This is a genomic window from Serratia sp. HNCC26DJ206, assembly GCF_057180605.1.
Map to the genome: position 1 here is coordinate 227,454 of NZ_JBXUGP010000001.1, position 54,825 is coordinate 282,278.

Here is a 54,825-nt window from a genome sequence, read left to right on the forward strand (position 1 = left end):
TTACCCAATCCGTTACAAGTAAAAAGCATTAAGTTAGATGAATACTCAGAGCCTAGGCTGCATGGCTATCTCAAAGGTAACGATGGGCTTTAATGCTGTTCTGGTAGCGGCGTTTTTACGCCATCAGATCAGAGCGCGTCAGTTTGGTATTCACTGCGTTGCCTGGATGCGCTAATTTAAAGGTGAACAGATCAATACGAAAGTGATACCTGATTAATGGGGGATTATATAAGGACTTTGTTGAAAGTTAGCTTCCAATACACTGAATTGATTAGATTACGTTCAGATAAGGTAAGTTTTGAGCAAACGCGATGGGTGTGCTCTGCATTAAGCATTTTTTTGTTGCCAACCTTTTTCAATTAGTACATAATCCTGCACATCGAAAGCATTGCTGGTTAAAAAAATTAGTGTTTTCAGAAGGATAAAGCAACAGTTCAGGTGCTTACCCTTAATAATTTCAATAAAGCTGGTGGGTCACGAGCTTTAGCCTGAAAAGGCAAACAGAATTACGGCGCGTTAACAAAGCGGTTATGTAGCGGATTGCAAATCCGTCTAGTCCGGTTCGACTCCGGAACGCGCCTCCAATTTCCGAGCCCGGGTGGTGAAATCGGTAGACACAAGGGATTTAAAATCCCTCGGCTTATGGCTGTGCGGGTTCAAGTCCCGCCCCGGGTACCACATTGATTTACAAAGCATTTTAGACCGCCTTTACGGCGGTTTTTTTGTGTAAAAAATCACGTTTCATAACATCTTCATAAGATGATTTCAGAAGATGAAAACAGAAAACCACATAGATATTCACTTTTTCTGATTACCCACCACCGGAACCACTTTCACTTTTCTGTCATAAATAGCCGTTTGGCTAGAATTTCTGTGGCCGGAAATCGCCTGTTTTTCACTGAGCGAACCGTCCAGATCTGAAATGCCTTTTGCCTTTAAATCGTGAAACGTGAAATCAATATCCAGGCTCGGATCGGCAGCTTTAGCGGCCAGCTTTGCGTTACGCCATTTTGAGTTAAAGCCATCACGGGTATAGCGGTTGCCGTTATGCTGGTGTATTACATAGACGCTGGCAATGCCGCTGGAAATAGGTACAGAGTCGGCCAGCGCTACAGCGGCACGCAATCTATCTGACCAGGCCTTAATCTGTTTGGCTCCCGTCTTACCCTGGCAGATGTAGATCCCGGTATCTAGAATCTGATCGCGGGTCAGGGCGAGAACATCGCTTTGCCGGGCGCAGCAGAGATACGCAAGCTCCATTACAGCACGCACGGTATCTGGTGCGGCGGCATATACAGCGGCGTATTCAGCGTCAGTTATGTAACGTTCCCGGCTCTTTTCCTTGTACTGCCGAACACCTTTGCACGGATTACCCTTCACATAGCCACGCTCATACCCCCAACCGAAAACGCGCGACATAAACGTTTTTTCGCGGTTCGCCTGCGTCTTGCTTTTTAATCCCCGCTTATCCATATATCGCCGAACGTGCTCGGGCTTAATATTGTCCGGGGGCGTATCACCAAACACCGGCATTAATTTATTCGCGTATTTGTGATAATCCTTCTGGGTTTCAAATGCCAGATCGGTAAATTCTGCCGATGTGAGGAAACGGTTTGCCAACGTCTTAAAGGTTTCATCCTCCTTCTGTTGCTCAATGTGCTTTTCATAGGCAGCCCAGACAGCAGACTGAGCGCAATCAAGAGCGCAGAGCCTTATCACCTGGCCTTTATTATTTCTGAACTCATACGCAGAGCGGCCGCGATAAACTCGCGGCGGCATCCAGTGGTCAGCGGGATTTTTTCTTTTACCGGCCATTACATAGCCTCGAAATTAGGCTCTTTCGGGGCCGGTTTCTGCGGTTCGCTGCGGTACTTCACCGGGTTCATAAAATGCCCCCAGGTAGTTTTTGGGTGGCCGTCCGGGCGCTCAATGAAGAATATCCCGGCGCGGCGCAATGCCTCACACTGCTTGGATTTATAATGGTGACCGGTCAGCTCAATCATTTCTTCTTTGGTGATTATGTCGTGGTCGTTTCTCATGCTGGTCTTTCCTCGGTTTAATCACCCGAGCGATTGCGTCGTCGGTCACACGACACGCGCGGGTGATATCATCTTCTGTGAGTTGTTTTTTCCGTACGCTGGCGCTAAGGCGGCCTATCTTGATATCAAAATCGGAGAGTAGGCGCGCGCCTGGTTTCCATACCTGCATTGTGGTTTCCCGGTTATTGAGAGGGTCGCCACAATGCAGGTGAAGGGCTATCGGGTCTGATTAGGCTTAATCAATTTCGGTGGTGGGGTGCTGCTGATCTTCACATCGTCCGGCAGCTCGTATTCAACATCACAGCGGCGATCGGTGCGGATGGTACCGGTGCGTCCGTCTGGCAGCGTGATGTAAGTTGGCTGCCCACGCTTTTGGTTTCGTCTGAGCATCGTGTTACCTCACTTGCAGCGTACGTTCGCCGATATCGATACGAGCACCAGGAACAGGGTTGAGCAGCTCTGTTGGCAGCTCCTCCCCCAAAGCAATAATTTCCTCGGCGGCCGCTTTGGCTTTCTCAATAGCCTCTTTGATTTTCTTCTTGTCTGGTGTGATAAGGGTTTCAACGGTTACCACCTCATCTGGCAATAGATCAACGTTGTCGATCACAATACTCGCAGAGCCTTTTCGAACCGTGAACGTGTTAGCCACGGTTTTTAAATTGTTCTTACCGGATGCCAGCAGGCAATTAAGCACATATTGGCGAATGGATTTAGCGCGATTCTCGAATGACTTTTTACGATCTGCTAGGCGCTTAACTTCTTCGTCAACGGTCTTTGCCAGCCCTTCAAGGTTGCGAACGTAGGTATAAGCGGCATCAAGTTTATCGCCTAACGCGCCCTCGATGCCCTCCAAGGTATCTGCGATCATTTCCGGCGTCAGTTCGTCGGAGGTTTCAACCAATTCTTGCAGCTTGGCGTAATCGGATGCTAATGCGATGGCTGTAATGCTCATTGGACTTTCTCCTCGGAAGTGGAAAGGGCTTTGATACGTTCATCTTTCAGAACGGTGAGGCGGCGCAGGCGTCCGGCCAAGTACTTGGCGTGATCTGTGTCGCCCTTGGCTTCGGCTGCTTTTCGATAGGCTTCAATTTCACGCGCGATGGAGCCGTGAATCTTGCTGGCCTCGTTAATTGTCACAGCCTTGCTGAGTGTTTCAGCGACCTTGGTTAACTTCTCGTCCAGTTCTTCACGTAGCCTGGTTACACCCTCGGCCTTATCACTGGCGTTCTTGACTGCAAATTCAGCCTTATTCTCCTCCCGGTAGTTAACATCGTCATACAAACCGAGGAACACGTCAGCGGAGAAACCAAGCTGTGAAAGCGCTTTTTTGGTGGCGTCGGTCAGCGATTTTTTAGGCGCTTCACCATCGCTAACAACGCCATTTTTGGTGGATTGAATGTATGGTGTGCAGCCGTAAGCAGGGATCACGCCTTTTTTCCCTGCGTGCTCAAAGATCAGGTTTATTCTTACCGTGTGATTAACTTCACACAGATAACCGCCTGCGCCATTGGGGATCATCTCTTTCAGGTAATTGCCGTCCTGCTGCTTAACTGATCGCATAATTGGCGCACCATCATCAAACCGTTCCTCGATAACCTCAACGCGCCAGTTAATCCCCTGAGGGCCGAAAACCTTGGTAGCCTGCATAACCATGTAGGTACCATTGATCGACGTCCCGCCACCGTTATTAGCAAACGCTTTTGTATGCTTGGGATCGGTCTTATAAACCCTGTTCCAGATATCAAGGTTATCAAGGGCGGACTGCTGCTGTTCTGCAAAAAATTGCTCGAGCAAATTTGCACGCTGCTCGAAATCATCGGCTTTTAACTGCGTAACCAGCTCGGTAACATCGGCCAGCGTCTTTTCAGCGCGTTGCAGGTGCTCAGATTTACTACCGGGTTCGGTTGCGTATACGCCATACCCCAATTGATCCAGGGTTTCTTTGGCCTGCTGCGCCGTCTCATCGCTAACCTGGTTAGTGGTGGCCACTTCCGTTTTTTCGACTTCATTTGAGGCGGCATCGCCTACTAGGCCATCAACGGAAAAATGACCATTTCCGAGACTTTGCACCTCAAGTGGTTTTTCATCCTGCTGATATCCAGGTTCCCATACCCCGTGCTCACTAAGATAGCTATCAATGTAGCGCCTAAAAGAATCAGGGAAGTGGTGAGTATCTTCTGATGGGGCATTACGGACGACGCCAAAAATAGTCGCACGATCATAACTCTTGATATTTTTTGTTGTGCGCAGTGCCATTGACCAGCATTTCCAATCCTCCCGATCTTCCGCAACTATCTCTTTGGCGCGGCGGTGAATGGCACCAGGAATGTTATAAATGTCGAAATCACCAGGAAATAGGGCGCATGCTATTTCCACATCAAGAGTTTCAAAAGTTTGCTTGAATGCGCGACCAATCGGTTTTGAATCAGTGCTGACGCTGGTCTCTGAATACTGACCAAGTTTTATTCCTTCCCGCTCACTCGGGTTACTTACCCACTCCTGCGCAAAAGCTAATATGTCAGCCTTGGCCGGAACGGAACCACCGGCCTGTTTAAATATGGCTGAAACCAAGCGATAAATGGCGCTGGGATACATGCAGCCCACTTGAGTGACGGACGTTAGCGCCTCGATCACGCTGCGCATGCCGGTATCATCCGGCGTATCTTCATCGTTGAGCATATCGACAACCAGCGAAAGCTGATTGTTATCGATCTCACCCTCACCGTACATCACAACGGCGGCGATCCGAACGTTTGCCGGTTGCTGCATTAAATCGACAGGGCCGGTTGGCACCTCATCAGTTTCGGTTGTTGGTAGAGTGTTGAACTCTTTGGTTTCCTCGTTCCAGAAAACCTCTGTCATCCAGTGAGTACTGAATTGTCCAATGGGTGGGCGGGGCAGTCCAACGCGATCGGCGCAGACTTTAGGTTTCAGGAAGTTATCGCTTGAGTCGGGAAACTCTTCTTCCATTAATGTGATGGCTTTCATTACCGCCAGTTTTGCATTTTTTGCATCGATAGCAACGGCCATCGAAACGGCCCCGCTGGCTACTGCTTTTGGTTTCGGCTCAAAGCCGACAGTGAATATAGGCATGTTGATCCTTCCTATGGTTGGTTAAGCGCTGGTCAGGCGCGGTGTTATTGGCCGGTTTTCGCTAGGCGAATAGCTACCCTAATGCCGGCTTTCGGCAAACGCACAGCTTGATACTCCCCCTTCACCGCATTGGAATAAACCATGCCAGTGGTTGGATAGAACTCAACTCGACGCTTTCCGCCAATAATAGTGAGGTGCTTTGTGCCACTACTGGAATCGCAGTTGTTTTCACGTTCGAAAACAGAGAGGCCCGCGGCGGTGATCATTTCAATTGCTGATTTGATTTCCATTGCTCACCTCAATACGGCAGATCGTGTTCATCAACCGGTGAATGGTCGATGCACAGCAACTGCTGAATTTTGTCGTCGATGATTGCCTGCTGGCGGTGGGATTCAGCCGCAATGCGCTCTTTCTGAGTGCGCAGGGCTTCAATCTGTTTGCCGATAACGTCGATCGGCTCAGGTTCGATTACTTCAACGTTGATAGTGCGGGTTTCAAGCAGAACGCACGAATCGTATACATCTGACATATCCACAGATGAAATAAGGTAAGGCAATTCAGCTTGAGATAGCAGAGGGCGCGTAAGCGCATGGATGTACAGCGTGACGGGTATCTGTAGTGCTTTCATAGCAACTCCGATATAATATTTAACAGATCAGTGGCGTAAGCCGTTGGTCTTTCCTAGAACGGCCGGGGTGGTTCCCGGCACCCGTTGAAGGTTTGGTCGCCTTCAACCATCACCCGGGATGTAAAACCGGGTAACTAGCCCGCCTTGTGCGGGCTTTTTACTTTCTGGAATTAGGTTGCCGGTTACGTTATCCGGCGTCGCGTCACTGGTCAGGTTCTGCGACCGTGCCCTGGTGAGGCTTGGTCTTTCCACGGTTAGCACTGGTCAGGTGCCGATCACGGCTGGTTAGGCCGCTGGTCTTTCCTAGTCCACACTTTCCCGCTGTGGATACGTAGTTTGTGGTGGCCGGTGCATGTCCGGCTTGTTGTCACTTAGGCGTTTAGTCAGCCAGACAACCGGTGCGGCTTGGGTCAAAATGAGGTCAAAAAACCCGCTAAACTTACCGGCGCTTTGCCTGCGCATTCACCACAATCAAAAAGAGCGGGCCACCTACACTATTGCCAGCCCGATTGGGTTTCGGGTTACTTTGCTGGCGGCAGATTTCAGTTTTTCACGCCCACGCTCTTTGATTGTGGTGCTCCGTAACGTGGAGCGGACGGCACTGTTTAACCAGGTTTATCGAGCATCAGGCTTGCCCGTTTACGCGCCTTGGCCGGCTGGCCCGTGAACTCCCTACGGGGCGCAGAGAACACACCATTTCTGGTGGGGAGCGTTCCAAATCAAATTAGGTGCCGGTTACGCTTTCCGGCGTCGCTTTACCCTTGCGGGAGTTACGACCGTCAGCCACATGGTGTAACGCTTGGGCTGCTGTGGCGTGGTAATCTGAATTCCTCACCCCTGTGCGACCGGAATTGGTTCTCCATCGCCACAACACCCCAAATCTTTGCGGTCTTTCCCGCTGTCAGAACTTGTTATCTGAACAACCGCTGCATGGTTTGCGCTGTTGATGGGAATGAGCTTAACCAAAGGTAAGTTAATGGTCAACAAAAATAACTTACAAAAAGTTAAGTTAAGTGGTTTGGAGTGGGTAATTTATTGAATTAACTTTATTTTTTCTTTGAATTTTTTCTTGCCATGAGCAGTTCTTCAAACAATTTGTTGAATCCATCAACTTTTAGTTCGAGATCCGCTATGTGCAGCTCTTTTTCTGATTCAGGAAGGGAGTCGAATAGCTCTAATAGCTTCTGCTGTCTTTCATCAAGCTCTGTTGGCAATTCATCCGCTGGGGTTGGGGCGCTATTCTCATCGCCGTAGAGAAGCCAAGTGGGGGAGCACTTGAGCGCCTTACCTAGCGCGAACAGATTCTTACCTTTCGGCTCAGTCTCGCCATTCTCCCACTTAAAAATTGTGACGTGCGAAACCTTCACTGTATCAGCAAGTTTCTGCTGAGACATGTGAAGCTCAGTTCTACGCGCTCTAATACGCTCGTTCAGCCTTTCGTTTTTCATAGGGGTTAATATAAATTATATTGACTTAGCATTTGTTAAGTCATAAAGTCCAAATCAAAGTTAATAACAGGAGGTAAGCGTGTTAAAAGAAAAAGCAATCGCGTTCTTTGGCAGTAAAACCAAGCTGGCCAAAGCCGCTGGTGTCTCTCAGGCGTCTGTATCGCGCTGGGGGGATGTTATTCCCGAGCGCCGTGCCGCCCGTCTGGAACGCATTACAAACGGTGCTTTGAAATACGATCCAGCGTTGTACCAAGGCCAGCAAACAGGTGCAGCTTAAAGCTGTTCACCCCCAGAAATCTGATTACGCGTAATCAAAAAGCGACAGGAGACGCGAAGAAGTGGACATCGAAAAACTGAAAGACGAGATCGCCGGATGGGCGGTGGAAAGCGGGCAGGAACGTGTAGCCATTGAGATCAGCAAACAATGGCTGCTTTCTGGTGTCGATTCAAAAATCGTGAAGCTGTACCCGATTGAGCAGAACGGCGTTGCTGACCACCAGGCGATCAACACCAATCGACAAGCGATTTTTCGCTGGCTGCGTGGTGAGACTAAAGCATCCAGGGCGAAGATCCGCGAACTGGCCGACGCAATGGCCGCAGCACTGCCGACAGAGCGCCGGGCGCGCCTGGGTGGGGTAACGACTCAATATTTACTGTCTGTGGCCATACGTGAGTTTGCAGCCGCTATTATCGCGATCCTGCTGGGAGCCAACGATACACACCAGCAGATTGCCGGAGCGCTACACGCTTTGCAGAACACCCAGCGCCTGACCAGCGTTTAACCGACCGTTTTAGGAAAGATCAATATGCTGAACTCCATCGACAGGATCACATGGTGTAACGGGTACCGGTTAAACGGTAATCCGGTACCGCCAGAAGAAATCGAACCCATATTCGAAGGGCGACGCGTTGCGGCCCTGTCAATTTGGGAGCGATACGAGCAGAGCAAGGCAGCGCTGCGCGATTTCCAATTAACGCCGGAGCAGTACCAGGAAGCCTGCCGCCAGATAGCCAAGGCGCTGGGGGTCTGATTATGAGCATGAACCTGATGGCGCAAGCCATGAGCATCAAGGTAGGTAATCCACTGCGTAAGCTGGTGCTGATCAAGCTGGCCGATAATGCCAACGATCAGGGGGAATGCTGGCCATCGGTGGCCTACATCGCAGAACAGTGTGAAATCTCAGAGCGTTCTGTACAGAACCATATCCAGCACTTGGTGAAAGATGGCTTCGTGCGCGTGGAAACACGGAAGGCAGAGAACGGCCTTAATCGGTCAAATATTTATCACATCACCTTAAAAAAGCAGGGTGCAAATGCTGCACCCTATGGTGAATCTCCTGCACCCTATGGTGCAAATGCTGCACCAGGGGATGGTGCAGGAGCTGCACCCAGAACCAGTCACTCTTTAGAACCAGTAAAAGAACCTATTGATAGTGGATCAGCTGACGCTGACCCCCAACAACCGCCAGTCGATGATCGAATGAATTACCAGGTGATACTCGACGCCTATCACGAAATCCTGCCAGAAATGGCAGAGGTTCGCGTACTGACCGACGCACGCAAGAAAACCATACGTAACTTCTGGAAGAAATTTAAATTCAACCAGGAGCGCTGGGAGGCGTATTTGCGCTATATCGGCAAACACTGTCGCTGGATGCTTGAGGATCGGCCAAATGGCAGGGATGGTTTCTGGAAACGCAAGAACCTGGATTACCTGGTTACTGAGCGCTGCTATGTCGCCGTGAAAGAGGAACGCGCCAATGATCGATAATCTCCCTCAGGTTCCGTACAGCGTCGATCTCGAACAGGCCATTCTTGGCAGCCTGATGCACAACACCGAAGAGGACAGGGCGATCACAGTGTTTGGGCTGTTAAAGCCTGAATCGTTCTACCTTGCCGCTCACAGGGCGATTTTCAAAGAGATCCGTGCGCTAACCAACGCCCACAAGCCTACCGACCTGATCAGCCTGAGCGATGCGCTGGAAAGCAAAGGGCTACTTGAACAGGTGGGCGGCTTTGCTTACCTGGCCGAAACCGGGCGCAAATCCAGCGTTCACGCCATGACCAGCTACGCGCATGCCGTCCGTGAAAAAGCGGTTTTGCGGTATGCACTCGAAAAGCTGCATGCCTGCATCGAGATGGTGAGCACAAATAACGGCATGGACGCAGCAAACAAGCTGGCCAGCGTGCAGCAGATGATCACCGCCGTTACAGATCATGCCAGAACGGGCAAGCGCGGCGGCCTGCGTCCGGCTGGGGAGATTATCGAGGAGTGGGTGAATGATATCAGCCGTCGATTTGAGGATCCGACGAACGCAGCCGGTTTAACGCTGGGTATCGCAAGCCTTGACCAGGTGATGTTCCCGAAACAGGCCTTGCGCGGTTCGCTCGTTGTGATCGGTGCTCGTCCAAAAATGGGTAAAACAGCCGTATACAACAAAATAGCCACTCACTTTGCACTGAATCACCGTTTGCCGACGCTGGTTTTCAGCCTGGAAATGACCGACCGGGGGATCATCGAGCGCATGGTCGCTCAGGAAGCTGGCGTTAAGTCTGAAATTTTCTACGTGGGTGCCAACGATGATAGCGATATGTCGCGGGCAATAGCCAAGGCGATGGAGCTATCCGAATCCAACCTGATGATCGACAGCACGCCGGGCGTGACGCTGGCGCACGTCGTAGCCGAAAGCAGGAAGATAAAACGCCTGCGCGGCGCCATCGGCCTGATAGCGATCGACTACCTCACACTGATGAAAGCGGAAGCCGCAGAGCGCCGCGATATTGCCTACGGCGATATCACCACCGGGTTAAAAGACCTGGCTAAAGAAATGGATTGCGTAGTGCTGTTGCTGACACAGCTCAACCGCAAACTAGAAGAACGCGCCGATAAGCGGCCGGTACCGAGCGACAGTAAAGACACAGGGCAGATAGAGCAGGATTGCGACGTCTGGATCGGCCTGTACCGCGATGCGGTTTACAACAAGAACTCAGACCCGCAACTGATGGAACTCATCCTGAGGTTAAACAGGGAAGGGGCCAGCGGTACCGCGCACGCCCTGATGGTTGACGGATATATCAAAGACATTTCACCCGAGGAGGCACAACGCCGATCACAGACTGGCCAAGAAAAATCAAAGCGATATGCCAAAGACAAAAAAACCACCGAAGAATTCTAACCGCGCCTGACCAGCGCTAAAAACCAAAGGAAAGACCTATGCACACTGAAATCGTTTATCCAAACGCCCCGTACGTTGTTGATGATGGCTGTGATTACACCGCACTGATCATCTGGCGCATGAATGCCAATGCCCGCGCCAGCACCCGTTCCGCGTTTGTACCTGCGCCGGTACCGGTTCAAGTCATGCAGCCGAAGTTCTCCCGTAAGCCTGTGGCCAGTAAGCCCGCAGCGAAGAAAGCCAAGAAGGCAGGATTTCCCGGCGAAAAGCTGGTGGCGATCATGCTTGGAAAAACCCTATCGCATTCCAGCATCTTGGCCGCACTTGATGCGCAAGCCCCCGGACACGGATTAACCCGGCATGTTCTACAGGCTCGAATCACCGCGATGCTGAAATCCCCCCACTGCGAAATTACGCGCCATGAAAAACCGGTACCGGAGTTCACCTTAACCCGCGTCGATCCACAGTTTTACGTTAACTCGGATCGCGGCGCCAAAGCGTTGAGGTAACCCATGGCCGGGCAATCGGATTACCTCCCGCCCGGCTTACCGTTCAATCGCGGAGCCTGGCCGCAGGAATATCGGGATCTGGAAAATCTCGACCTGCGCGCCAGCGGATTAATCAAAGACCTGTACGCGGGGAAGATCGTCCGCACAAAGGTACTGATCGCGATTGAAGAGGTGCCGGAAAAATACCGGGAGCATTTCAGGGCGCGCCTGAATTACTGGCGTGATCGCAAAGAGAATCGGGGTTAGCAGAATGAAATTACGCAAATTATCAATCGGGGTGTGGGTGTTTTTGGGCTGCTATGTGGCAGTGCTGGTGGCCTGTATTTATGCATTGGTGGTGATTCTATGATTATGAAGAGTAGGGCGATCCTTGACGTTTGTTGTGGTTCCCGCATGTTCTGGTTTGATAGGGCTGATCCACGCGCTGTGTTTTGTGATATCCGCAATGAGGAACATACGTTGTGTGACGGTCGCCCGTTGGTAGTAAGCCCTGACGTAATAGCTGACTTTCGCGCGCTTCCCTTTGCCGATGCTTTTTTTCCAGTTGTTGTTTTCGATCCGCCGCACCTTGATCGCGCTGGGCCAAATGGGTGGCAGGGGAAGAAGTACGGGAAGCTAAATCGCGATACTTGGCGTGATGATATCCGGGCTGGGTTTTCAGAAGCATTTCGCGTGCTGAGGCCTCACGGCGTTTTGATATTCAAATGGGCGGAAACCCAGATACCCGTGAGCCAAATAATCGTATTGACGGATGAGCAGCCAGCCATCTGGCAGCGTACCGGCAAGGCAGACAAGACACACTGGATCATATTCGTTAAGGGGGAGTGATATGCGTGGCGCTTACTACAACGAAATCGACCCATTCGCCGCGCAATGGCTCAGGAACCTGATCGCAGCCGGGCATATTGCGCCCGGTGATGTTGATGAACGCTCGATCGTGGACGTAAAACCCGATGACATTAAAAACTATACCCAATGCCATTTCTTCGCCGGTATCGGAGTCTGGAGCTACTCACTGCGCCAAGCCGGATGGCCTGACGATCGTCCCGCCTGGACTGGCTCTTGCCCGTGCCAGCCTTTTAGCGTCGCTGGAAAGCAGGCGGGCCAGCAAGATGAAAGACACCTTGCACCAATCTGGCTCGATCTCATCAAAGAGCGCCGCCCTCCAGAAATCTTTGGAGAGCAGGTTAAAAACGCAATTAATAGCGGATGGCTCGATAATTTATTCGATGAGTTGGAAAGCCAGGGTTACGCCTGCGGGGCGTCAGTATTCCCAGCTTGCGGCGTCGGTGCGACGGATATCAGGACAAGGCTCTATTTCTGCGCTACCCACGCCGATAGCCCGAGACTACAGAGGTGGGATGAGTATGGAAAACCTAGAACGCCGGAAATTGCATCCGCGTGGAGTGAATTTACAAGAATTCATGCAGCGTCAAATTGGAAAGCCTGGCTATCTGAATCCGGAACTCCCGCGATTGTTAATGGGGCTACCGCGAGAGTGGGACGAACTCGCGCCTATGGTAACGCCATCAACGCAGAAGCTGCGAAAGCGTTCATAGCGGCATGTATGGAATTACCATTGGTAGACCAATCATATAGTTAAATGCATTTTGAATTATTTCTTATTGAATAATTGATCAATGCCCGGGTTACTGATACTGTTTTTATATACAGTATTTTTCTGTATCGATCGGTGAAAACGATCGGTTTCGCGTTATCGATCTATACATCCTATTTGATAAGGCACCAAAACAGGACTTAGCTTTAGGTGCAGGCAGGGAGTGGAAGGGATTATATATATCTGATTTTCCGGGGTTATTTATGGTTGATGTAACAGATTTTATAAAAACACTCCCTGTCAATTGTTACATAGCCATTCGCATTGTCGATGGCCAGATAATTGGCACAAGAGACATTAAGGATGATGAGTTCATTTTAACATTTAAAGCATTGATAGAAATACAGAAAATGGCAGGTTATACGGTTGTATCACCCGAGGGTATTACGCTATAATTAAGGGGCTGGATTGAACACCTAGCCGCTTTAAATTCTGAACAATTGCTGCGCCAAAAGGGGATAACTTATGGCGCAGTATTCATTTGTAAAATCAGCAGGTGGTTTACTGGTACCGGCAACCCCGGACGCCAGGGAATTCTTGCAAACAAAAGTGAAGTTCGGTGCGGTTCTGTATGCTGATTTCAAGCAGGCCCGCAATCCAGCATTTCACCGTAAATACTTCTCCCTCCTGAATCTCGGTTATCACTACTGGCAGCCGACAGGCGGAACAATATCGCCAGCCGATAAAGAACTCATACGCGGCTACGTATTATTTCTGGCTCATTACGCTGGCAACGAAGACGCATTGCAATCCGCTGCTGATGAGTATCTCAAAGACGTAGCACACAACCGCGCCGCAAATATCAGCATCACAAAATCATTCGAAGCATTCCGCGCCTGGGTAATCATCCAATCTGGCCACTGCACTGAATACCACATGCCTGATGGCTCAATCCGCAAAGAGCCCAAAAGCATTTCATTCGCAAAGATGGACGATATCGAGTTCGCCGAACTCTACAAAGCCACAATCGATGTGCTGTGGAATTTCATCCTGTACCGCACATTCCCAAACCAGCAGTCCGCAGAGAACGCCGCATCACAGCTTCTGGATTACGCATCATGACAACCAAAGCCGAAAAGGAATGGTTATCTGACGTTGCGGAACTCGGTTGCGTGGTATGCCGCAACCTGTGTTATGGCCAATCCCCCGCAGAAATCCACCACATCCGCACCGGACAGGGCGCAGGACAGCGCGCCAGCAACTACAGCGTATTACCCCTTTGCCCACAACATCACCGCACAGGCGGTCACGGCGTCGCTATACACGCTGGCCACAAAACATGGGAGGAAAACTACGGTACCGAACTGGATTTACTGGAACAGGTGAAACGTGAAGTGGGGGAGTTACGCGAATGCAGAATTTAATTCTACTCCTATGGACAACAGGAAATGCTGAAAAGTCACAGGGCGCCACGCGGGCGGATAGAACAATATTCTGTCTACCCCCCTTTTCGATAAGCGGGAAGTGCGGGCGCATCGCGCATTACCCTCGCGCACGCGCGCGTTTAGGGGGTTAAAAATGCCTCTCGTCGCCACTTTCCGCACTGAATGGTTTCGCGTCATTACCGACCTAAACCGCCGCTCCATTTCAACCCAGCAGATCGCCAACGAATTGGGCGTAAGCAAATCCGCCGTGCTCGGCTGGAAATCCGGCAGTGAACCGCGACACGGGGACGGTGAAGCGCTTATCGCGTTGTGGTGCCAGGTAACCGGGCTGGACAAGAAGAAGTTACCCACCGTGCTCTATCGCCAGTGGTGGACGTTTAAGCGCGGTTGATTTGGTCGGGATTCCGTCCGCACACCCCGTTCAAGATGACCACTCAATCAAACCACGGAGTAACCGCAATGGCTCGTCCTAAGAAGACTGTTGAAGTGCCGGGGCAGGAAACCAAAACCGATGAAATTGATACCACGCTGGAGAATTCTTTAACCGGCACCGCCATCATTCAGCAAGTAACCGAGACTGCAAACACCGCCGCAGAACTGAACGCCGCCACCGCTGGCGCAACGGTTATCGCAGAAACCACCACGGCAACCGGTACCGACACCGCCGCGCCGATTATTGGTGCCGATCCGGGCCAGGTCGATTCCACTGCTGGCGTAACAGTGCAGCAGAAGGTTGGGGCGTTACTCGATAGCACTGCGCTGGCAGAACGTAACGCAATACTTTCCACGCTGTCAGCCGCTGGCTTCGATGTTATCAGCCGTTTCGAGGCGTACGGCTTCGTTGATGAGGTTGGCCACCCGCTAACCAATAACCTCGACTTCCTCAGCCTGGTAAGAAAGGCGACTGCCTCACAGGTGGCAATTACCGCACCAGGCACTGACCCAACACTGCAAGGCATCATGACTGCAACAGAGGCTATGAGGCGCAACGAAGATGGTGCGCGCAAAGCCTTAACCAAACCCGTGCTGACTAAAGACGGCTGGCACGTACCAGAGTAGGAGATTCCCCCATGTGTGGAGGCGGAACACCAAAAGTAGTACAGAGCGACCCGCAAGCCGAGGCAGACGCAGCCGCGAACGCTGGCGCTAAAGCGGCGAACGCAGACGCAGCAGCACGCAAGAAGCGCAAGAAAGGCTCCTCGCTGCTGGCCACCGGCTCAACCGGCGCAACTGATTCCGGTAGTTCACTGCTGGCCACCGGCGCAACCGGCAAACCAACCCTAGGGGCTTAAGATGGACGAAATCGCCACCCGCTTGCTAAAGCGCGTGAACAACCTCAAAGCAGGCCGCCAGTTGCATGAAAGCGTCTGGCGGGAATGCTACGACTTCACGTACCCGCTGCGCGGCAGTGGATTCAGCACGCAAGTTCTCGACGCTCAGAGTGCTAAATCCAAGGTGGCAATGCTGTTGGACGGCACTGCGACAGACAGCGCCCGCATGCTTGCATCGGCGCTTATGTCCGGCATGACACCGGCAAACGCACAATGGCTGAGTTTCGATAGCGAATCCCTGCCTGATGATGCCAAGGCCTGGCTGTCAACATGCGCAAGCCTGGTATGGGAGAACATCCACGCCAGCAACTTCGACGCAGAAGGCTACGAGGCCAATCTTGACGTTGTATGCGCTGGCTGGTTCGCGCTGTACATCGACGAGAACCGCGATGAGGGCGGTTTCTCATTCCAGCAGTGGCCGCTGGCGCAGTGCTTTGTGGCATCCACCCGCAAAGACGGCATCATTGATACCATTTACCGCTGCTACCAGCTCACAGCAGAACAGGCGATCAACGAATTCGGTGAGGATGCTCTGAGTGAGAAGATACTCAAGGCGGCGAAGGATAAACCAGACGATAAGTTTGAATTCCTGCACGCCATCTTCCCGCGCACAAACTACGTGGTGAATGCGCGCCTGGCTAAAAACCTGCGCTTTGCGTCGTACAACGTGGAAGTAACCGGGAAAAAGGTGGTGCGCGAATCCGGGTACCACGAATTCCCTGTTTGCGTTCCGCGCTGGATGAAGATACCCGGCACCAGTTACGGCGTGGGCCCAACGTATGACGCGCTCCCGGACTGCAAAGAACTGAACGAAATAAAACGCATGGAGAAGGCCGCGCAAGACTTGGCTATCTCCGGCATGTGGATTGCCGAGGACGATGGCGTACTCAACCCGCGCACCGTCAAAGTGGGCCCGCGCAAAATCATTGTGGCGAACAGCGTCGATAGCATGAAACCGCTGCTCACCGGCTCCGACTTCAACGTCTCATTCACAGCAGAAGAACGCTTACAGCGCGCTATCCGCAAAATTATGATGGCCGACCAGCTACAGCCGCAGGACGGCCCGGCCATGACTGCCACCGAGGTGCATGTGCGCGTGGCGCTCATCCGGCAATTGCTCGGCCCTGTATACGGTCGATTCCAGGCTGAATACCTGCAACCCCTTGTTGCCCGTTGCTTTGGCCTGGCGCTGCGTGCCGGTGTATTCCCGCCGCCTCCGGAGAGCATGAACACCGCCAATTTCAACGTGAAATACATTTCACCGTTGGCGCGCGCCCAGAAACTGGAGGATGTGACCGCGATTCAGCAGTTGGCGGCATCAGTCGGGCAACTGGTAGCCATTTACCCGGACGCGCGCGACAACCTGGATTCTGATGAAGCAATACGGGTTATGTCTGAGGGGCTAGGCGTACCAGCCAAAGTATTACGCTCATCCTCTGACGTCAGCAGCATGCGAGATGAACGCGCCAAAGCGCAGCAGGAGCAGGCACAACAGGCGCTGATGATGCAGGCGGGCCAACAGGCAGCCAGCGCAGCAGGGCAAGAAGCCGGGGCAGCACTCGGCCAACGATTGGCAGGTAACCAATGACCGAGAAGCAAATCACGCCCGAGGATTACAAACGGCTATTTGAGGAAATGCCGGGCGGGCCTCAAATCCTTGATGAGTTAACCAGGCGCTTTGGCATGGCCATTTTCGTGAAGGGTGGCCATGAGGGGGATAGGGAAACGTGTTACCGGGCAGGGCAGCGCTCGGTACTGGATTTCATCCTGAATCAAATCAACAGAGCTAACGGGGTAGACGATGGCAATGACTCAAGTATTAACGGCTAACGGCTGGGAGGTTGTTCTGGTACCGCCAGAATCGCAAACCGTCAGCGTTGACGATATCACCGGCGCAACGCCGCTGGGTAAATTGCTGCTGCAAGCTGATACGGAAGCCGAGGCCCGGCTACTGATTGACGCCGCGCACCAGCAATTAACCTTTGTGCAAGATGTTTACTCATGGACTGGAACGCAAAACATCGCGGCCAGTGCGTTTTTCAATCTGGCATCCCTGGCCGCCACGTTATCGACCGATAGCGACGCGGGCTCAACGCATACCGCCACGCTGTACAAGGTGCCAGCCAAGACCAGCAAATCAATGCTGCTGTTTCGTATTCGTGTGAGCGGCACTGTTGGGGGAGCCAGCGGAACAGCCCGTGAATGGAAAGTACAACTGCGCCGCCCTGATGGCACAACGATCATCGGTTCCAATTCCACGGTCAAGGTAACCGGTACCGACCTATCAAACCGCGACCATAACCTAATCAGCTACACGTACGGGCCTACGGATCCATTCTCGGTTAATGGCTTCATGCTCGGCCTGCTGAACGAAACAGGCCAGACACTGGCCATTACATCACTAACGCTGACCATTCAGCGCGTATTCAACCTGGAGTAAACGACGATGTGGAAACTTAAACACTTATTCATGAACGCCGCAGGCACTGAGGGCGGCGAAGGGGGCAGCGGTGGCAATGATGGGAGCAATAACGGCGGTGGTGATCAGGGTGGCAATAGCACTTCTTTGCTCAGCACCGGCGCAGAAAGCCAGCCGGGCGCGACTGATTGGATACCAGAGAAATACCGCGTCACTGGCGAAGATGGCAAGCTCAACATGGAGAGTTCTGCTCGTAAGCTGGCTGAGGCGCATACAAGCCTTGAAAAGCGCCTGGGCGGTGGTGACGTTCCACCAAAAACCGTAGAGGAGTACGCCCCTAAAGTTGAGGTGGACGGTTTCAATTGGGAAGAATTCAAAGCCGATCCAGAAATGCAGGGCTTTTTAAAATCCGCCCACGCTAAGGGCATCACAAACGATCAGCTCGGTTTCGTGCTGGGTGAATACATGCAGCGCGCTGGCGGCTTGGTAAACGGTGCAGCAGAACTGGACGCGGAAGCCGCTACCACCGCATTACGTGAAGTATGGAAAACCGACGCGGAGTTTAAACAGAATATCGGCCTGGCTTACCGCGCATTCAACAATCTGGCCGACCCTGCCGACAAAGGCAAGATGGATGAAATCGGTAATAACCCGATGGTGATCCGCATGCTGGCCAAGATTGGCGCAGAGATGAGCGAGGATGCACCAGTGGGCGGTGAGATCAACCTCGAAGAGCAGCAGAGTATTCGCGACCTGATGAAGTCCGAAGCGTACACAAATCCTAAACACGCCGATCACGAACGCGTATCCGCTCAGGTTCGCGCGTTCTATCGTAAGACTTACGGCGAACAGCCGATAGGGTAATTTTCACACCATAGGAAAATAAAGGGGAATGCCAATGAACGAAGCAAAACCGCAGGATGGCTCAACCGTTAAGGGCTATCGCACATTAACCGCTGGCGATATTGAAGTAATGAATCGCCTCAAAGATGTTAGTCGCCACTTTTTAAGCTTACTGGATACCGCCAAAGAAACTGGCGCAGATCCACGCTGGGTAGCAATGGCAAAAACAGAGATGCAGAAAGCCTGCATGTTTGCGTGTCGTTCCGTCGCTAAGCCGGATGATGATTGCTAACAAATATATCACCACCTCCAAGCCAGCCTAACCGCTGGCTTTTTTATTTGGTCGGGAAACCGACCGCACACCACACCCAAAATCACTCCAACAGCCCGGCGTGGTAGCCGGATACCTGAATTCCCGCTGACCGTAACGCCACCCGGCCAGCGTACCGAGCCGGGAAACCGATACCTCGCAGGCGATTGTTTGGAGTAATTAAAATGCCATTTACAGCCAATAAGAACATGATTACTGCCGCGTTCGTGCAGCAGTTCCATGATGGTTTCGAGATTGCGACCCAGCAGATAGACAGTCGCTTTCAAGGCTCCGTTAAAGACCGTGGGATGATCACCGGCGCTAGCTTCACAATCAACGATATGGGCACCGTGGAGATGCACCCGCGCACCCAGCGTTTCGGTGATACCGTTTGGGATGTGCCGGAAGCCGGTACCCGCAACGTGATCATGGCCGATTACGATCTGCATATCCCGGTTGAACCTACAGACGTGCCAAAACTGCTGGCGCAGCCGCAGGGCGAGTATATGAACGCCACTGTAGCGGCAGCAAACCGCACAAAAGACCGCATCATCTACGCTGCACTGCTGGGCGACATTCTGCGCAAACAGGAGAACAACGGCGCATACACCCCTGTAGCGCTGCCGGTGAGTCAGAAGATTGTTTCAGGCGGTACCGGCATGACCAAGGCCAAGATTATCGCCGCGAAAGCGATTTTCCGCAGAAACGAGGCCGACGAAAAGAACGGCGAAGAACTGTACATGGCGTACAACGCCGACATGCTGACGCAAATCCTAAGCGATACCACGCTGACCAGTGCCGACTTCATGGCAGGAAAAATGTTGCAAGAAGGTGCCGTGGCGAATAAGTGGCTGGGCTTCAACTGGATCCCTTACGAGGAATTCAACGTAACCGGCAGCACGGCGACCGCTGTAGCCTGGTCGGGAACCGCTGCGCACTTCGGTACCGGCATCAGCTATAACGTTGATATCGGCCCGCGCCGCGATAAGAACAACACTATTCAGATCTCTGTTCTGGCCTCTTACGGCTCAGGTCGTGCAAACGAGAGAAAAGTCGTCGCCATCGATTTTGATGCCTAATGCCAGCGCCTTTGCCGGGGTAACTCCCGGCCTTTTCTTTTAGAGGTGCCCCATGGCTTCCAGTGTAACTATCTGCTCAAACGCATTGCTCACACTCGGCGCTCACCCGATTAACTCATTCGATGAGGCCACCGAGCACGCGCGCTTGTGCGCAAACATTTATCCCACCGTCCGTAACGACCTGCTGCGCAAGCACCCATGGAACTGCGCTGTGAAACGCGTGATTTTATCACCCAGCAGTACGCCGCCCGCTTTTGGTTTTGGGTTTCAGTTTCCGCTACCTGGTGATTTGCTCCGCATTCTTTCCGTTGGGGAGGATGACGAAGATATTCCGTATCGGATTGAAGGTAACAAACTGCTGGCAAACATAAACGCAATCCGGCTGCGCTACATCTGGCGTAATGAAAACGAATCAACGTGGGATTCTGCGCTGGTCAGTCTGGCTGAAGCGATGATGGCAGCCAAGCTGGCTTACGCCGTAACGGGTTCCGCCTCACTACGCGACAGTTTGACGCAGGAAGCCGCTTACCTGCTGCGCCAAGCTAAAGCGATCGATGGCCAGGAAGAGCCGCCAGAAGAATTGGGCGGTTACCCAACATTGCATTCGAGGTTCTAATGCGCGCCAATCTGATTAAAACCAACTTTACAGCCGGGGAAATCTCTCCGCGCTTAATGGGCCGCGTTGATATTACTCGATACGCTAATGGGGCCAAGGCTATCGAGAACGCCGTTTGTGTGGTGCAGGGCGGTGTTATGCGTCGCCCTGGTACCCGTTTCGCGGCGGTTGCCAAATACGGTGACCGCAAGGCCAGGTTAATGCCGTACGTGTTCAACCGTGCGCAGTCTTACATGCTGGAATTCGGCGATGGTTACATGCGCGTTTACCAGAACGGCCAGCAGCTTGTTAATGGTGACGGCTCACCGTACGAAATCGCCAGCCCGTACAGCGTGGCGCATTTGCCCGCGATCAATTACGTGCAGGGTGCCGATACAATGTTCCTGGTTAACCAAAACGTTAGGCCGCACCGCCTGCAACGTCGTGGTCAGCTTGATTGGGTTCTGGAACCTGCGCCGTTTATCGTTGAGCCGTTTGACGAGATACGCCCAACGCCTGAAAAGTGGTGCGCGCCATCGGTTAAAGAATTCGTAGGCTCTGAAATTACGCTGACCCTGAGCGACGCGGAACCGCCTAGCGGTGGTGGGTTACCGCCGTTTACTGGTGACGGCTGGGTGCCTGAGGATGTAGGTTCGTACGTGCGCATTAACAGCGGCCTGGTGCTGATTAGCAGCATAACCAGCGCGCAGGTTGCCGTGGGCACCATTCGCACCGATTTAAGCGCTACACAAGCCGCATCACCCGGCGCGTGGACACGTGAAGATACGGTGTGGAGTGATGAATTCGGCTACCCTGGGGCCGTAACGCTGCATCAGCAGCGACTGATTCTAGCGGGTTCCCCAAAATACCCGCAAACCATCTGGTTCAGCGAAACCGGCATTTACCTGTCTTTCGAACTCGGTACCGACGACGACGACGCGATCAGCTTTACGCTATCATCTGACCAGCTAAACCCGATCGTTCACCTGGCGCAGATGAACACCCTGATCGCCCTGACGTTCGGCGGGGAGTTCACGATCACGGCAGGTAATGACAACGCGATCACCCCCACCAACATTTCAGTAAAAAACCCCAGCCCGTACGGTTGCAACAGTATCAGGCCGGTGCGCGTCGGTACTGAAATCATGTTTATCCAGCGCGCAGGTAAGAAGCTGTATGCCGTGGCCTATGACCCGGATAGTTTTGTTTCCTATTCGGCCAACGACATGACCGTTTTAGCAGAGCACATCACCGGTACCGGCGTAATCGATATGGCATACCAGCAGCAGCCAGACGCGTTTATCTGGCTGGTACGCAATGACGGCGTTTTAATTTCGCTGTCCATCGATCGCGCGCAGGACGTTATCGCCTGGTCACGCCAGACCACCGAGGGCCATTTTGAATCGGTCGCCTCAATCCCCACAGAAAATAACGACGCGGTTTATGTGTTGGTGCGCCGTGAGGTGAACGGCCAAACCGTGCGTTACGTCGAAGTGCTTGATCCGGATGTGCGTACAGACTCGGCCACCACTGGAACAGCAGCGGAGGGCGCGGAAACGTGGGACGGATTAGAACACCTGGAAGGCAAGCTGATCGATATCGTTGCCGATGGTTCTGTGATGCCACAACGCGAAGTTTCCAGCGGTCAGGTAACGCTGACGCGCAAAGCGTACAACGTTGAATTTGGCCTGCACTTCACAAGCACAATTCAAACGCTCACGCCAGAAGTAGCCACCTCCGAAGGTACCACGCAGAACGCCAAGAAACGCACATCAGAAGTAACGATGCGATTCCTTGAAACCACCGGCGCAACCTGTAACGGGCAGGTGATCCCCTTCCGGACGTTCGGCCCGCAAATCCTCAACCAGCCCGCACCACTTTTCACCGGCGATCACTTCTTCGGGAAATTAGGCTGGGAGCGCGGAGAGGACACGTTAATCATCCAGCAGCCGCAGCCGCTACCGTTCCACCTGCTGGCCATCATGATCACATTCACAAGTAACGCGGGGTAACAATGATACGACACGCAACAGCCTGTGATATCCCGGCGCTGATTGAACTCGGTACCAGAATGTTTTTGGAATCCCGTTATGCCTCCGGATCATTCGATGAAGAGAAGTGCGCGGCGCTGGCCAGACAGCTTATCGATGCCGACGCGGGGATCGTGCTTGTTGCAGAACACGGTGGCCACGTCGTTGGATGGCTGGCCGGTGGCATTGGCGAACAGTTTTTTTCGCATGCGCTAATGGCGTTTGAATACGGTCTGTTTATCACTCCGGAGCATCGCGGCGGTTCGGCGGGCCCGCGCATGGTTAAGGAGTTTATTGCCTGGGCAAAAGAGCATGGCGTAACGCTGATCAATATGGGCATCACCACCGGCGTGCATGAAGCGCGCACCGGAGAGATGTACGAACGTCTGGGCCTGAGCCGTATCGGCTCCCTGTATTCGATGGAGGTTTAATTATGTGTACTGGCGTAGAAATTGCCCTGGTAGCGTCCTCGGTGCTGGCGGCCGGTGGTGCGGTGGCATCCGGGCAGCAGCAAAAGAAAATGGCGAACTACCAGGCGGCACAGGCGAACGCTGACGCCGAGGCCGCGCGCGGGGCCGCAAAGGTGCAGGCTGACCGTATCCGCAAGGCCGGTCGGCAGCAGGCGGCGCAGGCAAACGCTTCGCTGGCGGCTTCCGGAGTGGAAACTGGAGAAGGTACCGCACTGCGTATTACGTCTGGGATCATTGGTGATGCAGAGCAAGACGCCTACACCACAACGATGAATGGCATCAATACCGACGCTCGCTATAACGCGCAAGCGCAGGCTGACCGTATTAGCGGAAACAATGCCGCAACCACAGGCTACATCAACGCTGGAAGCTCACTGTTATCTGCTGGCGGAACTATGTATTCAGGCTGGAAAAGAGCCAATCCGTCGCAGGGTGGCGTGGACAGCGGTGGTGCATCTTCAAATAACATGTTCAAGAATATGGGGATTAACTAATGCGTATACCAACGGGGAATTTCGGTAATGTTACTCCGCAGCCACAACCTACGCGCGTTAACGTTGATGGTGTTGGCGCACCAGCGCAAGCTGTAGGACGCCTAGCTGACGATGTTCAGCAGCAAGTAAACGCCGTAGTGCGTGGACGTGCGGGCGACGCGCTTCTTGATTACCAGATAAAAATTAAAGATATCAACGAGGCTATTCGCACCGGCGTTGAAGATGGTTCCTTACGCGCTGACCAGGTAGAAACGTTTTATCAAACAGCGGTAGATAAACTGGATAAACCGCAGTTCGCCGGGCTGGATATTGCCGGTAGCGAAGTGGCCCAGCGCGGCATTACGCGCTATGAGGCTGATGGCATGGCTACCGCCAGAAATTATGCGCATACCGCGCTTAAGATTGAGGCGCGCGATCAGGTTGATACTCAGCTTGATGCGTTGGGCAAGCTGACGAACTACCCAGGCGCCGACATTGAGAAGATTAATTCTCAGATAGAGGCAATGGCCGAACAAGGCCGCATTGGCTATGGTGCGCAGTGGGGGAAAATTAAGCAGGATGCTATCGATAGGAACTGGTACAACCACGCCAACCAAAGATTCATGCAATCGCGTAACAATGGTGCTGCTCTTTCTGGATTAGATAAAGAGCTAACCTCGGGATTTTATATTGATAAGTTAGATCCCGAAAGGCGAGACGTGTTACTTAACAAGCTCACAAATCAGCAGATCACCCTCGAAAACCGGGCGCGGGTGGCAGAGGCTAGGCGGGAGGCGTTAGCAGCTAAAAACATTAATGAGTTTTCGTTGCTTGTTGATAATAATCTGGAGCCATCAGAAGAGGCTGTTACCGCATTAATTGCCAGCACGAGAGGCACCAGTATGGCTGGCGATGCGCAGCAGTTATTGAGTGATCAACTTGAAATACGCAGGGCAATTTCTGAAGGGCCGGAAGCCGCGCAGGCGTTGATCGATAGTCAGCGCAAACAGCTTGAGGCATCAGGCGGAGATATAGGCCAGTGGAGATCGCTGCAGCGCAGGACTACTGCAGTAGCTAAAGCTCAAAAGGAGTGGGACGCAGCTCAGGGGCGCATGATGGTTTCGAATGCGCTAAATAACGGTACTGCACTAGATCCCAGCAATAAAAGCAACAAGGATGCGGCTGATAGCTATTGGAGAAGCGAGTTTAAAGACTTCAATATCAACGACAACGCCCAGGTCAACGCCGCAGCGTCTTTCGTATCCAGAACGGGCATTATACCGCCTGGGCTTTCATCAATTATTAATGCGGCGTCGGTATCAAAAGATCCCAAGGTGGCCATCCCAGCCGCCGAGTTGGTCAGCAGAATTTATGATGAGAACCCGGCTGCGTTATCTGACATGCCAAAAGAAAAACAGTCATTTTATCTCAACGCTAAACAATTACGTGACGCTGGCGTTAACCCTGAAATGGCAATGGAGCAATCTTATAATTTGGCTTACAACCAAACGGATGCACTAAAGTCACAACTCTCATCTGAGCAAAGCTCAGCTTCGTACAAGAAAGACAGGCTCGGCGCGGCCAGTGATTTTGTTAGCAAGCACTCGGAGTTTTTCAGAGTAGATCCATCTGCGAAAGATACCACCGCCGAAGCGGCTCGTTTTCGCAATGACTATCAGTCTCTTTATGATCTTAACTTCCGTGCGGCGGGCGGTAACGCTGATATTGCAAAGAAAATGACCAATCAACAAATTGCAAGAACATGGTCGATCACCGAAGTTAACGGCAAAGCGCAATTCATGAAATACGCCCCAGAAGCACTATACCAAGGCGGCCCGTCAGGCTGGCAGTCTAAGCAGTGGGAGGAAGAAAAAAACTTGCTGGTATATGGGATTTCAGACATACCCGCAGCCAGTGCTGTTGGGGGAAGCGTTGGAAGGGTATCAAGCGCCAGCACCCCCAAACCGGATAGAAAAGTAAAGGGTGACGTTATTTTAGTTCCTGACGCTAACACCCCGCGCAATGGTGATTACGCCATTATGATCAGTGATAAAGACAAGGACGGGATACCAACGCTACAGCCTTACTATGATGCAAGCGGTAGGCCGTTACGTTATCGCCCGGATCTAGAAAGCTGGAAACCTTATCAGCAAATGCTGGCAGATGATAAGACAAGCATTGAACAAACGATGCAAAAAGCCCAGGAGCGCAGAGGGTTCAGAGATACTCACCGAACGCTTGATCAGCAGTATCAGCAAGGGCATGAGCAGCGGATTGAAAAGCAGAAAGAACAACTGAAAAACTATTTCCAATGGGGTAAAGAATAATGCCTGTTTATCCAACTCCCGATCTACCTGCTAATGATTTCGTCGCGCCGCAGCCTGCTGGATGGGATACATCAATAACACCTGGTGTAAATCCGGTACCAGTAGAAGAGGATCGTTCGGTATTGGGCGCGGCATTCCGGCAGTACAATATGATGTCCGGATTGTTTAACCCTGCGCCAGATTTTGAGGAGCAGGAGGGCTATAACCCATTTATTGATAAGAGTGAGCTACAGGGCTATGAACGTTGGGCTACCGCGTTCTCTGACTCACGATCACCCCAACAAACCGCATCAATTAAGCAGCGGATTGATGAGGAGAATCAAGACAAGCAGTTTCTTTCTGAGTCTGGCGCTGCTGGGGTATTTGCCAGCATAGCCGCTGGCGTGGTTGATCCTGTAACGATTGCTAGTTTGTTTATTCCTGGTGCGCAGGGTGGGCTTGCTGCCCGTGTTGTATCTAATGCCGCCATTGCGGCAGGTGGAACGGCGGTAAGTGAATTGGCTTTGCATCAGCAACAACACACCCGCACCGCAACAGAGAGCATGATTCATACCGGAGCGGGGGCGGTGCTGGGCGGTATGCTGGGCGGCGCTATCCATCTTTTAAGCCCGGAGGTTAGGGGTGCCGCGCAAACCGAAATTGCGGATTCACTGCGTAGCATTAATACAGGTGGCAGCGTTGGCGCAATGAATGTCCCAGTAACGACGCTGGCCCAAGAAACCATGCGGGGGCCGAAGGTGGTGAATAAGGTCATGAATATGACCCCACTAGGGCGAACCATGGATTCCCCATCAGTGACCGTGCGCCGCACCGTTCAGCAGTTGGCAGAGAATAACCTTACCACCGCCAAGAATCTTGAAGGGATAGCCACGCCATCAGCGGCAGAAACACAGGTTCGCATGTGGGCGCGTTCTGAAGCGGCTTCCGTTGTGACTGCAAACGATGGCTTTGCAAAATTTAGAGCGCAGGGCGGCACTGGTAGCAAGCTAGATTTTGCCGAGGAGGTTGGTAGGGCTATGCGTAGGAATGATACCAGCCCTAATGCGGTGGTGCAGGAAACGGCAAAGGCGCTACGCCCAATCCTTGATAACGTTCGTAATGAAATGCAGGCGCTCGGCATGCTGGCGGAAGATCTTAAGGTCACTGGCGCAGAAAGCTATTTTCCGCGCATGTATCGACAGGGGGAGGTTTTAGCTAGGCGCGATGAATTCAGGAAAATTTTAACCGACTGGTGGTCGCGCGGTGATAACAAGGTACCACTTGAAGATCTGGAAATAGCAGCGGATGAAGTGATAGGGAAAATCACTGGTGCCTTGCGTCCTCAGGACTACGCTAACGCTTTTTCTGTACGGCTGCCAGGCGCAACAAAATCACGTTCGCTTAATGTGCCTGACAATCTGCTTGAGCCGTTCCTTGAATCGGATGTGCGTTTTGTTCTTCAACGCCATATCCGCGACGCCGCGCCAAATATCGAGTTAACCCGTAACTTTGGCGACTCATCTATGGAACGTGTGCTTAAAGATATTCGCGATGAATACACAGAGCTGATGCGCAATAACCCGGCAGGCCAAGTAAAACTAGATAAAAGAATGAAACGCGATGAAGCGGATATTATGGCAATGCGCGATCGCCTGCTTGGTACCTACAAAATGCCGGACGATCCTTCGGGTACGTTCGTTCGCGCTGGTAACGTGCTTAGAAACGTAAACTACCTCACAAAGCTCGGTGGCATGACGGTATCAGCGGTTCCTGACCTTGCGCGCGCGGTAATGGTTAATGGATTCAGTAAAACATTCAGCGCTTACGGTAAATGGCTATCTCGTTCACCAGCATGGAAGGCCAGCAAAGAAGAAATGCAGAAGATAGGCGCGGCACTAGATATCGTACTGTCCGATCGCAGTCGGGCGATCGCTGATATAGCGGACGGATTTTCACAGCGTACCATGCTGGAATCAGGCCTTGATTACGCGACCGGCAAGTTTGGCAACCTCACGCTAATGAACCAGTGGAACGCCTTTCACAAGTCGCTTAATGGCATGAATACTGCCGATCTTATCCTAGGGGCAACAAAATCTAACCCACGCCTGGCTAAGCTGGGCATTGATGACAGCATGGCTACACGTATTCAGCAGCAATTCAAAAAGCATGGAAAGACGGTAGACGGCCTGCGCATCGGTAATAGTAGCGCATGGGATGATCCTGTAGTGCGTAGCGCTTTTGAATCCGCAGTGGTGAAGGACGTGAATAATACTATAGTGACGCCAGGGATCGGCGATACGCCGCTGTGGTCAAGCTCCCAAATGGGTAAGCTGGTGTTCCAGTTTAAATCGTTTATTTTCGGATCCTATAACCGCTCCACCGTTGGCGGCATTCAGGCAGGGGAAGCGCAGTTTTATTACGGCCTTGGGCTTCAGCTTATGCTGGGGGCAATGACGTACGCAATCAAGAATACGCTGGCTGGGCGTGATGTTGACTACGCGCCAGAAAAATTGGTACTTGAGGGCATCGATCGGTCTGGCGTTATCGGGCCGCTGATGGAGTTTAATAACACGCTGGAAAAGGTAAGCGCCGGCACGTTGGGGCTTGGGCCTGCGCTTGGTACTGGTACGCAATCCCGGTACGCCAGTCGGAACGCGATCGGTTCACTTCTTGGCCCGTCGTTTGACTCCCTTGGAAAACTATCTGATATTGCTACGGGGATATTGAGCGGCGAATTTGATGATAAGGCCGTGCATTCTACGCGGCAACTTATACCGGGGCAAAATCTGTTCTGGGTAGCGCCAATACTGAATAACGTTGAGGAGCAACTTAAGTAGAGCAAGATTTTGGGCCTACAGCCACACTGAAAAATAGACTCTGCTTCGTTTGGTCATAATAGCTAATTTGGATGGTTTTTCCGTCCGTTTTAGCTTGGTATAAAAACGACATGGGCACGCTATTGCAATATGCATTAACGAGCTTTTTGCGCGCGAACTCCGGCATCTCTCTGGATATTTTTGATTTATAGAAATCTTCATGAGACAAGAGTGGGTTTTTCACGAAAATCATTATTGCCTTTCCGTCATCATGACCATAAAAAGGCTCGTAGTCCTTGAAGATATCACCTTCGGATTGTGACGGCGCTAGATATTCACTGAAAAAACTCGCCGCCGACCCGCCAAGCTCTATTGGTTTATCTTCCAGCACCTCACGGAGGTGATTTACTATAGGGTAACCAACGAATCCGATACAAACCGAAGTGAAAATTATAGCCATCTTATTGATTTTCATTAATTAATACCATAGATTAACTGTAAGGGCGAATAATGAACAGCAAAAAATTTAATGACTTATATTTTAAGGATAATGTTTCCGCGTTTGAGTATGCATGCAAGTATTCTGTTACCGACATAAGACCAAAGCAAGGGCTTATCGCAATAGTAGAGGATGAACCAGATAAAGATGGTAACGGGGATTACTACTGTACAGTGAAGGTAAGCTCTGATGACGGAGGGTTTATTGTCCCATCTGCGATTGCGACCAAAGAAGAGAAGGTCGTAATAAAAGGTAGTCTTGTGATATGGGTACCCTATGAGCATAGTGAAATTATTGCAAGTACCCTTGGCGATGACCGCAAAGGGTGGGTTGGCTTTATTGTGGCGACAGTAAAACCAACATTAAAAAATGATTCTGGTTGGCAGGTAGATAAACGCCTTGTCTAGTTTTTTCACCTTACCCTGATCTGTCTTTCTATTGCCTCTCACATCACACTATCGTATAGTCATATGGCAGCGGCAAAATCCGCTGCCGGGATTGGTCTCCCGGTTAATTAAGAGGCGCACACCACGCCAGACGTGGTTTTTTTATGTGCGCAACATAGCTACATCTCAATGGTGGGCTGTGTGGGGGCTTCTTAGGAAGCGCCGGATCCTCTTAGCCGGTAAGACCAACCCCATACAGCTCACCACCCGAGGATTGGTCTCTGAAGGTGGTGATTAACTCAACTAAGAGGAAATCATCATGGTCAACTCGTACTGCTTACCATGCCCTGAAATCACAATCCGCAGCGGCCAAGCCGTAACCACCTCTCAGGCCGTAGCCAATTTCTTTGGCAAATTACACAAAGATGTTTTGAAAAAAATCGAGTCGTTGGAATGCTCGCCGCAATTTGCATCGGCGAACTTTTGCGCCCATGTTCAAGAAGTGGAAATCGGCAATGGCGCGGCTCGGGATTCGAAGATTTACGAAATCACCAAAAACGGCTTCGTGTTCCTCGTTATGGGTTTCACTGGCAAAAAGGCCGCTGCATTCAAAGAGGCTTACATTGCTGAGTTCGATCGCATGGAAGCTGAGTTACTTTCATCAGCAGTCAATTACCAGTTTGACGGTCGCCTGTTGCTTACCGTTAAAAATGGCGTGATGGTGAATTCCAGCGTACTAAGGGACGATGAGCACGTCATGACAATGGACGGCTTTTTTCATACAGCGCGTAGGGGTGGTTACATTGTCGCGCATATTGAAGATCTGCAAAACCTCACGCAAAGCCCTGGAAAACTGACAAGCAAAAAGCCGGTTAAGATCTCGACGTCAAACTTCTAACGATAGTCAGGAAACCGACCGCCACCCCGCACCACCATAGCCTCATGCTAACCATGGGGCTATTTTTATGCACAACGATTACAGAACCCGCCTTACCGCACTCAGCGACAAGTTAACCGACGCTGTACTAGAAGAAGCCGATCCGGATAACTGGCCGGGTGCTGGCAAAGAATCCACCAAACATACCAAGCAGGAACGCGGTAATCGATACTGGTGCAAGAAAAATGCATCCGCATCGCTCACGCTGCTTGTGAAGGTGCATTCGCTGATCGGCATGCACACGCGTGGCGGGGTACCGAAAGAGGGCGATGATCCGGACGACGAAGCGTTCAAGCTGGGCCAGCAGGTGGCCAGCGCTGAAAAAGCCGCAATGGCGGTATTAGAGCGAATCCAGAACAAGCACGGTAAAAAATGATTTCGTTCGTTGCCTTCTTCATCATGTGGGCCGAGCGCATGAACTGGAAGGTACCAGACTGCCATTACCGGGCCTGCCACTGGCTGGAGCATCGCGGGGATCTCGCGGTGCTTCGCTGTTTCCGTGGGTTTGGTAAATCCTCAATTTTGGCCGTGTACAACGCCTGGCGCTATTACCAGGATCGCCAGTACCGCATTTTGCACCAGTCAGAATCCGATGGCACCGCATACAAAACCAGCCGTGACACGCAGAACGTTTTACGCAATCACCCTCTAACGCGTGGCATGTTGCCGGATGGGCAGGGAACCGTAGAGCAGTGGTGGGTAAACGGTTCGCTGGATATGCGCAACGGCTCCATGTACGCAAAGGGCATTCTATCGAACGTCACTTCTGCTCGAGCAGACGAGTGCCAAAACGACGATGTGGAAGTACCGCGCAACATTCAAACCCCAGAAGCCCGCGAAAAACTCCGGTACCGGCTGGGGGAGCAAACGCACATCTTGGTACCGGGCGGCCGTAAGCTCTACATCGGTACCCCGCACACGCACGACAGCTTATACGATGAGGTGGAAAAAATGGGGGCTGACTGTCTCACGATAAAGCTGTTCAATTTTGAGCACCGGATTGAAGAGGCACAGGCCAATAAAACCCGCTACGTGCTGCCGTTCCGGCCCGAGTTCGTTTTTATTGGGATCCACATCGGTGCACGGCTGCTGGTGGAGGGTACTGATTACCAGTTAACGCCGGACGGTATCGAATTCGCTGCTGCGCCCGGTACCACTATCGACTGTTACGCCGGTTGCGAATGGCCAGAACGATTCACTCGGGAGGAAATGGAGAAGCGCAGGAAGGAAACTCGGACGCTTAACGAGTGGGACAGCCAATACCAGCTTCACAGTAAGCCTGTCAGCGAGTCACGCCTTAACCCGGATCGCATCCGTGAATACAGCGTTCAACCAGAAATCCGCTACGCGAACGGCGGATGTTCAATGTGGCTGGGTGGTGTGCAAATTGTGGGGGGCGTGGCTTATTGGGACGTTGCCCTGGGTAAAATCAAATCGGATGCCAGCGCCTTTACAGTCATGCTGACAGACGCGCGCGGTCATCTGTACTGGCATAAATGCGTGGGGCTGGTCGGGGAACTGGCCGACTTTGACGAAAACGACAAAATTGTCGGCGGCCAAGTAGTGCAAATCAGGGAGTTTGTCACCCAGCTACAGATCCCCCGCGTGGTGGTGGAGGTCAACGGGCCAGGTGGGTTCGCGCCTAAACTGCTGCGCCAGGCGCTTAAAGGTACCGGGTGTGGTGTGGCGGAAGAATTTTCCGTGACCAAAAAGCAGAAGCGCATTCTCGACGCATTCGAAGCGCCGCTTTCCTCTCAATTCCTGTGGGCGCATACCGAAGTTCTCGACGGCCCAATGTATTCACAGATGCAGGATTTTAACCCCTCCCTGGTTGACCAAGAGGACGATTACATAGATTCCGGCGCAGGAGCTATTCACCAGACGCCGGTACGCATAGGGAAATTGGTCGGGAAACCGACCGCGCAACAGCGGGAACATTGGCGACCATCAGACGGAGATCACGAGGTCACCGTGGACTACTGACCGAGGCCCGCAAATGGCAATCCCCAACCAGACCCCTTACAACGTTTTCACCGCCAACGGTATCAGCACCGTTTTTCCGTATGAATTTTACCTGCTCAGCGCTATCGATCTCACTGTATCGATCAGCGGTGTGGTACAGACAACTGGCTATACGGTTTTGGGTGTCGGCAACATAGACGGCGGGGAGGTGGTTTTTTTAACACCACCGGCTAACGGCTCGGTGGTTTTGCTTCAACGCCTTGTTCCCACGTACCGCCTGACCGAATACCAGGATAATGGCGATATGCTGGCCGACACGGTTAACAAGGATTTTGATCGGCTTTGGATGGCAATACAGCAGGCGTTTCTGTACCTCGGGTTAACCCTCAATCGCCCGTTGCTTGGCGGGCCGTTTAATGCGACCGGTTACCGGATTGAGAATTTAGCCGATCCAGTAAACGACCAGGATGGAGTTAACCGCAGGTCAATGTACTCCTATGTCGAGAAAATGATCGCGGGCGTTGTTGGTGGTTTTGGATGGTTTATCCAAATGGGGGCAGCAGCTATTCAGCGCACATTCCAAGATAAAATGCGTGATGTTGTTAGTGTTAAGGATTTTGGTTTAAGCCCTTCCGCCACTGCGCAGCACAATACTATTGCGCTATGCGCCGCTCTTGACGCTGTAAATGGCGATTACATGCAGCCAGATGCGCACGGAAATGGAACTATGGCAAAGTTCCTTTTCGGTGAAACTGGAACATTTAACACCGATCCAGCATATTTGACGGGTGTTCATGCGCTAGCGGGAAAATTTATTATTCGGTGCAATGCTCAGTTGCGCGGTAGATTTCCCAATGCAGATTTCATGATCGTGCACGTGCGAGATATCGAGGTCACGCATATCAACGCAAAAAGCGTAGAGATTCGCGGTGCGCAGGGTTGCGAGTTTAGCCGATGGAGATTGTCGAGTGATTTAATTATTAGAGCATCAGGCGACCGTCAGCCAAATTGGGTATCTCCGTGGGGCGGAGGCACTTATTGGAACGATTTTGGAAATATTCGCTGCGGCAACACTCAGGTTGCGGGAAAAATTATTTTTGAAACGAGTTACGGCTCCGTGAACGCAAATACCCTGCGCAGAATGAGCGGTCAGTTATTAGTAACGAGATATTCTGGAACTGTAGGCCCTATATTTACTGAGTGTCACGAAAACGAAATCATTGGCATTGACACATCAGGCTCGCAAGGTGACCCAATTAGGAACGACACACCCGAGGGGCAGCTTAATACCGTATATGGTTGGTATGACGAGGTGACAGGTACGGGGAAGGTGTACGGCGACTGGAATATCGTCTATCCAAAAGTGCAGTTTAACAACTGGAACACTACACAGCCGGAAGGCTGGTCGATATTTACTGAGCCAAAGGCTAACCAGCAAGGTGGTGATTTCATCCCGCTCACAATTGAAAGTGCGGCAACAGGCTCGGATTGGTCAGTTATCGAGGGTTCGAAAGGTCTTCCATGGTGCGCGAGGGGTAACAGCATTGCGCACGTATACACTGACACTACAGAGCCTTCGGGAAGCGGCAGGAGCTGGGGATTAGATGCCGCCCCTACTGACGCTAATTTCAGATTTGAATTAGAGGTTCGGTCTAGTAAATACGTGAGGGGCACAATTTGGGTTAAAGACACTCCAACACTGAGCATAACTCAAATCAGAGTATCGAACGACGACGATTCAAATGCGCTCTTCCAATCAGTAAATAAATACGTTGTTCGCACTGGTTGGCGGCTATATCGCGTTGTCGGAATAGTTGACCCGACAAAAGCGGTGAAAGTCGATTTCAACGCGAGTGGCGATGTTAGACTCGGCGGGGCCATGTTCGCACGTAGCCACGCCTGCGCTCTACCGCTTTTCCCTGGATGGCGTAAGTCACACGGTATAAGTGGTGTAATGCCTACATACGAAGTTCCGTTTGCGGGCTTTTGGTTTTACCGGGATAGCTCAGCGTCACCTTCAGACCCAACGGTAGCTTGGGTACGAATTACTGACGTGGGCGTCGGTGCGTACAGAAAAATAGATTCAGTTGGTTAATAAGGAGGTGAAGTATGGCTTTTAAACTAACAAGAACTCGTAATGCAGACATTATCGTAGATGGTGTAAATGTAGGCTCACAGGATAATGTCATTGAAATTATCATTGACATAACCAATATTTCACTAAACCCAACAACGAATGACGGGATTATAATTGCCAAAAAGACAATAAACAAAAGCTATGCTGGTGAATTCAATTATCAGTTTATCTATGACACTAACGGGCAGGATATATTAAGACAAGCAGAGCAGCAACTATTGCAGCTGGAGGAGTTTTCCGGCGCTATAAAAATATAGTCTATCTCGGATTGGAAATAAAACCCCTGGGGGTGAGGTATGAGAATGGAAAAATTAACAACAAATCTTTCATATGGCGCGTCAGGCGGTAGCGCTGCTTTTGGCATCGCCCAATTTTTAGATAGGTTTTCCCCAGAGCAATGGGCTGCAATTGGGGTTTTGGGCGGGTTATTTTTCGCGCTACTGACGTGGCTGATGAACCTGTATTTCAAACTGCGTGAAGACAGGCGGAAAGAGCTGGCATGGAAAAGCGGGGTTACCGATGAACAAGCTGAATAAAGTCGCCGCTGGCACCGTCTGTTCTGTTGCGCTGATTATCGGTCTGGTGGTCAGCAACGGTAACGTGCGCACCAGTAAAGCAGGGCTGGAGCTGATCGGTAACGCTGAATCTTGCCGCACTGAGCCGTATCTTTGCCCGGCTAACGTATGGACTGACGGGGTCGGCAACACGCACGGCGTAAAACCAGGGGTGCGCAAAACGATTGAGCAGATCGCCGCCGATTGGGAGCGCAACATTCTGGAAGCCGAACGGTGTGTGAACCGTAACGCCAATGGCCAGCACTTGCGGCAGGGTGCTTTTGATAGCTCGGTAAGTCTGGTGTTTCGTGTTGGCTGCCCGACCGCGCAGAAATCGACGCTGTTCTACATGCTGCGTCAGGGCCGCGTAGATGATGCGTGCGAACAGTTTCCACGCTGGGTTTATGCCGCTGGCAAAATCCTGCCGGGTTTAGTTACCAGGGCCGGCAAGGAGCGCGCATTATGCCTGGCAAAATAACCGCCGCTATCGTAATCGGCCTGGCACTGGCGGCCATCGTCGGCGCTGGCGCCTGGCTGGCTAGTCGCCACTATCAACCGACGATCGACAACCTCAATCGTGAATTGACCACCTGCCGGAACAGCAACAAACAGCAGGCGGCGGCGATCGATAGCCAGAACGCCGGAGTTACAGCACTGCAAACGTTAGAGGCGTTACGCAAAGCGGCGGCCAGCGAAGCGCAGAAGCAGGCAGCGGAAGCGGCAAAAGGTGATTACGCTAAGGCTAACACCGTGCTGGCCGAACGTAGCGAAGGGGATTTGTGCGCGGCTGCATCAGCGGCGTTTGATGCTGAGTTAAAACGGGAGCGCAGCCAATGAAAAGGTTATTTGTGATCGCCGTCCTGGCGTTGGTCGGTTGCACCAATAAACCAGCGCCACCGCCCGCGTACGTTGAAGTTAAAGTGCCGGTGGCAGTACCGTGCAAAACTGCGCTGGTGTTGGTACCGGCGTTCGCTGTTGACCAGTTACCGATCGGTGCGTCCATCGATGTACAGATGCGTGCGCTACGGGCGGAGCGGCATCAGCGGATCGGTTACGAGCGGGAGTTATTGGCGGCGAATGAGGCATGCAATTAGGCGTTCGTAACATGGCGTATTTCGGTGTTATAACTCAATGATTCGCCAGTGTACGATAATTGCGCCATGTTATGATTTTTACCATAACTGATTGTTTTTAATGGTGTTAATTATGATTTTAAAATCCCTCGGCTTATGGCTGTGCGGGTTCAAGTCCCGCCCCGGGTACCATTACGAAATCAATAGACGTCAACAGGCGTCTATTTTTTTGTTTAAAATCCACCGGTTACTCGCTTTTCCCTCATCTTCTACTCTCCATAAGTCAACGCAATTCAACCTACATCATGCAGCTTGTAAGTATACATTTGAGTGTATGTGCTGCTTTTATAATGCTCAGCGCCTGTACTGATAAGGCCAGCCCGGTAATTTTTTCGTGTTGCTGCCACGGTAATTACATTGGTCTACACACTCAGGATCGCCAGAACGTGCGTGAGCACAGGATAAGAATCGGGTAAATCTCCAATCTGCCAAACAGCATTGCGGCACACATCAACCATTTGGCTGGTGAACTTAAGGTACCAAAGCCCGCTGCGGTTTCGCCAAACCCTAAGCCCATATTATTAATGCAGGCTGCGACAGTGGCGAAAGAGGTCATCAGGTCGTAGCCCATCAGGTTTAACGCCCAGATGAAGAAACAGCTGAAAAAGATATAAAGAAAAAAGAAACTCCACACGGAACGCAATACGCGGTCCTGAATGGGCGTATTTCCTACCTTAATGGTATAAACCGCATTAGGGTGCAGCATCTGGTGGATTTCACGCCGGCTCTGTTTGTACATGATCAGGAAACGAAGTGCCTTGATCCCCCCGCAGGTAGAACCTACACAGCCACCAAAGAAGCTGGATGCGAGCAGGATGATCACCGTGTGAGACGGCAATTTAGCGTAATCTGCGGTTGCCAATCCGTTGTCAGTCATCATTGAGCTGGTGAGCAGAAATCCATGGACAAAAGCATCCTTGACGCCATACATCTTCGAACTGAAGAGTTGTAGGCATACCAACGCCATCACAATCGCAAGCGCCAGCAGAAAGAAGCGTAATTCAGGATTTTTGTATAGTGGCTTTAGGCTACGGCGCTGAGCGGCGACAAAATAAAGTGTAAAGCTGACGGCCGCGAGTATTGAGAAAATACCGCCAACCATTTCGACGGCGGAGCTGTCAAAAAAACCCAGGCTCTCATTGCGGGTAGAAAATCCTCCTAGCGAAACCGTCGAAAGGGCATGGCATAGTGCGTCAAACCACGGCATGCCAGCTAGACGGAACGCCAGAACGCACAATAACCCCAGAAGCATATAGATTGACCACAGACTTTTGGCGGTATCGGCCAATCGCGGTGTCAGGCGTTCTTCTTTAAATGGGCCGGGTGTTTCAGATTTATACAGTTTGGTGCCACCAATGCCCAGTAAGGGTAGGATCGCCACCGCCAGCACAATGACGCCCAAACCACCGATAAAGTTAAGTTGAGCGCGGTAATAGAGAATGGATTTCGGGACATCGCTAATATCATTCAGTACCGAGGCTCCCGTCGTGGTGATGCCAGATACGCCTTCAAATATGGCGTCTGTCAGGCTGATATTCAGGGTGTCATCCAGCCATAACGGCAGGGCACTGATAAGAGAGAAAAATATCCAGAATAGTACGATGATCAAAAAACCATCTTGAGTACGCAGTTGCACTTTCTTTTGACGCGAGGCCTGCCAACAGGCTCCACCCAGTAAACTGGCGATAATTAAGGTGTAGAAAAATGAAAACAGACTGTTTTCTTTGTAAATAAGAGCCATTATCATCGGCGGGAGCATAGAAAGGCTATAAAGCAGAACCAGAAAACTGCAAAGATTGATAACGACTAACGTTTGTTTTTTATTAACCATGGCTTTATGCAGATTACGTCAGCGGCAACCGGGCACCTTTGGTGAATCATCCTATAAAGAATAAAGCAAGTGGTGTAAAACGCGTAAGATTTTAATATCGAATGTAAATTAATGCGTTGGCTCAATTGTTCATCGCGGTTGGCAATCGGCAAGAGGAATTAGTCATGAGCTTACTCTCACCCTTCAAGTAACTGGGTTCTATCCTTTGCTAAACTATAAGCAGGCAGATGTGCTGCTGGGCAACAGGAGGTCGATATGTCTGAGTCCGAACTGCTTCAGGCGTTGTTGCAACGTGTTGCAGCATTGGAGGCCAGAGAACAGTCACTGACCGCCGCCTCAAATGCCTATCAAGCCATTATCACTACCATTCTGGGCCATCTGGATAAATCTACACGCGATAAGGTTATCGCGATGATCGATCAGGCCCATGAAATTGCCTATGTGCGTGCCGCGCAGCATTGTGATGAACCGAAGAAGCGTAAAATCAAGCAGGCTGATGACGTTGCTCAACGCATGTTTATGGTTGCCCAAGGGAAAGTATCACAGTCGCGGTGAACCCAAGATATAACAGTTTGCGGTGGATAATATCGTAACTGATCTACCTTGCTGAACTGTACTTATGTTAGCGTGAACAGATAATAGTGATATCCCCTTATTACTTGAAGCAGTAGCGTTGTGGGCTGCAACTCCAAGTACTTTGGGATAAGTAATGATGCGCTTATGCATAAGGTTATTACGATGGATACGATCAAAAACATCTTGGTGAAAGAAATCGAGCAGATTAACCAGCAAGAGGGGCGTGATGGCAAACCGCGATTCAACAGCGAGTTTGCACGCAACCATCGCTATCTGTGTCTTGCCATGTTCGCAGGCTATTTGGCCGTGGTTGCTGTGATGTATCCGGTGCCTTACATGGGGCTAGTGGCGTTCTTCGGTTTTACGGCTTTTGTGCTTTTCATGTTTGCCATGTTGTTGCTTGAGATTAAACCGGTTTACCGTTTTGAAGATATTGGCGTATTGGATTTACGCGTCTGCTACAACGGTGAATGGTATTTTACCCGCGCATTGTCGCCGCAGACAGTGCAGGAGCTGCTTAACGAACCTTCCATCAGCATGGCGTTAAAAGCGCGGATGCAGGAAATCATCGCCAACAAGGGTGAGATCGATTTTTACGACGTCTACGATCTGGCGTATTCAAAGAAGCTAGGTAGCCCATCGGCAACGCTGGCGGCGCTGAACTGAAGGGTTTGCGCCGGTGCGGATGTCGATTATAATCCCCCTTTGAAACAGGCTAGTTTGAGGAATTACGATGAGTGATGATATTTTCGATTTTGATATTGATGCCGAATTAGCGAAAGCTGAAGAGAAAGCGGCTCAAAAGGCCAAAGAGGTCCCAGAAATCCTCGAGGATGAAGCGGACTGCGAAGGTTGCAAAATCTGATCGTGACTCCAATAAAAAACCGCTGCGGCGGTTTTTTTTAAGCCCGGTGAATAGGGCTTAAAAAAAAGCCCGTGGTTTAGACGGGCATAACACTTGAGTATGAGGGCGACTTATTGTTTTTATCAATGCAGATTAAGCATACGCTCAACCGGTATCTGATGATGCAGTCACATTGTAACAAAATTGTTATCGCGTTCCAGCAGGAGTTCAACGGATTAATCCAGCATAAATCCCCAGAGCAACAGCCCCGCTACGGCAGTGGCGCACAGTGCCGAAACCGTGAGTAAAACCTTTCCCAGAATGTCTTTCTCTTGTTCTTGTTGTGCCACGTTATCTTACCTAATCAGCATGTTATGAACCAAATTAGCGAGACTCAGAGCCATCACAGTACAAGGGTTATGGTCTGATATTGCGCGACTGACTCAGGTATTGAGATGGGTAGAGTATCGGGTCATTTGATAATGGCTATCATTAGGAGTTTTCCGGGACGGATAAGTTCCCGGAATATTGTGATTAGCGCTGCGGCAGTGACGATTGGGCTTAATCGGTAACGATCCTGACACCGATCTTGCTGATTTTATTCGCTTCCATCTCAGCGATGGTCCAGGTTAGGCCATCCCACTCCACCTGGTCACCCAGAACGGCTTCGCCGCCAATCAACTCAGTAACAAATTGGCCGAGCGTCTGCTGGCTATCGATGCCTTCCTGCAGGTTTAGACCATAGAGCTGTGAAATATCGCTCAGGCGTGCATCGGATTGCAGAATGAAATCGCCGAAAAAGCGCTCATCGCGTGTAACTGGAGGGGCTTGGCTGAACAATCTACCGAGCATGGGGAGATCGTGCTCATGGCCGATAACACACAAAATATCACCGTCAAGCAGACGAGTACTGCCGCTCGGGTGTAATAACTCTTTGCCACGGAACAGGGCAGCAATATGGGTGCCCGGTGGCATTTTGAGCTCACGCAGCACTGCGCCAACGCACCAGTTTTCAGATGTCAGCTGATAAGTAAACTGCTCCCACTGGTTGTCTGGATGGACATCCAACCCCACGCGGGAAATCGGCGTCGGTGCCGGTGGCACTACCACTTTGGCTTTTCTGGCCGCGAAAGAAAGCGTGGTGCCTTGCAGCAACAGCGAAACCAGTACCACGAAGAAAGCGACATTGAAGAACAGACTCGCGTTCGGTAATCCCGCCATCATCGGGAAAACGGCCAGGATCACCGGTACGGCACCACGTAACCCAACCCAGGAGATAAACACCCGTTCGCGCAGGGTAAAGTTGCGAAACGGCAGCAAGCCGAGAAATACCGAGAGTGGCCGTGCAAACAGGATCATCCACAGTGAAAGCAGCAGGGCCGGGATAGCGATCGGTAACAGGTCGTGTGGATTGAGCAATAGCCCCAGAACCAGGAACATACCGATCTGGCTGAGCCACGCCAGCCCGTCAAAGGTTTGCACGATGCCGTGGCGGTTGCGGATGGGGCGGTTGCCCAGCATCAGACCACACATATAAACGGCCAGAATGCCGCTGCCGTCCAGCGCAGTGGTGAGCGCGAAGATCAGAATACCGCCGCTGACCGCCAGTAGAGGATAGAGCCCTTCTGCTAGCTTGATATGGTTGATCAGCGTCAGCAACAGCCAACCGCCGCCGAGACCTAAAACAATCCCCACACCGAACTGCTGCAACAGATGAATGAGGAACATCCAGCTCAGGGAGGTTTCCCCTGCGGCAATCATGGAGATGAGCGTAATGGTCAAAAACATGGCCATAGGATCGTTGCTGCCGGATTCAATTTCCAGCGTGGCACTGACACGTTCGTTCAGCCCTTTACCACCCAGCAAGGAGAACACGGCGGCTGCATCTGTGGAGCCAATGATGGCACCAATCAGCAATCCCTGAATCAGATCAAGATTAAACAGCCAGGCGGCGGCCATTCCGGTCAGCCCGGCGGTGATGACTACGCCGACGGTGGCTAGAGATAATGCGGGCCACAAGGCGACACGGAATGAGCTGACGCGGGTGCGCATGCCACCGTCAAGCAGGATCACGGCAAGGGCCAGGTTACTGACCAGATAGGCGGCAGGATAGTTGTCAAAAACGATCCCCCCTGGGCCATCTACGCCTGCCAGCATGCCGATTGCCAGGAAGATCACCAGAATTGGGATACCTAATTTTGAGGAGAAAGAACTGAGGAAAATACTTGCTCCCACCAACACGGCACCGATGATGAACAAGTTGTTGATCGTGCTGGCATCCAAAATAGCGATCTCCTGTGGGCAGAATGAGGGAAAGAGTGCATCAGAGCATCAGCTCTGCATAATAATAGCCTGTTTTTCCGGTAAAACGCCAAGGCTGATTACCAAAAGAATTAAGCTATTATTACTATTTTAAGAGAGATTTAAAGAAAAAAGAGGTAAAAGAGGGCTGTTTCTAATTTTTATCTCTATTAATCAGTGGATTGATAGATAGCTATGATAATAAAACCTGGCTTTGAACAAGGCTTAGCGATGAAAAACCATTAAACCCCGATGGGGATTTAATGGTTTGCCGGTGGATTTTAATGATCGAGTGATTGTAAGGCACGTTTGATCAATTCAGCTGCCAGTTTCCTCTCTGCTTCTGAGATCCCATCGAGATTGAGATTAGCCAGCTCAGCCACCAATACACTGCGATCTTTACCACTGATGGAGGCATCCAGGGTTGAGAGCAACCTGCCCAGAATTTTCAGCAATGTAGCGTTTTCCGGTACTGCTTCGGCGGCCGTGGTGTCTTGATCAGTCATTAAAAATCCTCTCTGTCGTGGCGGAAGGGGCGGAATGCATCCCCTGGGGTCTATCAGCCCAATCGCCACCCTAAGGCGGGGATATGGATTTTTACTTATGCCCTATAGTTATAACAACTCAATGCGATATGCTCCAGCATAACTTTGTATCAACCTCTGTGGCCGGTGCTAAACGGCGGGCTCAAACCTCTCACCTTGTTTCAGAAAAAACCATGTTAAAATCCACGCTAGCATTGCTTATTCCCTGAACAATCAAGGTGAAGAATTACGTTGTTACATATCAAATCGTTAGCACGTTTGGTGCTGTTAACCACCAGCGTAGCGACATTATCTGGCTGCGGCAGCATCATCAGCCGCACGATACCCGGAGCCGGTCATGGGCATCAATACTATCCAGGGGTACAGTGGGATTTACGCGACACGCCTTGGCGCTTTGTCACGGTGATTGATGTACCGCTGTCGATGGTGGTGGATACTTTTATGCTGCCGTTTGATGCCCAGCATGGGCCTTATGAATAAGCGCTGTGGATAGGTAAAGGGCAGATATATTGTCTGCTTTGCGACGATGATTGTCCGTTAAGCGGGAGCAAGACGTGCTCAGGCAGGAAATAATGGCAGGGTACAGCCCTATTTCTTGAGGAGAATCCTGATGTTAACCAATCCTGCAACCAAGTATCGTCCATTTCCGACGATAGATTTACCTGGCCGCCAATGGCCTGGTCGCCGCCAGCAATCGGCTCCACGCTGGTGTTCCAGCGATCTGCGCGATGGCAATCAGGCCCTGGCCGATCCCATGGACAACACCCGCAAGCACCAGTTTTATCAGTTACTGTTGGAATGTGGCTTCAAAGAGATCGAAGTGGCTTTTCCTTCGGCATCACAGACCGATTTTGATTTTGTCCGCAGCCTGATTGAGCAACGGCTGATCCCCAATGACGTGACAATCCAAGTGTTAACTCAGGCACGAGACGAACTGATCGATCGCACTTTTGAGTCTCTGCACGGCGCACCGCGTGCGATAGTGCATCTGTACAACGCCACCGCACCCATGTTCCGGGACATTGTGTTCAAGCAGGATAAGGCGGCCACGGTGGCGTTGGCGGTCAATGGCGCACGGCGTATTCGTCAATGGTGTGAACAACAAACAGAAACCGCTTGGACCTTCGAATATTCACCGGAAACCTTCAGTGCTACCGAACTGGAGTTTGCGCTCGAGATTTGCGAGGCGGTGGCCGATGTCTGGCAGCCTTGTTCGCAACGGCCAATGATTATCAACCTGCCTGCTACGGTGGAAATGAGCACGCCAAATATCTACGCCGATCAAATCGAGTGGTTCTGTCGCCATTTCAGCCAGCGTTCGCAGGTGTGTATCAGCGTACATCCGCACAACGACCGTGGCACTGGAGTGGCCTGTGCTGAATTAGCGATGCTGGCCGGGGCCGATCGGGTGGAGGGTTGTCTGTTTGGCAACGGGGAACGGACCGGCAATGTGGATCTGGTGACGCTGGCACTGAATCTGTACACCCAAGGGATCGCTCCCAAACTGGATTTCAGCCGCTTGAAACAGGTGGTTGAGGTGGTTGAACAATGTAATCAATTGCCTGTGCATCCACGTCATCCGTATGCCGGAGAATTGATCTTTACGGCCTTCTCTGGTTCGCATCAGGATGCGATTAAAAAAGGCTTTGCGGCCCAGCAACTGCGCAAGGACGGCCTGTGGCAAGTGCCTTATCTGCCGCTGGATCCGGCGGATGTCGGCTGTAATTACGAAGCGGTGATCCGGGTTAACAGCCAGTCTGGCAAGAGCGGGGCCGCCTGGTTACTGGAGCAGAATCACGGATTGGTGCTGCCACGCGGGTTGCAGATTGCTTTTAGTAAAGTGGTACAGCTTGCCACCGACGAAAGCGGCAAGGAAATGACCGGTGCGCAGATCTGGCGTTTGTTCCGCGACAGCTATGGTTTAGTGGAAAAACCAGTGCTTCAGTTGCTCAGCTATCAGACCCATAGCCAGGGCGCTAATGACCACAGTTTTAGTGCGCTGGTTAACCTGCATGGTGAACAGTTGCAGTTACAGGGGGCGGGCAATGGGTTACTTTCCAGCGCAGTGGATGCCTTATGCCAACGTTTTGGCCTGGTGCTGGCGATAGACGACTACCACGAGCACACGTTAGGGCACCAGAGCCACAGCCGTGCGGTAACCTACCTCCGCTGTACGGTGGAAAATGGCGAAGCCACCTATGGGGTAGGGATCGACGCTGATTCTGCCAGCGCTTCGTTGCAGGCATTATTCAACGTTGCTGGCTGCTATTTGAGGTAATCACTGGCTGAGCCTGGGAAAAATAGGTGCTGGGCGAGACGCCAAGCAGACGGCGGAACATGGAACTAAAGGCACTGGGGCTGTCATATCCCAGATCCAGTGCGACTTCCAGCACCGAACTGCCCGCGGCCAGGGCGTTTAACGCTGCGAGCAAACGTGCCCGCCGCACCCAATCAGCAAAGCTCAGGCCAGTCTCACGCTGGAAACGGCGCGATAGTGTCCGGCCACTGATATTGATTTGTTTGGCCGCCAATTCCAACTCCCAGGTTTGTGCCAGTGACTGCTGAATATGTCGGCATAAGGTCAGCAATGTGCCGTCACGGGGTTCTGGCAAGTTCAGCGGCAGAATCGGCAATAGGCGCAATTCATCAAGGATCAGCTCCATAATGCGTTCCTCACGCCCTCCTGCGCGGTAATCGGCAGCAATATCCATGGCGCTGACGATCAGTTCGCGCAGTAATGGGGAGATCTGCACCACCTGACAGAGAACCGGTAAATCAGCACGTGCCAGCGGATCGACAAACAGCGTTCTCACTGCCACATTGCCGGTAAAACGCAGGTTATGTACCACGTTAGCAGGCAGCCAGACGCCACGGCTTGGTGGCACCACCCAACTCCCCATACGGGTATTGACCTGCACAACACCGCTGAGGCTGTGGATCAACTGCGCATAGTTATGCTGGTGATCGGGTTCGTAGTCACCATGCTGGTAATCTTTAGCGAAGGGGACAATAGACTGATTTTCTGGCAGATATTGCATCGGGAAACCTGTGTCCATCCATGAAGCGGTCATCGCAGCATGCCATGACCGGCATCATGACACCAGATGCCCGCCGCAGGAAAACGCATTTACTGAACGCTGGCTGTAGGGGGAAGGGCTATGCTGTTTTCACACTCACAGAAGGAAAATGAACATGCACAATGCCGTATTACGTATCGCCCGCCCAACCGATCGGCTGCCGGAGATCGCACAGATGTACTGCCGTGGCCTGGGTTTTGCACGGCTTGGTGAGTTTGAGGATCATCAGGGTTTTGATGGCATCATGCTCGGCCATCCGCAGCATGCCTATCACCTGGAGTTTACCCATCATCGTGGTGTGCGGGTAGGGCAAGCCCCTACGCAGGACAACCTACTGGTGTTCTATCTGCCAGAAGAGGAACAGTGGCAGGGAATGTGCGAACAGATGCTGGCTGCCGGGTTCCGGCGTGTGCAGGCTTATAACCCTTATTGGGATGCCAATGGGCAAACCTTTGAGGACTTGGATGGTTATCGCGTGGTGTTACAGCGGCAGGCCTGGCAGATATAAAAAAAGCCAGCGACAGGCGCTGGCTTTAGAGTGTAGCCGAGCACTCATTAAGCGTTTGCTTTGCCTTGAGTATTCTCCAGCATGCGACGAATCGGTACGATCAGCAGAATCAGCACTGCGGCACAGATCACCAACGCGATAGAGCAACGGGCGAACAGGGTCGGCAGCAGTTCCAACTTGTCTGCTTTCACATGGCCACCGATCAGGCCAGCCGCCAGGTTACCCAAGGCGCTGGCGCAGAACCACAGGCCCATCAACTGGCCGCGCATTCTGTCCGGTGCCAGCAGGGTCATGGTCGCCAGGCCAATCGGGCTCAGGCACAGTTCACCCAGCGTCAGCATCAGAATACTGCCCACCAGCCACATAGGTGATACACCCGCACCGCCACTGTTCAGCACATTTTCAGATGCCAGCATCATCACGCCAAAACCTGCGGCCGCAAAGAGAATGCCGAACACGAACTTGGTGATGCTGCTCAGGCGCACCTTATTGCGTGCCAAGGCAGGCCACATCCAGCTAAAGAACGGTGCCAGCAGGATAATGAACAGGGCGTTGATCGATTGGAACCACACCGCCGGGATCTCGAAGTCACCGATCATGCGGTTGGTGTAGTCGTTAGCAAACAGGTTGAACGACGTCGGTTTCTGTTCGAAGGCAGACCAGAAGAATGCGGCAGAGACCAACAGGATAAAGCACACCAGCAGGCGCGCACGCTCTTTGCGGCTCAGACCAGCGAAAAAGAACAGGTAGATAAAGTACAGTGTGACCGAGGTGGCAATCACATAAACCAGCATGCTGGCAACGGCCACCGGGTTGATCACGATGATGCCTTGAGAAATCAGGCCAACGATGACGGCAACACCCACGGCCAACGCCACGAGCCAGGCACCGACGCCATTTTTCTTGGCGACCGGGCTGTTCCAGGTTGAATCCAGACCAACTTCGCTGTCATAGCGCTTCATTGATGGCACGGCAAAGATGCGGAAGATAATCAGTGCCACCAGCATCCCGATCCCACCGATGCCAAAACCCCAGTGCCAACCGTGCGTACGTACCAGCCAGCCGGAAATCAACGGGGCGAGGAATGAACCCATGTTGATGCCCATGTAGAACAGCGAGAAGCCGCCGTCACGGCGTGCGTCGCCCTGTTTGTACAGCGTACCAACCATCACCGAAATACAGGTTTTGAACAGGCCGGAACCGAGCACGATAAACATCAGGCCGATAAAGAACAGATCGTTACCCATAAACGCCGACAGGGCGATAGACAGGTGGCCGAGTGCGATCAGGAGCGAACCATACCAAACTGCTTTCTGCTGCCCGAGCCAGTTATCTGCCAGCCAACCCCCAGGCAGGGCGGCTAGGTACATGCTGCCAGCAAAAATACCGACGATCGCCGAGGCATTCTCGCGTGCCAACCCCATACCGCCGTCATAAACGGTAGCGGCCATAAACAGGATCAATAATGGACGGATGCCATAAAACGAGAAGCGTTCCCACATCTCGGTGAAAAACAGCGAACCGAGCGGATAAGGATGGCCGAAGAAGGTTCGGTTTTCTTTCTGTGTAACAGAGGATTGCATAAAATCTTCCCGATAAAATGTGCCGCCATAAAGCGGCTGTACTGTGGTATGTGTGTGTTTAAGAGAGGTGATCCAACTTGCGCGGATTACCTGACAAAACCTCAGCCGCAACGCATGTGAACCATGGAAAACGTGCTGGCCCTTGTTTCACTTGGCCTGAATTTTAGCTCTGGCGTGATATTTTTTAACCATCTGGTTACTGGGCAATAATTTCGTCTGGTTATCTATATCCCATTTTTCAGATGAAAAGTCGACAAACATCTACTTTCTTAGTTTTTATTTTGTCTAAACGGGTATTTGCATTAACAGGTGGTTTATTGCTCTGAGTTATCTTTAACTATGTTTAAAACAAGGCATTGATATCGGAGCTTTCTGGAATTAGCGCATAGGCAGGCAGGGTTATTCGACAAGGGAAAACCGTGGGAAATAGGACTTAACTGAGAGGTATTGGCGTAAGTGGCGATAAATCTGGCTATTGTTCTTCCTGTAGCCTGTCTTCGCGCATTCTGGCCGGGCGTCGCTGTAGACACCACCAGGAGTAGAAAACGTTAAACACCACCACCATTGCAGTCACGCAGAACACGGCGCGGAACCCATAGCTGGCCGATACCGCCGCGCCTAGCAGCGGGCCACTGACATTACCGATATCGCGGAATGATTGGTTATAGCTGAATATCCGCCCGGCAACCTGATTGGTACAGTTGTAAAGCAACAGGGTTTGCACCGCAGGCAACAATGCGCCGTCCGCAGCGCCGAGCAGGAAGCGTAACACGCCAAGCTGCCAGGGTTCCTGAACAAATGCCATGGGGATCAGCAGAAGCACGGAAACGATCAGCATACACACCAGAATGCGCTCCGGGCCGATTCTATCCCCCAATTTGCCCAACCTGGGGGCACTCATCAGCGCCGCAACGCCGGGCACTGAGGCGATCAGGCCGCTGATAAACGCCAGATTGTGAATATCGCCGGCTAAATCACGCACATACAGCGTCAAAATCGGCGCAATCGAGCCGGTAGCAATCTGGATGACCATAGAAGTGACAAACAGGCTGAGGATCAGCTTGGGGCTTTTTAGCGAAGCGAATACCTGGCGCGCGTGCAACATGTCTTTTTTCTGTACCGGCGTGAATTGTTCCTTCACGTAAAACAGCGTCAGCAGAAAGCAGATAAATAGCACGGCCGCGGTGATGAAGAATACCGGACGCAAGCCATACTGATCGGCCAGCAAGCCGCCAATCAACGGGCCGATTAACGCGCCGCTGATGCCACCGGTAGACAGGGTACCCAAGGCCCAACCGCTGCGGTTACGTGGCACCTGAGTGGCAATCAGCGCGTTGGCATTGGGAATAAAACCGCCCAGCAGCCCCAGCACCGCACGTAGCGCCAGAAATTGCCAAATGTTTTGTGCCATTCCCATCAGCACCATCACAATCGACATGCCCAAAGCCGAGCGTAACAGCATCAGCTTACGTCCATGCCGATCGGCAAGCCCGCCCCAGAAAGGAGAGGCAATGGCTGAAAACAGGAAGGTAATGCTGAAAACCAGACCGGACCACATGTTCAGTTCTTGATGGCCGGTAACGCCAAGGGCTTCAACGTACAACGGCAGGAATGGCATGATCAGACTGAACGCGGCACCGGCCAGAAAACACCCAATCCAGATGATAAAGAGGTTACGTTGCCAGTTAACAGGTTCTGATGCCAAGGCCATAGGTTTCCGTGCAGAAAGTAAAAAATTTTGTAATTACATGGGGTAATAGTGCCAAACGGATAGATAGCCTGATAAGTATGCGCTTAGTTGCACGGGTTATCAATTAACCAGCGAGGGGGATGGGTAAGAAAATGAAATAAAGTTTTAAAAATAACGAAGGGGGTTATTCCCGCACGCGGCACGTACGGGAACCACGGAACTTTTATATGCCAGCCAGTGCTTCAAACCCGCTGGACGTTAGGGTGAGGGCGACATCGGTGATTTCATAGTGGGCCACGGCGTTGAACGGATCCTGCGCTAAAATAGCATCCAGCCGCGACCGTTCAATACCTTTCACCAGGATCACACCGCCAATGCGCGGATTCTTGCGGCCCGAGGCGATAAAAGTCCCGTCCTGATAATGTTGCTTCAACCAGGCAACATGCCCTTCAAGGTGACTGTCGACTTCTTCAATCGGGCGGTGATAGGTCAGGTTGACGACGTACATAGTGGCTCCCTTTGCCAATGATAAAGCCATAACATCACACTGTTTTGCCTGCTTCTCAAGATGGCACTGGTAAAAAAACGTTACGCTTAATAAAGCGAAGGCTCACCTTCCGGGCGGGTTTTGAAACGGCGGTGCAGCCACATATATTGATCCGGCGCCATCAGGATCTCCTTTTCTACCACTTTATTCATAAACGCGGCGGCCACATGCTCGTTATCCAGCGGGAAGTTTTCCACGGCGGGCTGCATGATCAATTCATACCCTTTGCCTTCCGGTAGGCGGCGTGGAGTGAAAGGAATAATGGCTGGCTTGCCCATACGTATCAATATATAGCTGCCGGTGGTGGTAGCGGCTTTTTCGACCGCAAACAGCGGAGCGAACACACTGCTGCGCGGGCCGTAATCGTGATCCGGTGCATACCAGATGATTTCGCCCTGCTTCAGCGCGCGGATCATCCCTTTGACATCTTTGCGATCCAGCATCGACTTGTTGGAACGCATACGGCCGCGGGTTTGCAGCCAGTCCATCAAGGGGTTGTCATGTGGGCGGTAAACCCCAATGCCTGGATTGTGGATACCAAAAATCCGCGCCCCCAGTTCCAGCGTCAGAAAATGCAACCCGATCAGCAAAACGCCTTGCTGGTTGGCACGCGCCTGCTCAATGTGTTCCAAGCCACTGACGGTAAACCAGCGTTCGATGCGCCAATTTGGCCAGAACCACGCCATACCGGTTTCAAACAGCCCCATGCCTACCGACTCAAAGTTCTTTACGATCAATGCCTCACGCTCGGCTTTTGGCATTTCAGGAAAACACAGCTCAAGGTTACGTCGTGTGATGGTGACTCGGCGTTTAAGAAAACGCATGGAGAATCGGCCCAGCCCAGTACCCAAGTGATAAATAATCGGGTAGGGGAGCAGGACCAGCAAATACAGTAAACCAACGCCGAACCAGGTGAGACAGTAGCGGGGATGCAGTAAAGATCGATTAAAAGAAGGAACTTGAGTCATGTGTTCTCAGCTTAGAAGCAGTCATTTAACAGTAATCACAGGGAAACTACAGAGCCTATGATCCGAAGATCTTGTCTCATGCGATGATTTTCCTGCCGTTTATTGTTGTGTATTGTGACATTTTTCTAAGACAACAGGAAAACCCACAGCATTAAAACATCATTTTTTTGCCTTGAACTGGGTTAGAACGGTGTTTTTTAAGAAAAAACAGCGCTAAAAAACGCTAAGCCGAATAGACGGAGCGGGCGCAGAGACCCGCTCATTGGGTCTTTAATCGTTTTTAAACAAGCCTTTTAGCCCATGTGGTTCTGAACGCCAATACTGTGGCGGTGCCTGGACTTTGACACCCAGCTTGGCCGCCGCATGCCATGGCCAACGTGGGTTGTAGAGAATACCGCGCGCCAGTGCCACCATGTCAGCCTGGCCGGTAGCGATAATCGCTTCCGCCTGTTCTGGCTCGGTGATTAGCCCCACGGCGATGGTTGGCATGCCAACTTGATGCTTAATGGTTTCTGCAAAAGGCACCTGATAATTCGGGCCAAGCGGGATCTGCTGCTGTGGTGATAGGCCACCGCTGGAAATATGAATGTAGTCACAGCCCAGCGTTTTCAAGGCTGTTGCCAGTTCAACAGATTGCCGCTCATCCCAGCCGCCAGCCACCCAGTCGCTGGCGGAAATACGCACGCCAACCGCTTTTTGCGCCGGGAACACGGCCCGTACGTCACTAAAAATTTCCAGCAGTAAGCGCATGCGGTTTTGCAGTGAGCCGCCGTATTGATCGTCGCGCTGGTTAGCCAGCGGCGAGAGGAACTGATGCAGCAGATAACCGTGTGCACCGTGCAGCTCGATCAGATCGAAACCGAGGCGATCGGCACGCTGTGCGGCGGCGACAAACTGGGCTTTCAATAACTCAATTTGTGCCAGGCTCATGGCTTGCGGAGCCTTATCGTGAGGATTAAAAGGTAACCCGGAAGCCGACAGGGTTTGCCAGCCACCTTCCGCGCTGGAAAGCTGCCCGCCGCCTTCCCAAGGAACGGCGCAGGAGGCTTTACGGCCCGCATGGCCCAATTGGATGCCGAGCGGCATGGTGGCGTGCTTTTTGACGGCCTGAACCACCGCTGCCAGAGCTTGTTCAGTCGCATCATCCCACAAGCCCAAATCTCCCGGCGAAATACGGCCTTCTGGTGATACAGCAGTGGCTTCCACAATCAGCAATCCGGCTCCTGATAGCGCCAGGTGGCCGAGGTGCATGGTGTGCCATTCGGTGGCTTTACCGTTATCGGCTGAATACTGGCACATTGGCGCGATAATGATGCGGTTGTGCAACGGTAGTTGCCCTAGGGTGATGGGGGTAAAGAGCTGGCTCATAATGTCCTCATGGTCCGTCAGAATAGAGAGTACGGTAATGATTAGGCTTATCGGGATTGGCGAATAACGTCAAGTTTTGTGTGCTAAACCTGGCCGCTGGGTTAATGCTGTGTTACCGCGTATTTTCGGGTATTATGTGCGCCGCGCGCGGGCTAGCGGCCTTAGCGCACTCAATCAGTCACCCCTCGAAAGACAGGAAAGTACACCATGCCAGTGTTACATAACCGAATTTCTAACGAGGAACTGAAGGCGCGTATGCTGGCTGAAACCGAGCCACGCACCACAGTTTCTTTTTATAAATATTTTACTCTTGATGACCCTAAGGCGTTTCGCGACAGCCTGTATATTCAGTTCGATAAACTGAAGGTTTTTGGCCGTATCTATGTGGCTAAAGAGGGCATCAATGCGCAGATCAGCGTGCCGCAGAGCCATTTTGACGCCTTCAAAGCTACCTTATTTGCTGCCCACCCGGCGCTGGATCAGGTGCGGCTGAACGTTGCTCTGGAAGACGATGGTAAATCCTTCTGGGTGCTGCGCTTGAAAGTCCGTGAGCGCATCGTTGCTGATGGTATTGACGATGCCACTTTTAACCCGGCGAATGTGGGTGAATATTTACAGGCCGACCGCGTCAACCAGATGATTGACGATCCGAATACTGTATTTGTGGATATGCGTAATCACTACGAGTATGAAGTCGGGCATTTTGAGCATGCGATCGAAGTGCCTTCCGACACTTTCCGCGAGCAGTTACCGATGGCGGTGGAAATGCTCCAGGAGCAGAAAGACAAGAATATCGTCATGTACTGCACCGGTGGGATCCGCTGTGAAAAGGCCAGTGCCTATATGTTGCATAACGGTTTTAAGAACGTTTATCACGTGGAAGGCGGGATCATCGAATATGCACGTAAGGCAAAAGAGCAGGGTTTACCGCTGAAATTTATCGGCAAGAACTTTGTGTTTGACGAGCGTATGGGAGAGCGTATCTCTGAAGATGTGATTGCCCATTGCCACCAATGCGGCGAGCCCTGCGATACGCACACCAATTGCCTGAATGACGGCTGTCATCTGCTGTTTATTCAGTGCCCAAGTTGCGCTACCAAGTTTGCAGGTTGTTGCAGTGAGAGCTGCCGTGAAGAGCTGAAATTGCCGCGTGACGAACAGCGTGCGCGCCGTGCCGGCCGCGAAAATGGCGTCAAAATCTTCAATAAGTCTAAGGGATTGTTGCAGACTACGATGTACATACCGGAACCCAAAAAATAGGGCCCAGAAGACTGAGCCCATTTTGCAAGGGTGCGAAATCAGCGCCCTTGTTTATTACTTCTCGCGAACACCTTCCACAGAAATAATCAGCTCAACTTCTTGAGACGCCGGGCCGAGATCGGTGGTGATGCCAAAGTCTTTCAGCTTGATTTTGCCGTTAGCTTCGAAACCTGCGCGGTAGCCACCCCAAGGATCGTTACCTTGACCTGTCAGTTTGGCATCCAGGGTGACCGGCTTGGTCACGCCGTTCAGCGTCAGGTTGCCGACAACCGCATAGCCTTCACCATTTTTCTTCACTTCGGTGGATTCGAACGTTGCTTGCTTGTGTTTTTCTACGTTCAGGAATTCAGCGCTGCGCAGGTGCTTGTCACGTTCTGCGTGGTTGGTGTCCACGCTGGCGGTATTGATAGTGACGTTCACTTTATCTTTGGCAGGATCTTTTTCATCGAAGGTGAAACCACCGTCAAAGTCCTTGAAAGAACCATATAACCAGCTGTAACCCAAGTGCTGGATGCGGAATTCGATAAAGGCATGTTGCCCTTGTTTGTCGATTTTGAAGTTGGCGGCCAACGCGGAACCCGCGCTCAACAGCAGGGCACCAGCAGTAAGGCCTAATACGGTCTTCTTCAACATAGCAATCTCCATAATACCAAGAGGTTAATCGGCGCTGCGACCCAGCATCCGTTTCAAAGTAACATCACGATCAATAAAGTGATGTTTAAGCGCAGCCAGAGCATGCAGTGCTGAAAGCACGACAACAACCCAGGCCAGGTAAAGGTGAATCGTTCCGGCGGTATCGGCCTGTTGGGGGATACCAGTCAGAGAGGCGGGCACATCAAACCAGCCGAAAACGCTGATCGCCTGACCATCGGCGGTGGAAATCAGGTAACCGCTGATCAGGATGGCAAACAGCACGGTATATAATGCGATGTGAGCCAGCACGGCGCTCACACGCGTTAAACGGTTATAGCTGGCCAGTGGCTTGGGTGGCGGAGAAACAAAGCGCCAAACGACCCGCACCAGCATGACGATAAACAGCAGGACACCGATGCTTTTGTGGAGCTCCGGTGCTGGGTGATACCACGCGTCGTAATAGCCCAGCGTGACCATCCACAGGCCGAGGGCAAACATGCCGTATACCGTCAGTGCAACCAGCCAGTGGATCAGAACAGAAACATGACCAAAGCGGTCGGCAGTATTTTTCCAGAGCATTATGCTTCCTTACGTGACTCGTTTTCTGGCAGCAATAATTAAACGTTAAAAAACATAAATGCAATAATAAATTTAACTATGTTACTTCTTTATAATATTAATCAGTGGATTTGTGTGAGTTCTTGACAACTCAATCAAATGAATCGTTGGAGTGAGTATTTTTCTGGAAATAGTAAATTGATATTACTGATTGAATTTATTTGATTTTATTTATTATTGTCAGGTTTTGTCATGTTGCGTAAATATCATTGGAGGCGATAAAAAATAATACGAGAACGACCTTGGCGATTATTTATCCTACCAAGGGTAATAGGGGGTTAACTTATTTTACTCCAGCGT

The 54,825-nt window shown here is 51.7% G+C and carries 64 protein-coding genes and 2 tRNA genes; 46 read left to right on the forward strand and 20 right to left on the reverse strand.

Annotated elements, in window-relative coordinates; translation table 11 throughout:
- Positions 1 to 510 precede the first annotated feature (510 nt).
- Both AC2A1E_RS01065 and AC2A1E_RS01070 read left to right on the forward strand, forming a co-directional pair.
- Positions 511 to 584, forward strand: a tRNA-Cys gene (locus AC2A1E_RS01065).
- Positions 585 to 592: 8 nt separating this feature from the next.
- A tRNA-Leu gene (locus tag AC2A1E_RS01070) sits at positions 593 to 678 on the forward strand.
- 120 nt (positions 679 to 798) lie between these two features.
- Here the strand turns inward: AC2A1E_RS01070 and AC2A1E_RS01075 are convergent.
- The 8 genes from AC2A1E_RS01075 to AC2A1E_RS01110 all read right to left on the reverse strand — a co-directional run bounded on the left by AC2A1E_RS01075 (position 799) and on the right by AC2A1E_RS01110 (position 7,208).
- Positions 799 to 1,815 (reverse strand): tyrosine-type recombinase/integrase, encoded by a 1,017-nt coding sequence (locus AC2A1E_RS01075; protein ID WP_484382167.1) that lies wholly within the window; start codon positions 1,813 to 1,815, stop codon positions 799 to 801.
- The gene (locus tag AC2A1E_RS01080) at positions 1,815 to 2,039 is read right to left on the reverse strand and encodes a DUF4224 domain-containing protein (protein WP_484382168.1); all 225 of its coding nucleotides are present in this window, start codon (positions 2,037 to 2,039) and stop codon (positions 1,815 to 1,817) included. The genes AC2A1E_RS01075 and AC2A1E_RS01080 overlap by 1 nt, the downstream gene beginning before the upstream one ends.
- A 216-nt stretch (positions 2,040 to 2,255) precedes the next feature.
- Positions 2,256 to 2,429, reverse strand: coding sequence for a hypothetical protein (locus AC2A1E_RS01085; protein ID WP_197091755.1), 174 nt, complete (start codon positions 2,427 to 2,429; stop codon positions 2,256 to 2,258).
- Positions 2,430 to 2,433: 4 nt separating this feature from the next.
- Positions 2,434 to 2,991, reverse strand: coding sequence for a siphovirus Gp157 family protein (locus AC2A1E_RS01090; RefSeq protein ID WP_484382169.1), 558 nt, complete (start codon positions 2,989 to 2,991; stop codon positions 2,434 to 2,436).
- The gene (locus AC2A1E_RS01095) at positions 2,988 to 5,132 is read right to left on the reverse strand and encodes a hypothetical protein (RefSeq protein WP_484382170.1); all 2,145 of its coding nucleotides are present in this window, start codon (positions 5,130 to 5,132) and stop codon (positions 2,988 to 2,990) included. Before AC2A1E_RS01095 ends, AC2A1E_RS01090 begins: the two co-directional genes overlap by 4 nt.
- A 44-nt stretch (positions 5,133 to 5,176) precedes the next feature.
- Positions 5,177 to 5,422, reverse strand: a complete 246-nt coding sequence (locus tag AC2A1E_RS01100) for a hypothetical protein (protein ID WP_484382171.1) — start codon at positions 5,420 to 5,422, stop codon at positions 5,177 to 5,179.
- An 8-nt stretch (positions 5,423 to 5,430) separates the two neighbouring features.
- The gene (locus AC2A1E_RS01105) at positions 5,431 to 5,760 is read right to left on the reverse strand and encodes a hypothetical protein (protein WP_484382172.1); all 330 of its coding nucleotides are present in this window, start codon (positions 5,758 to 5,760) and stop codon (positions 5,431 to 5,433) included.
- Between the two features lie 1,046 nt (positions 5,761 to 6,806).
- A complete protein-coding gene (locus tag AC2A1E_RS01110; RefSeq protein WP_484382173.1) occupies positions 6,807 to 7,208 on the reverse strand; it encodes a helix-turn-helix domain-containing protein in 402 nt (133 codons plus the stop codon).
- 79 nt (positions 7,209 to 7,287) lie between these two features.
- Here AC2A1E_RS01110 and AC2A1E_RS01115 point away from each other — a divergent pair, with 79 nt between their 5' ends.
- The 27 genes from AC2A1E_RS01115 to AC2A1E_RS01245 all read left to right on the forward strand — a co-directional run bounded on the left by AC2A1E_RS01115 (position 7,288) and on the right by AC2A1E_RS01245 (position 28,589).
- A complete protein-coding gene (locus AC2A1E_RS01115; protein ID WP_484382174.1) occupies positions 7,288 to 7,485 on the forward strand; it encodes a Cro/CI family transcriptional regulator in 198 nt (65 codons plus the stop codon).
- 61 nt (positions 7,486 to 7,546) lie between these two features.
- Positions 7,547 to 7,990: a toxin YdaT family protein gene (locus AC2A1E_RS01120; protein ID WP_484382175.1), complete on the forward strand. Its 444-nt coding sequence runs from the start codon at positions 7,547 to 7,549 to the stop codon at positions 7,988 to 7,990.
- A gap of 24 nt (positions 7,991 to 8,014) precedes the next feature.
- Entirely contained in the window at positions 8,015 to 8,239 is a 225-nt protein-coding gene (locus AC2A1E_RS01125; protein ID WP_484382176.1) for a hypothetical protein, read from the forward strand.
- A 2-nt stretch (positions 8,240 to 8,241) separates the two neighbouring features.
- Positions 8,242 to 8,979: a helix-turn-helix domain-containing protein gene (locus tag AC2A1E_RS01130; RefSeq protein ID WP_484382177.1), complete on the forward strand. Its 738-nt coding sequence runs from the start codon at positions 8,242 to 8,244 to the stop codon at positions 8,977 to 8,979.
- Positions 8,969 to 10,384 (forward strand): DnaB-like helicase C-terminal domain-containing protein, encoded by a 1,416-nt coding sequence (locus AC2A1E_RS01135; RefSeq protein ID WP_484382178.1) that lies wholly within the window; start codon positions 8,969 to 8,971, stop codon positions 10,382 to 10,384. The genes AC2A1E_RS01130 and AC2A1E_RS01135 overlap by 11 nt, the downstream gene beginning before the upstream one ends.
- 38 nt (positions 10,385 to 10,422) lie before the next feature.
- On the forward strand, positions 10,423 to 10,893 hold the full coding sequence (locus tag AC2A1E_RS01140) for a hypothetical protein (protein ID WP_484382179.1): 471 nt from the start codon (positions 10,423 to 10,425) through the stop codon (positions 10,891 to 10,893).
- Positions 10,894 to 10,896: 3 nt separating this feature from the next.
- A complete protein-coding gene (locus tag AC2A1E_RS01145; RefSeq protein WP_459398852.1) occupies positions 10,897 to 11,139 on the forward strand; it encodes a hypothetical protein in 243 nt (80 codons plus the stop codon).
- 105 nt (positions 11,140 to 11,244) lie between these two features.
- The gene (locus AC2A1E_RS01150) at positions 11,245 to 11,721 is read left to right on the forward strand and encodes a class I SAM-dependent methyltransferase (protein ID WP_484382238.1); all 477 of its coding nucleotides are present in this window, start codon (positions 11,245 to 11,247) and stop codon (positions 11,719 to 11,721) included.
- 1 nt (position 11,722) lies between these two features.
- Positions 11,723 to 12,496: a DNA cytosine methyltransferase gene (locus tag AC2A1E_RS01155; protein WP_484382180.1), complete on the forward strand. Its 774-nt coding sequence runs from the start codon at positions 11,723 to 11,725 to the stop codon at positions 12,494 to 12,496.
- 218 nt (positions 12,497 to 12,714) lie between these two features.
- Complete coding sequence (locus AC2A1E_RS01160; RefSeq protein ID WP_484382181.1) at positions 12,715 to 12,906, forward strand: hypothetical protein; 192 nt, start codon at positions 12,715 to 12,717, stop codon at positions 12,904 to 12,906.
- A gap of 70 nt (positions 12,907 to 12,976) precedes the next feature.
- Positions 12,977 to 13,573: a DUF1367 family protein gene (locus AC2A1E_RS01165; protein WP_484382182.1), complete on the forward strand. Its 597-nt coding sequence runs from the start codon at positions 12,977 to 12,979 to the stop codon at positions 13,571 to 13,573.
- On the forward strand, positions 13,570 to 13,875 hold the full coding sequence (locus AC2A1E_RS01170; protein WP_484382183.1) for a Ref family recombination enhancement nuclease: 306 nt from the start codon (positions 13,570 to 13,572) through the stop codon (positions 13,873 to 13,875). Before AC2A1E_RS01165 ends, AC2A1E_RS01170 begins: the two co-directional genes overlap by 4 nt.
- Positions 13,876 to 14,029: 154 nt before the next feature.
- Positions 14,030 to 14,287, forward strand: coding sequence for a hypothetical protein (locus AC2A1E_RS01175; RefSeq protein WP_484382184.1), 258 nt, complete (start codon positions 14,030 to 14,032; stop codon positions 14,285 to 14,287).
- Between the two features lie 68 nt (positions 14,288 to 14,355).
- Complete coding sequence (locus tag AC2A1E_RS01180; protein WP_484382185.1) at positions 14,356 to 14,955, forward strand: hypothetical protein; 600 nt, start codon at positions 14,356 to 14,358, stop codon at positions 14,953 to 14,955.
- 11 nt (positions 14,956 to 14,966) lie between these two features.
- The gene (locus tag AC2A1E_RS01185) at positions 14,967 to 15,188 is read left to right on the forward strand and encodes a hypothetical protein (RefSeq protein WP_459398845.1); all 222 of its coding nucleotides are present in this window, start codon (positions 14,967 to 14,969) and stop codon (positions 15,186 to 15,188) included.
- Position 15,189: 1 nt separating this feature from the next.
- A complete protein-coding gene (locus AC2A1E_RS01190; protein WP_484382186.1) occupies positions 15,190 to 16,815 on the forward strand; it encodes a portal protein in 1,626 nt (541 codons plus the stop codon).
- Complete coding sequence (locus tag AC2A1E_RS01195) at positions 16,812 to 17,057, forward strand: Bbp19 family protein (RefSeq protein WP_484382187.1); 246 nt, start codon at positions 16,812 to 16,814, stop codon at positions 17,055 to 17,057. The genes AC2A1E_RS01190 and AC2A1E_RS01195 overlap by 4 nt, the downstream gene beginning before the upstream one ends.
- Complete coding sequence (locus tag AC2A1E_RS01200; protein WP_484382188.1) at positions 17,029 to 17,667, forward strand: protease; 639 nt, start codon at positions 17,029 to 17,031, stop codon at positions 17,665 to 17,667. Before AC2A1E_RS01195 ends, AC2A1E_RS01200 begins: the two co-directional genes overlap by 29 nt.
- Before the next feature lie 6 nt (positions 17,668 to 17,673).
- Positions 17,674 to 18,510, forward strand: coding sequence for a hypothetical protein (locus AC2A1E_RS01205; protein WP_484382189.1), 837 nt, complete (start codon positions 17,674 to 17,676; stop codon positions 18,508 to 18,510).
- 34 nt (positions 18,511 to 18,544) lie between these two features.
- Complete coding sequence (locus AC2A1E_RS01210) at positions 18,545 to 18,781, forward strand: Acb2/Tad1 domain-containing protein (RefSeq protein ID WP_484382190.1); 237 nt, start codon at positions 18,545 to 18,547, stop codon at positions 18,779 to 18,781.
- A 203-nt stretch (positions 18,782 to 18,984) separates the two neighbouring features.
- Positions 18,985 to 19,878 carry a phage capsid protein gene (locus AC2A1E_RS01215; protein WP_484382191.1) on the forward strand — a complete coding sequence of 298 codons (894 nt, stop codon included), beginning with the start codon at positions 18,985 to 18,987 and terminating at the stop codon, positions 19,876 to 19,878.
- A 52-nt stretch (positions 19,879 to 19,930) separates the two neighbouring features.
- Positions 19,931 to 20,494 (forward strand): phage connector family protein, encoded by a 564-nt coding sequence (locus tag AC2A1E_RS01220; protein ID WP_484382192.1) that lies wholly within the window; start codon positions 19,931 to 19,933, stop codon positions 20,492 to 20,494.
- Positions 20,494 to 22,485: a phage tail protein gene (locus tag AC2A1E_RS01225; protein ID WP_484382193.1), complete on the forward strand. Its 1,992-nt coding sequence runs from the start codon at positions 20,494 to 20,496 to the stop codon at positions 22,483 to 22,485. The genes AC2A1E_RS01220 and AC2A1E_RS01225 overlap by 1 nt, the downstream gene beginning before the upstream one ends.
- 2 nt (positions 22,486 to 22,487) lie before the next feature.
- Complete coding sequence (locus tag AC2A1E_RS01230; RefSeq protein WP_484382194.1) at positions 22,488 to 22,934, forward strand: N-acetyltransferase family protein; 447 nt, start codon at positions 22,488 to 22,490, stop codon at positions 22,932 to 22,934.
- A 2-nt stretch (positions 22,935 to 22,936) separates the two neighbouring features.
- Complete coding sequence (locus tag AC2A1E_RS01235) at positions 22,937 to 23,467, forward strand: hypothetical protein (protein ID WP_484382195.1); 531 nt, start codon at positions 22,937 to 22,939, stop codon at positions 23,465 to 23,467.
- Positions 23,467 to 25,773 (forward strand): hypothetical protein, encoded by a 2,307-nt coding sequence (locus AC2A1E_RS01240; protein ID WP_484382196.1) that lies wholly within the window; start codon positions 23,467 to 23,469, stop codon positions 25,771 to 25,773. The genes AC2A1E_RS01235 and AC2A1E_RS01240 overlap by 1 nt, the downstream gene beginning before the upstream one ends.
- On the forward strand, positions 25,773 to 28,589 hold the full coding sequence (locus AC2A1E_RS01245) for a hypothetical protein (protein ID WP_484382197.1): 2,817 nt from the start codon (positions 25,773 to 25,775) through the stop codon (positions 28,587 to 28,589). Before AC2A1E_RS01240 ends, AC2A1E_RS01245 begins: the two co-directional genes overlap by 1 nt.
- Here the strand turns inward: AC2A1E_RS01245 and AC2A1E_RS01250 are convergent.
- Complete coding sequence (locus tag AC2A1E_RS01250) at positions 28,582 to 29,043, reverse strand: hypothetical protein (protein ID WP_484382198.1); 462 nt, start codon at positions 29,041 to 29,043, stop codon at positions 28,582 to 28,584. The two genes, AC2A1E_RS01245 and AC2A1E_RS01250, sit on opposite strands and share 8 nt — an antisense overlap.
- A gap of 35 nt (positions 29,044 to 29,078) precedes the next feature.
- On the opposite strand from AC2A1E_RS01250, the gene AC2A1E_RS01255 reads away from it, so the two are divergent.
- From AC2A1E_RS01255 to AC2A1E_RS01300, 10 genes are all read left to right on the forward strand, one after another.
- Entirely contained in the window at positions 29,079 to 29,474 is a 396-nt protein-coding gene (locus AC2A1E_RS01255) for a hypothetical protein (RefSeq protein ID WP_484382199.1), read from the forward strand.
- Between the two features lie 298 nt (positions 29,475 to 29,772).
- Complete coding sequence (locus AC2A1E_RS01260; protein WP_484382200.1) at positions 29,773 to 30,351, forward strand: Rha family transcriptional regulator; 579 nt, start codon at positions 29,773 to 29,775, stop codon at positions 30,349 to 30,351.
- Positions 30,352 to 30,418: 67 nt separating this feature from the next.
- Entirely contained in the window at positions 30,419 to 30,766 is a 348-nt protein-coding gene (locus tag AC2A1E_RS01265; RefSeq protein ID WP_484382201.1) for a hypothetical protein, read from the forward strand.
- Entirely contained in the window at positions 30,763 to 32,373 is a 1,611-nt protein-coding gene (gene terL, locus AC2A1E_RS01270) for a phage terminase large subunit (RefSeq protein WP_484382202.1), read from the forward strand. The genes AC2A1E_RS01265 and terL overlap by 4 nt, the downstream gene beginning before the upstream one ends.
- 13 nt (positions 32,374 to 32,386) lie before the next feature.
- Complete coding sequence (locus tag AC2A1E_RS01275) at positions 32,387 to 34,447, forward strand: hypothetical protein (protein WP_484382203.1); 2,061 nt, start codon at positions 32,387 to 32,389, stop codon at positions 34,445 to 34,447.
- A 14-nt stretch (positions 34,448 to 34,461) separates the two neighbouring features.
- The gene (locus AC2A1E_RS01280; protein WP_484382204.1) at positions 34,462 to 34,746 is read left to right on the forward strand and encodes a hypothetical protein; all 285 of its coding nucleotides are present in this window, start codon (positions 34,462 to 34,464) and stop codon (positions 34,744 to 34,746) included.
- Between the two features lie 39 nt (positions 34,747 to 34,785).
- Entirely contained in the window at positions 34,786 to 35,025 is a 240-nt protein-coding gene (locus AC2A1E_RS01285) for a class II holin family protein (protein ID WP_484382205.1), read from the forward strand.
- The gene (locus tag AC2A1E_RS01290) at positions 35,009 to 35,521 is read left to right on the forward strand and encodes a lysozyme (protein ID WP_484382206.1); all 513 of its coding nucleotides are present in this window, start codon (positions 35,009 to 35,011) and stop codon (positions 35,519 to 35,521) included. Before AC2A1E_RS01285 ends, AC2A1E_RS01290 begins: the two co-directional genes overlap by 17 nt.
- Positions 35,506 to 35,880, forward strand: a complete 375-nt coding sequence (locus AC2A1E_RS01295) for a hypothetical protein (protein WP_484382207.1) — start codon at positions 35,506 to 35,508, stop codon at positions 35,878 to 35,880. Before AC2A1E_RS01290 ends, AC2A1E_RS01295 begins: the two co-directional genes overlap by 16 nt.
- Positions 35,877 to 36,137, forward strand: coding sequence for a hypothetical protein (locus tag AC2A1E_RS01300; protein ID WP_484382208.1), 261 nt, complete (start codon positions 35,877 to 35,879; stop codon positions 36,135 to 36,137). The genes AC2A1E_RS01295 and AC2A1E_RS01300 overlap by 4 nt, the downstream gene beginning before the upstream one ends.
- A 409-nt stretch (positions 36,138 to 36,546) precedes the next feature.
- Here AC2A1E_RS01300 and AC2A1E_RS01305 read toward each other — a convergent pair whose 3' ends face one another.
- Positions 36,547 to 38,007: a TrkH family potassium uptake protein gene (locus tag AC2A1E_RS01305; RefSeq protein ID WP_484382209.1), complete on the reverse strand. Its 1,461-nt coding sequence runs from the start codon at positions 38,005 to 38,007 to the stop codon at positions 36,547 to 36,549.
- A 255-nt stretch (positions 38,008 to 38,262) separates the two neighbouring features.
- Between AC2A1E_RS01305 and AC2A1E_RS01310 the strand changes: the two genes are divergently transcribed.
- From AC2A1E_RS01310 to AC2A1E_RS01320, 3 genes are all read left to right on the forward strand, one after another.
- Positions 38,263 to 38,562: a hypothetical protein gene (locus AC2A1E_RS01310; protein WP_484382210.1), complete on the forward strand. Its 300-nt coding sequence runs from the start codon at positions 38,263 to 38,265 to the stop codon at positions 38,560 to 38,562.
- A gap of 183 nt (positions 38,563 to 38,745) precedes the next feature.
- Complete coding sequence (locus AC2A1E_RS01315; protein ID WP_484382211.1) at positions 38,746 to 39,249, forward strand: YlaC family protein; 504 nt, start codon at positions 38,746 to 38,748, stop codon at positions 39,247 to 39,249.
- 67 nt (positions 39,250 to 39,316) lie between these two features.
- Complete coding sequence (locus tag AC2A1E_RS01320; protein ID WP_004942970.1) at positions 39,317 to 39,448, forward strand: hypothetical protein; 132 nt, start codon at positions 39,317 to 39,319, stop codon at positions 39,446 to 39,448.
- A gap of 540 nt (positions 39,449 to 39,988) precedes the next feature.
- On the opposite strand, the gene AC2A1E_RS01325 is transcribed toward AC2A1E_RS01320, so the two are convergent.
- Positions 39,989 to 41,710 (reverse strand): potassium/proton antiporter, encoded by a 1,722-nt coding sequence (locus AC2A1E_RS01325; RefSeq protein ID WP_484382212.1) that lies wholly within the window; start codon positions 41,708 to 41,710, stop codon positions 39,989 to 39,991.
- Positions 41,711 to 42,009: 299 nt separating this feature from the next.
- Entirely contained in the window at positions 42,010 to 42,234 is a 225-nt protein-coding gene (locus AC2A1E_RS01330; protein WP_459398816.1) for a hypothetical protein, read from the reverse strand.
- A gap of 279 nt (positions 42,235 to 42,513) precedes the next feature.
- Here AC2A1E_RS01330 and AC2A1E_RS01335 point away from each other — a divergent pair, with 279 nt between their 5' ends.
- Both AC2A1E_RS01335 and leuA read left to right on the forward strand, forming a co-directional pair.
- Entirely contained in the window at positions 42,514 to 42,753 is a 240-nt protein-coding gene (locus tag AC2A1E_RS01335; protein ID WP_484382239.1) for a YceK/YidQ family lipoprotein, read from the forward strand.
- 130 nt (positions 42,754 to 42,883) lie between these two features.
- Positions 42,884 to 44,551, forward strand: a complete 1,668-nt coding sequence (gene leuA / locus AC2A1E_RS01340; protein ID WP_484382213.1) for a 2-isopropylmalate synthase — start codon at positions 42,884 to 42,886, stop codon at positions 44,549 to 44,551.
- On the opposite strand, the gene AC2A1E_RS01345 is transcribed toward leuA, so the two are convergent.
- Complete coding sequence (locus AC2A1E_RS01345) at positions 44,523 to 45,311, reverse strand: AraC family transcriptional regulator (protein ID WP_484382240.1); 789 nt, start codon at positions 45,309 to 45,311, stop codon at positions 44,523 to 44,525. The two genes, leuA and AC2A1E_RS01345, sit on opposite strands and share 29 nt — an antisense overlap.
- Positions 45,312 to 45,459: 148 nt before the next feature.
- Here AC2A1E_RS01345 and AC2A1E_RS01350 point away from each other — a divergent pair, with 148 nt between their 5' ends.
- The gene (locus AC2A1E_RS01350) at positions 45,460 to 45,858 is read left to right on the forward strand and encodes a VOC family protein (RefSeq protein WP_484382214.1); all 399 of its coding nucleotides are present in this window, start codon (positions 45,460 to 45,462) and stop codon (positions 45,856 to 45,858) included.
- Between the two features lie 47 nt (positions 45,859 to 45,905).
- Here the strand turns inward: AC2A1E_RS01350 and AC2A1E_RS01355 are convergent, their stop codons facing one another.
- The 5 genes from AC2A1E_RS01355 to AC2A1E_RS01375 all read right to left on the reverse strand — a co-directional run bounded on the left by AC2A1E_RS01355 (position 45,906) and on the right by AC2A1E_RS01375 (position 52,014).
- Positions 45,906 to 47,441, reverse strand: a complete 1,536-nt coding sequence (locus AC2A1E_RS01355) for a peptide MFS transporter (protein ID WP_484382215.1) — start codon at positions 47,439 to 47,441, stop codon at positions 45,906 to 45,908.
- 472 nt (positions 47,442 to 47,913) lie between these two features.
- The gene (mdtG, locus tag AC2A1E_RS01360) at positions 47,914 to 49,152 is read right to left on the reverse strand and encodes a multidrug efflux MFS transporter MdtG (protein WP_484382216.1); all 1,239 of its coding nucleotides are present in this window, start codon (positions 49,150 to 49,152) and stop codon (positions 47,914 to 47,916) included.
- Positions 49,153 to 49,354: 202 nt separating this feature from the next.
- Positions 49,355 to 49,639: a YciI family protein gene (locus AC2A1E_RS01365; protein WP_484382217.1), complete on the reverse strand. Its 285-nt coding sequence runs from the start codon at positions 49,637 to 49,639 to the stop codon at positions 49,355 to 49,357.
- Positions 49,640 to 49,725: 86 nt separating this feature from the next.
- The gene (locus tag AC2A1E_RS01370) at positions 49,726 to 50,646 is read right to left on the reverse strand and encodes a Kdo(2)-lipid IV(A) acyltransferase (RefSeq protein WP_484382218.1); all 921 of its coding nucleotides are present in this window, start codon (positions 50,644 to 50,646) and stop codon (positions 49,726 to 49,728) included.
- A gap of 270 nt (positions 50,647 to 50,916) precedes the next feature.
- Positions 50,917 to 52,014 carry an NADH:flavin oxidoreductase/NADH oxidase gene (locus tag AC2A1E_RS01375; RefSeq protein WP_484382219.1) on the reverse strand — a complete coding sequence of 366 codons (1,098 nt, stop codon included), beginning with the start codon at positions 52,012 to 52,014 and terminating at the stop codon, positions 50,917 to 50,919.
- A 207-nt stretch (positions 52,015 to 52,221) separates the two neighbouring features.
- On the opposite strand from AC2A1E_RS01375, the gene trhO reads away from it, so the two are divergent.
- Entirely contained in the window at positions 52,222 to 53,274 is a 1,053-nt protein-coding gene (gene trhO, locus AC2A1E_RS01380; RefSeq protein WP_484382220.1) for an oxygen-dependent tRNA uridine(34) hydroxylase TrhO, read from the forward strand.
- A 54-nt stretch (positions 53,275 to 53,328) separates the two neighbouring features.
- Here trhO and AC2A1E_RS01385 read toward each other — a convergent pair whose 3' ends face one another.
- Both AC2A1E_RS01385 and AC2A1E_RS01390 read right to left on the reverse strand, forming a co-directional pair.
- Positions 53,329 to 53,907, reverse strand: coding sequence for a YceI family protein (locus AC2A1E_RS01385; RefSeq protein ID WP_484382221.1), 579 nt, complete (start codon positions 53,905 to 53,907; stop codon positions 53,329 to 53,331).
- A gap of 24 nt (positions 53,908 to 53,931) precedes the next feature.
- Positions 53,932 to 54,486: a cytochrome b gene (locus AC2A1E_RS01390; RefSeq protein WP_484382222.1), complete on the reverse strand. Its 555-nt coding sequence runs from the start codon at positions 54,484 to 54,486 to the stop codon at positions 53,932 to 53,934.
- Between the last annotated feature and the right edge of the window lie 339 nt (positions 54,487 to 54,825).

Excerpts from the sequence above, each read along its gene's own strand:
- mdtG (WP_484382216.1), bottom strand. The coding sequence starts at position 49,152 with ATGGCCTTGGCATCAGAACCTGTTAACTGGCAACGTAACCTCTTTATC.
- AC2A1E_RS01150 (WP_484382238.1), top strand. The coding sequence starts at position 11,245 with ATGAAGAGTAGGGCGATCCTTGACGTTTGTTGTGGTTCCCGCATGTTC.
- AC2A1E_RS01350 (WP_484382214.1), top strand. The coding sequence starts at position 45,460 with ATGAACATGCACAATGCCGTATTACGTATCGCCCGCCCAACCGATCGG.
- AC2A1E_RS01300 (WP_484382208.1), top strand. The coding sequence starts at position 35,877 with ATGAAAAGGTTATTTGTGATCGCCGTCCTGGCGTTGGTCGGTTGCACC.
- AC2A1E_RS01085 (WP_197091755.1), bottom strand. The coding sequence starts at position 2,429 with ATGCTCAGACGAAACCAAAAGCGTGGGCAGCCAACTTACATCACGCTG.
- AC2A1E_RS01255 (WP_484382199.1), top strand. The coding sequence starts at position 29,079 with ATGAACAGCAAAAAATTTAATGACTTATATTTTAAGGATAATGTTTCC.
- AC2A1E_RS01110 (WP_484382173.1), bottom strand. The coding sequence starts at position 7,208 with ATGAAAAACGAAAGGCTGAACGAGCGTATTAGAGCGCGTAGAACTGAG.
- AC2A1E_RS01365 (WP_484382217.1), bottom strand. The coding sequence starts at position 49,639 with ATGTACGTCGTCAACCTGACCTATCACCGCCCGATTGAAGAAGTCGAC.
- AC2A1E_RS01105 (WP_484382172.1), bottom strand. The coding sequence starts at position 5,760 with ATGAAAGCACTACAGATACCCGTCACGCTGTACATCCATGCGCTTACG.
- AC2A1E_RS01130 (WP_484382177.1), top strand. The coding sequence starts at position 8,242 with ATGAGCATGAACCTGATGGCGCAAGCCATGAGCATCAAGGTAGGTAAT.
- AC2A1E_RS01170 (WP_484382183.1), top strand. The coding sequence starts at position 13,570 with ATGACAACCAAAGCCGAAAAGGAATGGTTATCTGACGTTGCGGAACTC.
- AC2A1E_RS01370 (WP_484382218.1), bottom strand. The coding sequence starts at position 50,646 with ATGACTCAAGTTCCTTCTTTTAATCGATCTTTACTGCATCCCCGCTAC.
- AC2A1E_RS01215 (WP_484382191.1), top strand. The coding sequence starts at position 18,985 with ATGCCATTTACAGCCAATAAGAACATGATTACTGCCGCGTTCGTGCAG.
- AC2A1E_RS01245 (WP_484382197.1), top strand. The coding sequence starts at position 25,773 with ATGCCTGTTTATCCAACTCCCGATCTACCTGCTAATGATTTCGTCGCG.
- AC2A1E_RS01285 (WP_484382205.1), top strand. The coding sequence starts at position 34,786 with ATGAGAATGGAAAAATTAACAACAAATCTTTCATATGGCGCGTCAGGC.
- AC2A1E_RS01230 (WP_484382194.1), top strand. The coding sequence starts at position 22,488 with ATGATACGACACGCAACAGCCTGTGATATCCCGGCGCTGATTGAACTC.
- AC2A1E_RS01275 (WP_484382203.1), top strand. The coding sequence starts at position 32,387 with ATGGCAATCCCCAACCAGACCCCTTACAACGTTTTCACCGCCAACGGT.
- AC2A1E_RS01390 (WP_484382222.1), bottom strand. The coding sequence starts at position 54,486 with ATGCTCTGGAAAAATACTGCCGACCGCTTTGGTCATGTTTCTGTTCTG.
- AC2A1E_RS01260 (WP_484382200.1), top strand. The coding sequence starts at position 29,773 with ATGGTCAACTCGTACTGCTTACCATGCCCTGAAATCACAATCCGCAGC.
- AC2A1E_RS01305 (WP_484382209.1), bottom strand. The coding sequence starts at position 38,007 with ATGGTTAATAAAAAACAAACGTTAGTCGTTATCAATCTTTGCAGTTTT.
- AC2A1E_RS01155 (WP_484382180.1), top strand. The coding sequence starts at position 11,723 with ATGCGTGGCGCTTACTACAACGAAATCGACCCATTCGCCGCGCAATGG.
- AC2A1E_RS01185 (WP_459398845.1), top strand. The coding sequence starts at position 14,967 with ATGTGTGGAGGCGGAACACCAAAAGTAGTACAGAGCGACCCGCAAGCC.
- AC2A1E_RS01320 (WP_004942970.1), top strand. The coding sequence starts at position 39,317 with ATGAGTGATGATATTTTCGATTTTGATATTGATGCCGAATTAGCGAAA.
- AC2A1E_RS01180 (WP_484382185.1), top strand. The coding sequence starts at position 14,356 with ATGGCTCGTCCTAAGAAGACTGTTGAAGTGCCGGGGCAGGAAACCAAA.
- AC2A1E_RS01220 (WP_484382192.1), top strand. The coding sequence starts at position 19,931 with ATGGCTTCCAGTGTAACTATCTGCTCAAACGCATTGCTCACACTCGGC.
- AC2A1E_RS01295 (WP_484382207.1), top strand. The coding sequence starts at position 35,506 with ATGCCTGGCAAAATAACCGCCGCTATCGTAATCGGCCTGGCACTGGCG.
- AC2A1E_RS01100 (WP_484382171.1), bottom strand. The coding sequence starts at position 5,422 with ATGGAAATCAAATCAGCAATTGAAATGATCACCGCCGCGGGCCTCTCT.
- AC2A1E_RS01200 (WP_484382188.1), top strand. The coding sequence starts at position 17,029 with ATGGCAATGACTCAAGTATTAACGGCTAACGGCTGGGAGGTTGTTCTG.
- AC2A1E_RS01165 (WP_484382182.1), top strand. The coding sequence starts at position 12,977 with ATGGCGCAGTATTCATTTGTAAAATCAGCAGGTGGTTTACTGGTACCG.
- AC2A1E_RS01290 (WP_484382206.1), top strand. The coding sequence starts at position 35,009 with ATGAACAAGCTGAATAAAGTCGCCGCTGGCACCGTCTGTTCTGTTGCG.
- terL (WP_484382202.1), top strand. The coding sequence starts at position 30,763 with ATGATTTCGTTCGTTGCCTTCTTCATCATGTGGGCCGAGCGCATGAAC.
- AC2A1E_RS01240 (WP_484382196.1), top strand. The coding sequence starts at position 23,467 with ATGCGTATACCAACGGGGAATTTCGGTAATGTTACTCCGCAGCCACAA.
- AC2A1E_RS01225 (WP_484382193.1), top strand. The coding sequence starts at position 20,494 with ATGCGCGCCAATCTGATTAAAACCAACTTTACAGCCGGGGAAATCTCT.
- AC2A1E_RS01345 (WP_484382240.1), bottom strand. The coding sequence starts at position 45,311 with ATGCAATATCTGCCAGAAAATCAGTCTATTGTCCCCTTCGCTAAAGAT.
- AC2A1E_RS01210 (WP_484382190.1), top strand. The coding sequence starts at position 18,545 with ATGAACGAAGCAAAACCGCAGGATGGCTCAACCGTTAAGGGCTATCGC.
- AC2A1E_RS01195 (WP_484382187.1), top strand. The coding sequence starts at position 16,812 with ATGACCGAGAAGCAAATCACGCCCGAGGATTACAAACGGCTATTTGAG.
- AC2A1E_RS01250 (WP_484382198.1), bottom strand. The coding sequence starts at position 29,043 with ATGAAAATCAATAAGATGGCTATAATTTTCACTTCGGTTTGTATCGGA.
- AC2A1E_RS01330 (WP_459398816.1), bottom strand. The coding sequence starts at position 42,234 with ATGACTGATCAAGACACCACGGCCGCCGAAGCAGTACCGGAAAACGCT.
- AC2A1E_RS01075 (WP_484382167.1), bottom strand. The coding sequence starts at position 1,815 with ATGGCCGGTAAAAGAAAAAATCCCGCTGACCACTGGATGCCGCCGCGA.
- AC2A1E_RS01095 (WP_484382170.1), bottom strand. The coding sequence starts at position 5,132 with ATGCCTATATTCACTGTCGGCTTTGAGCCGAAACCAAAAGCAGTAGCC.
- AC2A1E_RS01135 (WP_484382178.1), top strand. The coding sequence starts at position 8,969 with ATGATCGATAATCTCCCTCAGGTTCCGTACAGCGTCGATCTCGAACAG.
- AC2A1E_RS01175 (WP_484382184.1), top strand. The coding sequence starts at position 14,030 with ATGCCTCTCGTCGCCACTTTCCGCACTGAATGGTTTCGCGTCATTACC.
- trhO (WP_484382220.1), top strand. The coding sequence starts at position 52,222 with ATGCCAGTGTTACATAACCGAATTTCTAACGAGGAACTGAAGGCGCGT.
- AC2A1E_RS01125 (WP_484382176.1), top strand. The coding sequence starts at position 8,015 with ATGCTGAACTCCATCGACAGGATCACATGGTGTAACGGGTACCGGTTA.
- AC2A1E_RS01315 (WP_484382211.1), top strand. The coding sequence starts at position 38,746 with ATGGATACGATCAAAAACATCTTGGTGAAAGAAATCGAGCAGATTAAC.
- AC2A1E_RS01205 (WP_484382189.1), top strand. The coding sequence starts at position 17,674 with ATGTGGAAACTTAAACACTTATTCATGAACGCCGCAGGCACTGAGGGC.
- AC2A1E_RS01385 (WP_484382221.1), bottom strand. The coding sequence starts at position 53,907 with ATGTTGAAGAAGACCGTATTAGGCCTTACTGCTGGTGCCCTGCTGTTG.
- AC2A1E_RS01265 (WP_484382201.1), top strand. The coding sequence starts at position 30,419 with ATGCACAACGATTACAGAACCCGCCTTACCGCACTCAGCGACAAGTTA.
- AC2A1E_RS01140 (WP_484382179.1), top strand. The coding sequence starts at position 10,423 with ATGCACACTGAAATCGTTTATCCAAACGCCCCGTACGTTGTTGATGAT.
- AC2A1E_RS01280 (WP_484382204.1), top strand. The coding sequence starts at position 34,462 with ATGGCTTTTAAACTAACAAGAACTCGTAATGCAGACATTATCGTAGAT.
- AC2A1E_RS01080 (WP_484382168.1), bottom strand. The coding sequence starts at position 2,039 with ATGAGAAACGACCACGACATAATCACCAAAGAAGAAATGATTGAGCTG.
- AC2A1E_RS01190 (WP_484382186.1), top strand. The coding sequence starts at position 15,190 with ATGGACGAAATCGCCACCCGCTTGCTAAAGCGCGTGAACAACCTCAAA.
- AC2A1E_RS01090 (WP_484382169.1), bottom strand. The coding sequence starts at position 2,991 with ATGAGCATTACAGCCATCGCATTAGCATCCGATTACGCCAAGCTGCAA.
- AC2A1E_RS01160 (WP_484382181.1), top strand. The coding sequence starts at position 12,715 with ATGGTTGATGTAACAGATTTTATAAAAACACTCCCTGTCAATTGTTAC.
- AC2A1E_RS01310 (WP_484382210.1), top strand. The coding sequence starts at position 38,263 with ATGTCTGAGTCCGAACTGCTTCAGGCGTTGTTGCAACGTGTTGCAGCA.
- AC2A1E_RS01145 (WP_459398852.1), top strand. The coding sequence starts at position 10,897 with ATGGCCGGGCAATCGGATTACCTCCCGCCCGGCTTACCGTTCAATCGC.
- AC2A1E_RS01235 (WP_484382195.1), top strand. The coding sequence starts at position 22,937 with ATGTGTACTGGCGTAGAAATTGCCCTGGTAGCGTCCTCGGTGCTGGCG.
- AC2A1E_RS01355 (WP_484382215.1), bottom strand. The coding sequence starts at position 47,441 with ATGCAATCCTCTGTTACACAGAAAGAAAACCGAACCTTCTTCGGCCAT.
- AC2A1E_RS01375 (WP_484382219.1), bottom strand. The coding sequence starts at position 52,014 with ATGAGCCAGCTCTTTACCCCCATCACCCTAGGGCAACTACCGTTGCAC.
- leuA (WP_484382213.1), top strand. The coding sequence starts at position 42,884 with ATGTTAACCAATCCTGCAACCAAGTATCGTCCATTTCCGACGATAGAT.